Source organism: Motilibacter deserti (assembly GCF_011250635.1).
Lineage (GTDB): Bacteria > Actinomycetota > Actinomycetes > Motilibacterales > Motilibacteraceae > Motilibacter_A > Motilibacter_A deserti.
The window spans coordinates 173085-230457 of sequence record NZ_JAANNP010000001.1; the positions used below are offsets into that span (position 1 = coordinate 173085).

Annotated in this window: 53 protein-coding genes and 1 pseudogene (1 of these 54 running past the window's edge); 30 read left to right on the top strand and 24 right to left on the bottom strand. The window is 74.7% G+C overall.

What is annotated here, in order from left to right; genetic code table 11:
* From G9H71_RS24845 to G9H71_RS24320, 8 genes and pseudogenes are all read right to left on the bottom strand, one after another.
* The coding region (locus tag G9H71_RS24845) for a HAMP domain-containing protein (protein ID WP_166276450.1) at positions 1-984 on the bottom strand (984 nt) is incomplete at its 3' end.
* A gap of 340 nt (positions 985-1324) precedes the next feature.
* A pseudogene (locus G9H71_RS00770) lies at positions 1325-2557 on the bottom strand (DNA polymerase IV); the annotation flags it as partial.
* A 48-nt stretch (positions 2558-2605) separates the two neighbouring features.
* The gene (locus G9H71_RS00775; protein WP_166276456.1) at positions 2606-3379 is read right to left on the bottom strand and encodes a methyltransferase domain-containing protein; all 774 of its coding nucleotides are present in this window, start codon (positions 3377-3379) and stop codon (positions 2606-2608) included.
* A gap of 40 nt (positions 3380-3419) precedes the next feature.
* On the bottom strand, positions 3420-7538 hold the full coding sequence (locus G9H71_RS00780) for a DNA polymerase III subunit alpha (RefSeq protein ID WP_166276459.1): 4119 nt from the start codon (positions 7536-7538) through the stop codon (positions 3420-3422).
* 521 nt (positions 7539-8059) lie between these two features.
* A complete protein-coding gene (locus G9H71_RS00785) occupies positions 8060-8551 on the bottom strand; it encodes an SAV_6107 family HEPN domain-containing protein (RefSeq protein ID WP_166276462.1) in 492 nt (163 codons plus the stop codon).
* A 310-nt stretch (positions 8552-8861) separates the two neighbouring features.
* Positions 8862-9335, bottom strand: a complete 474-nt coding sequence (locus G9H71_RS00790) for a DUF6504 family protein (RefSeq protein ID WP_166276465.1) — start codon at positions 9333-9335, stop codon at positions 8862-8864.
* Between the two features lie 449 nt (positions 9336-9784).
* Positions 9785-10105, bottom strand: a complete 321-nt coding sequence (locus G9H71_RS00795; protein WP_166276468.1) for a DMT family transporter — start codon at positions 10103-10105, stop codon at positions 9785-9787.
* Entirely contained in the window at positions 10105-10482 is a 378-nt protein-coding gene (locus tag G9H71_RS24320) for a DMT family transporter (RefSeq protein ID WP_331272645.1), read from the bottom strand. Before G9H71_RS24320 ends, G9H71_RS00795 begins: the two co-directional genes overlap by 1 nt.
* Before the next feature lie 225 nt (positions 10483-10707).
* On the opposite strand from G9H71_RS24320, the gene G9H71_RS00805 reads away from it, so the two are divergent.
* Together G9H71_RS00805 and G9H71_RS00810 are read left to right on the top strand one after the other, a co-directional pair.
* Positions 10708-11694, top strand: coding sequence for an ATP-binding cassette domain-containing protein (locus G9H71_RS00805; protein WP_166276474.1), 987 nt, complete (start codon positions 10708-10710; stop codon positions 11692-11694).
* A gap of 44 nt (positions 11695-11738) precedes the next feature.
* A complete protein-coding gene (locus G9H71_RS00810; RefSeq protein ID WP_166278807.1) occupies positions 11739-12557 on the top strand; it encodes an ABC transporter permease in 819 nt (272 codons plus the stop codon).
* Positions 12558-12574: 17 nt separating this feature from the next.
* Here G9H71_RS00810 and G9H71_RS24850 read toward each other — a convergent pair whose 3' ends face one another.
* The 5 genes from G9H71_RS24850 to G9H71_RS00835 all read right to left on the bottom strand — a co-directional run bounded on the left by G9H71_RS24850 (position 12575) and on the right by G9H71_RS00835 (position 15986).
* The gene (locus G9H71_RS24850) at positions 12575-12862 is read right to left on the bottom strand and encodes a MoaD/ThiS family protein (protein WP_331272647.1); all 288 of its coding nucleotides are present in this window, start codon (positions 12860-12862) and stop codon (positions 12575-12577) included.
* Positions 12863-12869: 7 nt separating this feature from the next.
* On the bottom strand, positions 12870-13955 hold the full coding sequence (locus G9H71_RS24855; RefSeq protein ID WP_166276477.1) for a WD40/YVTN/BNR-like repeat-containing protein: 1086 nt from the start codon (positions 13953-13955) through the stop codon (positions 12870-12872).
* A 418-nt stretch (positions 13956-14373) separates the two neighbouring features.
* Positions 14374-14787: a hypothetical protein gene (locus G9H71_RS00825; protein ID WP_166276480.1), complete on the bottom strand. Its 414-nt coding sequence runs from the start codon at positions 14785-14787 to the stop codon at positions 14374-14376.
* Positions 14787-15254, bottom strand: a complete 468-nt coding sequence (locus G9H71_RS00830; RefSeq protein ID WP_166276483.1) for a hypothetical protein — start codon at positions 15252-15254, stop codon at positions 14787-14789. Before G9H71_RS00830 ends, G9H71_RS00825 begins: the two co-directional genes overlap by 1 nt.
* Positions 15255-15413: 159 nt before the next feature.
* The gene (locus G9H71_RS00835; RefSeq protein ID WP_166276486.1) at positions 15414-15986 is read right to left on the bottom strand and encodes a TetR/AcrR family transcriptional regulator; all 573 of its coding nucleotides are present in this window, start codon (positions 15984-15986) and stop codon (positions 15414-15416) included.
* Between the two features lie 99 nt (positions 15987-16085).
* Here G9H71_RS00835 and G9H71_RS00840 point away from each other — a divergent pair, with 99 nt between their 5' ends.
* Positions 16086-17603 carry an MFS transporter gene (locus G9H71_RS00840; RefSeq protein WP_166276489.1) on the top strand — a complete coding sequence of 506 codons (1518 nt, stop codon included), beginning with the start codon at positions 16086-16088 and terminating at the stop codon, positions 17601-17603.
* Between the two features lie 88 nt (positions 17604-17691).
* Here the strand turns inward: G9H71_RS00840 and G9H71_RS00845 are convergent, their stop codons facing one another.
* Positions 17692-18525: a phytanoyl-CoA dioxygenase family protein gene (locus G9H71_RS00845; protein WP_407939665.1), complete on the bottom strand. Its 834-nt coding sequence runs from the start codon at positions 18523-18525 to the stop codon at positions 17692-17694.
* Positions 18526-18751: 226 nt separating this feature from the next.
* Here G9H71_RS00845 and G9H71_RS00850 point away from each other — a divergent pair, with 226 nt between their 5' ends.
* From G9H71_RS00850 to G9H71_RS00860, 3 genes are read left to right on the top strand one after another with little or no spacing between them, the layout of a single operon-like run.
* Entirely contained in the window at positions 18752-19864 is a 1113-nt protein-coding gene (locus tag G9H71_RS00850; protein ID WP_166276492.1) for a LacI family DNA-binding transcriptional regulator, read from the top strand.
* Positions 19865-19873: 9 nt separating this feature from the next.
* The gene (locus tag G9H71_RS00855; RefSeq protein ID WP_166276495.1) at positions 19874-20896 is read left to right on the top strand and encodes a DUF3592 domain-containing protein; all 1023 of its coding nucleotides are present in this window, start codon (positions 19874-19876) and stop codon (positions 20894-20896) included.
* A gap of 24 nt (positions 20897-20920) precedes the next feature.
* On the top strand, positions 20921-21616 hold the full coding sequence (locus G9H71_RS00860; protein WP_166276498.1) for a monooxygenase: 696 nt from the start codon (positions 20921-20923) through the stop codon (positions 21614-21616).
* 2 nt (positions 21617-21618) lie between these two features.
* Here G9H71_RS00860 and G9H71_RS00865 read toward each other — a convergent pair whose 3' ends face one another.
* Genes G9H71_RS00865 through G9H71_RS00875 form a run of 3 tightly spaced genes read right to left on the bottom strand, consistent with a single transcriptional unit; the run spans position 21619 to position 23799 of the window.
* Positions 21619-22221, bottom strand: coding sequence for a TetR/AcrR family transcriptional regulator (locus G9H71_RS00865; RefSeq protein ID WP_166276501.1), 603 nt, complete (start codon positions 22219-22221; stop codon positions 21619-21621).
* Complete coding sequence (locus tag G9H71_RS00870) at positions 22205-22933, bottom strand: hypothetical protein (RefSeq protein WP_166276504.1); 729 nt, start codon at positions 22931-22933, stop codon at positions 22205-22207. Before G9H71_RS00870 ends, G9H71_RS00865 begins: the two co-directional genes overlap by 17 nt.
* Before the next feature lie 41 nt (positions 22934-22974).
* Positions 22975-23799: an isocitrate lyase/PEP mutase family protein gene (locus G9H71_RS00875; RefSeq protein ID WP_166276507.1), complete on the bottom strand. Its 825-nt coding sequence runs from the start codon at positions 23797-23799 to the stop codon at positions 22975-22977.
* A gap of 87 nt (positions 23800-23886) precedes the next feature.
* Between G9H71_RS00875 and G9H71_RS00880 the strand changes: the two genes are divergently transcribed.
* Genes G9H71_RS00880 through G9H71_RS00890 form a run of 3 tightly spaced genes read left to right on the top strand, consistent with a single transcriptional unit; the run spans position 23887 to position 27268 of the window.
* Positions 23887-24666 carry a carotenoid biosynthesis protein gene (locus tag G9H71_RS00880; RefSeq protein ID WP_166276510.1) on the top strand — a complete coding sequence of 260 codons (780 nt, stop codon included), beginning with the start codon at positions 23887-23889 and terminating at the stop codon, positions 24664-24666.
* Complete coding sequence (locus G9H71_RS23245) at positions 24663-25778, top strand: glycosyltransferase (RefSeq protein WP_166276512.1); 1116 nt, start codon at positions 24663-24665, stop codon at positions 25776-25778. The genes G9H71_RS00880 and G9H71_RS23245 overlap by 4 nt, the downstream gene beginning before the upstream one ends.
* An 11-nt stretch (positions 25779-25789) precedes the next feature.
* Positions 25790-27268, top strand: a complete 1479-nt coding sequence (locus G9H71_RS00890; RefSeq protein ID WP_166276514.1) for a phytoene desaturase family protein — start codon at positions 25790-25792, stop codon at positions 27266-27268.
* A 158-nt stretch (positions 27269-27426) separates the two neighbouring features.
* On the opposite strand, the gene G9H71_RS00895 is transcribed toward G9H71_RS00890, so the two are convergent.
* Positions 27427-28167 (bottom strand): SRPBCC family protein, encoded by a 741-nt coding sequence (locus tag G9H71_RS00895; RefSeq protein WP_166276517.1) that lies wholly within the window; start codon positions 28165-28167, stop codon positions 27427-27429.
* A 240-nt stretch (positions 28168-28407) separates the two neighbouring features.
* Complete coding sequence (locus tag G9H71_RS00900) at positions 28408-29286, bottom strand: GNAT family N-acetyltransferase (protein ID WP_331272649.1); 879 nt, start codon at positions 29284-29286, stop codon at positions 28408-28410.
* 158 nt (positions 29287-29444) lie between these two features.
* Here G9H71_RS00900 and G9H71_RS00905 point away from each other — a divergent pair, with 158 nt between their 5' ends.
* Positions 29445-31079, top strand: a complete 1635-nt coding sequence (locus G9H71_RS00905) for a GH39 family glycosyl hydrolase (RefSeq protein WP_166276523.1) — start codon at positions 29445-29447, stop codon at positions 31077-31079.
* On the opposite strand, the gene G9H71_RS00910 is transcribed toward G9H71_RS00905, so the two are convergent.
* Positions 31063-31764, bottom strand: coding sequence for a CDP-alcohol phosphatidyltransferase family protein (locus tag G9H71_RS00910; RefSeq protein ID WP_231133968.1), 702 nt, complete (start codon positions 31762-31764; stop codon positions 31063-31065). The two genes, G9H71_RS00905 and G9H71_RS00910, sit on opposite strands and share 17 nt — an antisense overlap.
* A gap of 8 nt (positions 31765-31772) precedes the next feature.
* Positions 31773-32633: a methylenetetrahydrofolate reductase [NAD(P)H] gene (metF, locus tag G9H71_RS00915; RefSeq protein ID WP_166278819.1), complete on the bottom strand. Its 861-nt coding sequence runs from the start codon at positions 32631-32633 to the stop codon at positions 31773-31775.
* Between the two features lie 281 nt (positions 32634-32914).
* Between metF and G9H71_RS00920 the strand changes: the two genes are divergently transcribed.
* The 10 genes from G9H71_RS00920 (at position 32915) to G9H71_RS00965 (ending at position 44603) form a co-directional block, all read left to right on the top strand.
* Entirely contained in the window at positions 32915-34099 is a 1185-nt protein-coding gene (locus tag G9H71_RS00920) for a polyprenyl synthetase family protein (RefSeq protein ID WP_331272651.1), read from the top strand.
* Between the two features lie 11 nt (positions 34100-34110).
* Positions 34111-35610, top strand: a complete 1500-nt coding sequence (crtI, locus tag G9H71_RS00925; protein WP_166276525.1) for a phytoene desaturase family protein — start codon at positions 34111-34113, stop codon at positions 35608-35610.
* 9 nt (positions 35611-35619) lie between these two features.
* On the top strand, positions 35620-36561 hold the full coding sequence (locus G9H71_RS00930; RefSeq protein ID WP_166276526.1) for a phytoene/squalene synthase family protein: 942 nt from the start codon (positions 35620-35622) through the stop codon (positions 36559-36561).
* Positions 36562-36701: 140 nt separating this feature from the next.
* Positions 36702-37472 (top strand): ABC transporter ATP-binding protein, encoded by a 771-nt coding sequence (locus G9H71_RS00935; RefSeq protein ID WP_166276527.1) that lies wholly within the window; start codon positions 36702-36704, stop codon positions 37470-37472.
* Positions 37469-38815, top strand: coding sequence for an FtsX-like permease family protein (locus G9H71_RS00940; RefSeq protein WP_166276528.1), 1347 nt, complete (start codon positions 37469-37471; stop codon positions 38813-38815). Before G9H71_RS00935 ends, G9H71_RS00940 begins: the two co-directional genes overlap by 4 nt.
* Before the next feature lie 38 nt (positions 38816-38853).
* Complete coding sequence (locus G9H71_RS23250) at positions 38854-40119, top strand: sensor histidine kinase (RefSeq protein WP_331272652.1); 1266 nt, start codon at positions 38854-38856, stop codon at positions 40117-40119.
* On the top strand, positions 40071-40715 hold the full coding sequence (locus tag G9H71_RS00950) for a LuxR C-terminal-related transcriptional regulator (RefSeq protein ID WP_166276530.1): 645 nt from the start codon (positions 40071-40073) through the stop codon (positions 40713-40715). The genes G9H71_RS23250 and G9H71_RS00950 overlap by 49 nt, the downstream gene beginning before the upstream one ends.
* Before the next feature lie 52 nt (positions 40716-40767).
* Positions 40768-41370, top strand: coding sequence for a Rho termination factor N-terminal domain-containing protein (locus G9H71_RS00955; protein WP_166276531.1), 603 nt, complete (start codon positions 40768-40770; stop codon positions 41368-41370).
* 266 nt (positions 41371-41636) lie between these two features.
* Positions 41637-42899: a hypothetical protein gene (locus tag G9H71_RS00960; protein WP_166276532.1), complete on the top strand. Its 1263-nt coding sequence runs from the start codon at positions 41637-41639 to the stop codon at positions 42897-42899.
* 36 nt (positions 42900-42935) lie between these two features.
* Positions 42936-44603, top strand: coding sequence for a GGDEF domain-containing protein (locus G9H71_RS00965; RefSeq protein WP_196791506.1), 1668 nt, complete (start codon positions 42936-42938; stop codon positions 44601-44603).
* Positions 44604-44696: 93 nt separating this feature from the next.
* Here G9H71_RS00965 and G9H71_RS00970 read toward each other — a convergent pair whose 3' ends face one another.
* Positions 44697-45050: an Rv2175c family DNA-binding protein gene (locus G9H71_RS00970; RefSeq protein ID WP_407939666.1), complete on the bottom strand. Its 354-nt coding sequence runs from the start codon at positions 45048-45050 to the stop codon at positions 44697-44699.
* A gap of 296 nt (positions 45051-45346) precedes the next feature.
* Here G9H71_RS00970 and G9H71_RS00975 point away from each other — a divergent pair, with 296 nt between their 5' ends.
* From G9H71_RS00975 to G9H71_RS00985, 3 genes are all read left to right on the top strand, one after another.
* The gene (locus G9H71_RS00975; protein ID WP_166276533.1) at positions 45347-46453 is read left to right on the top strand and encodes a lytic transglycosylase; all 1107 of its coding nucleotides are present in this window, start codon (positions 45347-45349) and stop codon (positions 46451-46453) included.
* Positions 46454-46524: 71 nt separating this feature from the next.
* Positions 46525-48411, top strand: a complete 1887-nt coding sequence (gene pknB, locus G9H71_RS00980) for a Stk1 family PASTA domain-containing Ser/Thr kinase (RefSeq protein ID WP_166276534.1) — start codon at positions 46525-46527, stop codon at positions 48409-48411.
* A gap of 11 nt (positions 48412-48422) precedes the next feature.
* Complete coding sequence (locus G9H71_RS00985; protein WP_331272654.1) at positions 48423-49301, top strand: deoxyribonuclease IV; 879 nt, start codon at positions 48423-48425, stop codon at positions 49299-49301.
* A gap of 17 nt (positions 49302-49318) precedes the next feature.
* On the opposite strand, the gene G9H71_RS00990 is transcribed toward G9H71_RS00985, so the two are convergent.
* Positions 49319-49828, bottom strand: coding sequence for a hypothetical protein (locus G9H71_RS00990; protein WP_166276535.1), 510 nt, complete (start codon positions 49826-49828; stop codon positions 49319-49321).
* 300 nt (positions 49829-50128) lie between these two features.
* Here G9H71_RS00990 and aroF point away from each other — a divergent pair, with 300 nt between their 5' ends.
* The 6 genes from aroF to G9H71_RS01020 all read left to right on the top strand — a co-directional run bounded on the left by aroF (position 50129) and on the right by G9H71_RS01020 (position 56067).
* Positions 50129-51169 carry a 3-deoxy-7-phosphoheptulonate synthase gene (aroF, locus tag G9H71_RS00995; protein WP_166276537.1) on the top strand — a complete coding sequence of 347 codons (1041 nt, stop codon included), beginning with the start codon at positions 50129-50131 and terminating at the stop codon, positions 51167-51169.
* 131 nt (positions 51170-51300) lie between these two features.
* Positions 51301-51804, top strand: a complete 504-nt coding sequence (locus tag G9H71_RS01000; RefSeq protein ID WP_166276539.1) for a SigE family RNA polymerase sigma factor — start codon at positions 51301-51303, stop codon at positions 51802-51804.
* On the top strand, positions 51804-53105 hold the full coding sequence (locus G9H71_RS01005) for a hypothetical protein (protein ID WP_166276541.1): 1302 nt from the start codon (positions 51804-51806) through the stop codon (positions 53103-53105). The genes G9H71_RS01000 and G9H71_RS01005 overlap by 1 nt, the downstream gene beginning before the upstream one ends.
* 110 nt (positions 53106-53215) lie before the next feature.
* Complete coding sequence (locus tag G9H71_RS01010) at positions 53216-53485, top strand: hypothetical protein (RefSeq protein ID WP_166276543.1); 270 nt, start codon at positions 53216-53218, stop codon at positions 53483-53485.
* A 162-nt stretch (positions 53486-53647) separates the two neighbouring features.
* Positions 53648-54181, top strand: a complete 534-nt coding sequence (locus G9H71_RS01015; RefSeq protein WP_166276544.1) for a dihydrofolate reductase family protein — start codon at positions 53648-53650, stop codon at positions 54179-54181.
* Positions 54182-54444: 263 nt separating this feature from the next.
* Complete coding sequence (locus G9H71_RS01020; protein WP_166276546.1) at positions 54445-56067, top strand: SGNH/GDSL hydrolase family protein; 1623 nt, start codon at positions 54445-54447, stop codon at positions 56065-56067.
* A gap of 134 nt (positions 56068-56201) precedes the next feature.
* On the opposite strand, the gene G9H71_RS01025 is transcribed toward G9H71_RS01020, so the two are convergent.
* Positions 56202-56684 carry a pyridoxamine 5'-phosphate oxidase family protein gene (locus tag G9H71_RS01025; RefSeq protein WP_166276548.1) on the bottom strand — a complete coding sequence of 161 codons (483 nt, stop codon included), beginning with the start codon at positions 56682-56684 and terminating at the stop codon, positions 56202-56204.
* 115 nt (positions 56685-56799) lie between these two features.
* On the opposite strand from G9H71_RS01025, the gene G9H71_RS01030 reads away from it, so the two are divergent.
* Positions 56800-57373 carry the 5' portion of a cryptochrome/photolyase family protein gene (locus G9H71_RS01030; protein WP_331272655.1) on the top strand. It continues 920 nt past the right edge of the window, so only the first 574 of its 1494 coding nucleotides appear in the window; the start codon lies at positions 56800-56802; its stop codon lies beyond the right edge, outside the window.

Here is a 57373-nt window from a genome sequence, read left to right on the forward strand (position 1 = left end):
CGTGCTGTGGGCGATCTCGCGGATGGACGCGCCCATCTCCTCCGAGCCGGCGGCGACGGTGCCGACGCCGCGCGAGACCTGCTCGACGGTCGTGGCCACCGACTGCGCCTGCCGCGAGGAGTCGGCTGCGGCGGCCGAGATCTGCCCGGCCGCGCCCGAGAGCTGCTGGGCCGCGGCGGCGAGCCCGTCCGCGGAGTGCGAGACGGCGCCGACGAGGCCTCGGACGCCCTCCTGCGCGTGGCTCAGCGCGGCCGCCATACGACCGATCTCGTCGTTGGCACGGGTGTGGACGGCCCGGGTGACGTCCCCCTCGGCGAGCGCGTCGAGGGCCAGGACGGTCTCCCGCAAGGGGCGGACGATCCCGCGGGCGACGCGCCAGGAGATGCCGACGAGGAGCACGAGCGCGACCAAGATGCTGACCACCGTGGTGCGCCGGACCGCGCTCACGGCCGAGTCGACCGCAGCCTCGGCCCGGGCCACGTCGCCGTCCATCGCGTCGAGGGTGGAGGAGACTGCCGCGTCGGTGGCGTCGTTGGCCTGCTGGACGTCGTCGTAGGCGGCGCGAGCCTGGGCCTGGTCGGCCACTGCTCCGTCGATGACCTCCTCGATCTGCCCGAAGTAGTCATCGAAGGCCTGCTGCAGCTCGGTGACGGGCTTCGCCGTGCCAGCCGGCAGCTGCGCGGCGGGCGGAAGCTTGGCCAGGAGCTCCTCCGCGGTCGCGACGTCGTCGGCGAGCTCGGCCTTCTGCGCCTCGGGGTCCTTGCGGACCATCGCCTTGTAGGCGTCGACCTTGAGCTCGCTCGCCCGGGTGTCCAGGCGCAGGACATTGGCCCGCGCGTCACGGATCTTGCCCAGCAGGGCCTGTTCGTCGTCGATGCGCTCGGCACCGAGCACGGCGACCGCGCCGACGGTGAGGGTGGACAGGACGCCGACGCCTGCGATGGCGCCGAGCTTCGCGGAGATGGAGGCCGTAGGACGCTTCACGCTCTGCTCCCGATCGGAAGTGACCTCCTCCTGCACGGAGGAGTACCTTCTAGATCGCCCGGCCAGCATTGCGCCTGAGCCGATGGTCCCGGCCGTTATCGAGTCGAGACGGTCAGGAGTCGCCGGCTCCGCGGATCTGCATCCGCTGCGCGCGCGGGTCCGCGCCCGTTCGGGAGGAGCCGCGGCCGTTCGTACGCGGGCCGCGGGCCGCGTCCAGCGCCGCGTGGCCGGGCGGCGCGGCGGGCGGCCGAGCCGCTGGCTCGGCAGGTGATGCAGCGTTCGATGGGGTGCGCGACGGAGCGTTCGACGGAGTGCGCGTCGACGGGCCGTGCGGCCCCGGCTGGCGGGTCGAGCTCGCCTCCCCGACCAGTGAGGCGGGGCGTACGGCGTCCGCCCCGAAGCGCAGGGCCGCCCGGTCCGCGGCGCGCTCGGCGTCGCGCCAGCCGGCCGGCCGCTCGTCGAGCAGGAGCTGCTGGGGAGCGGTGTCGGCGTCGACGAGGCCTTCGACCCGGACCCCGACGAGCCGGATGCGGGCGCGCTGCAGTCCGAGCGCGTCGTAGAGGCCGCGCGCGGTGGTGTAGACGACCTGCGCGACGTCGGTGGTCTCACGCAGGGTCTTCGACCGCGTGATGGTGGTGAAGTCGGCGAACCTCACCTTGAGCACGACGGTGCGCCCGGCGTGGCCGGCCGCCCGCAGCCGGGACGCGGTGCGGGTCGAGAGCCGCAACAGCTCGCGGTGGATCACCGCGGGGTCGTCGACGTCCCGGGCGAACGTCTCCTCGGCCCCCGTGCTCCGCTCGGGCTCGCTGGCGACGACGGGCCGGTCGTCGTGCCCCCAGGCGAGCGCGTGCAGGTGCGGCCCGCTCGTCGGCCCGAGCGCGCGACGCAGGGTGTCGACCGGGACGGCCGCGAGGTCGCCGACGGTCCGCATCCCCAGCCGGGTCAGCGCCTCCTCGGTCTTCTCCCCCACTCCCCACAGCGCGCCGACGGGCAGCGGGTGCAGGAAGGCGATGACCTGGTCGCGCGGGACGACGAGCATCCCGTCGGGCTTGCAGGCGGTCGAGGCGAGCTTGGCGACGAACTTGGTCGGGGCCACACCGACCGAGCAGGTGATGCCTTGCTCGTCGGCGACGCGGTCGCGCAGCAGCTGAGCGATCGTGGCCGGCGAGCCGAGGCGGCGGACGGCACCGGAGACGTCGAGGAAGGCCTCGTCGAGCGACAGCGGCTCGACCACGGGCGTGATCGACCGGAAGAGCTCCATGACCCCGGCCGACACCCGGGCGTAGTCGTCGAACCGCGGTGGCAGGAAGGTCGCCTGCGGGCACAGCCGGCGCGCCCGTGAGGTGGGCATCGCGGACCTGACGCCGTAGGCGCGCGCCTCGTAGGTCGCCGACAGCACGACGCCGCGCGTGCCGTTGCCGCCCACCACGACCGGCGTGCCGCGCAGGTCGGGCCGGTCGAGCAGGGCGACCGACGCGTAGAACGCGTCCATGTCGACGTGCAGGACCGTGCAGCCGGCGTCCGGCCCGGTGCCGACGCTGGTGATCCGCTCACCGCGCGGCCCCCGGCTCACCGGGCGCCTCCGGGGCCGCTGCCCGTGGAGAGGCCGCGGGGCGAGCCGTCAGCCGCGGGTCGCCAGCACGTGGATCTGGGTGGCGACGGCTCGGAACGCCGGGTGCTCGGCCGCGGCGGACTCCAGGGCCAGCAGAGCGTCGACGGCTCCGGGCTCGCCGTCGATGAGCGCGCCGGGCACGAGGTCGGCGAAGACGCGGACGCCGTGGACGGAGCCCACGACGAGCCCGGCCTCGGTGAGCAGCTGCTCGAGCTCGGCGTCGCTGAACCGCCGCGGCATCGGGTCGCGGTCGCCCCACCGGCCAGCCGGGTCCGACAAGGCCTGCCGGGCTTCGGTGAAGTGCCCCGCGATGGCGCGGGAGAGCACCGCGGCGTTGCGGTTGGCGACGAGCAGGCTGAGCGTGCCGCCAGGGCGCAGGCACCCGGCGACGGCCGCCACCGCGGACGCCGCGTCATCGACGTGCTCGAGCACGCCGTGGCAGAGCACGAGGTCGACGCTCCCGGGCGAGACGACCTCGAGCAGGCCGGCGGCGTCGCCTTGGACTGCGGACACGCGGTCGGCCACGCCGGCCTCGGCGACCCGGCGCTCGAGCGCGGCGAGTGCGTCGGGGCTGGGGTCGACGACGGTGACGTTGTGCCCGCGCTCGGCCAGCGGCACGGCGAACCCGCCTGTGCCCCCGCCGGCGTCGAGCACGTCGAGCGGACGGTCGCCAGCGTCCCCGGGCCCCCCCGTGCGCTCGAGCACCGAGCGCAGGACGTCCCACACCACACCGGTGCGGACACGGCTGCGATCGGCACGGACGCGTGTCGGGAAGTCGGCCACAGCAGGGACCCTAACCGCCTGCTCTGACGCGGGTGCCGCGTCATCGGCCCGAGCTCCCCGGGCTGGAGTGCCACAGCTTGCGCGGCGCTGACTTGGCGTCACCGCCGGCGGGTGCGATGTCCGCGTAGGGGGACTGCCGGAACCCGCTGGGGTGGACCAGGACCCGGTGCGTCAGGCGGTCCGGCGCAGCCGCAGCAGCCCCCGCTCCAGCCGCAGCCGCAGCCGCAGCGCCCTCCACTCCAGCCACAGCCGCCGGAGCATCGGGCAGCGGTACGCCGCCGGCCGGGAACGGGCTCCGTCCCCGCATCCCGCCCGCACCGGACCCGGCGTCGCTCTCGCGGGGCTCGTAGGTCCCGACGCTGGAGCCGACGGGAGGCCGGACGAGGACCGGGCGGCTCGACCTGCTTGCGGCAGCGCCGGCGACGGCCTGCTCGAGCGCCGCCTGCCCCACCGCTGCCGGGTCCGCGCTCATCAGCTCCTCCACCGCGGGCATTCCCTCGGCCTCCCAGGCCGCGTAGAGCCGAGGCAGCTCCCAGCATCCGGTCGCGCGCAGCGAGATGCCGCGCGGCCCGGTGCGCCGGGTGACCCCGCGGATGACGAGCAGCCACGAGTGGAACAGCGTCGACGCGTAGCCGATCTGCGCGTCCTCGAAGAACGTGGCGTCCACCGGGCCGGTCGCGTCGTCGAGGGTGACGAAGACGACCCGTCGGCCGGAGCGGATCGGCGGGGTCTGGGTGGCGACCTTCACCCCGGCGACGAGCACCTCGGACGCGGAGCGGCGGGAGAGCAGCCCCGTGGACCGGGTGACCCCGAGCGCGTCCAGCAGCGGGGTGTAGAAGTCGACGACGTGCCGGCTCACGTCGAGGCCGAGGACCTCGAGCTCGGCGCGTACGCGCTCCGCGCTGGTCATCTCCGGGAGCCCGCTCCCCCGTACCGCGTCGGGTGCGTCGCCCAGGTCGAGGGCGAGCTGCATCGGCTGCTCGGCCACGGGCGCGGCCGCCTGCGACTGGCGCGCCGCACGCTCGCGCACGTCGAACGTGCCGCCCTGGGCACGTCCACCGGTGCCGCCATCACCAACGCCAGCGCTCCCAGCACCTCCAGCACCGGCACCGGCCTCGAGGCCTGCAGTCGGATTCATGTCCCGAGCTTCGCCAGTCGGCCGGACGGCCTTGGTGCGGGCACGCCCGCGGGCACCAGCCCCGCGCGTCGTGGCGCGCGACCACCGGTCGAGCTCGAGGACCTGCAGCAGCAGGTCGCGGCGGGTGACCGCTCCCCGGCGCCGGACCGGCACCGGGGAGCCGATGCCGTAGATCGAGTCGAAGGCGCCGGCGACGACGAGCCGCTCCACGATCGGCCGGGAGACGCGTGCCCGGTGCCAGAAGTCCGCGAGCGAGCCGTAGGGACGGCCCCCGACGATGCGCGCGGTCTCGGCGTCGGAGATCCCCTTCACGTCGGCCAGCCCGAGCCGGATGCCGTAGGCCCGTCCGTCGGGCAGCCCCTCCTCCGGCTCGCGCCGCGGCGGGGCGTCCAGGATCCACGGAGGCGGCTCGTCGAGGACGCCGACGCGCTCGACGCGGTATTCGGCGTCGGAGAGGTTGACGTCGAGCGGGAGGACGGCGATGCCGAACTGGCGCGCGTCGTCGAGGATCAGCCGCTTGGGGTACATCCCCGGGTCGTGTGTGAGCACGCCGGCCAGGAACGCCGCCGGATGGTGCGCCTTGAGCCACGCCGACTGGTAGGTGGGCAGGGCGAACGCCGCGGCGTGGGCCTTGCAGAACCCGAACGAGGCGAACGCCTCGAGCACCTCCCACACCCGCTGCACCAGGTCGGGCTCGTATCCGCGGGCGAGCGCACGGGGGAAGAAGAGCTCCTTGAACTCCGTCTTGCCGACGGCGTCACCGAGCGCGCGACGGGCTTCGTCGGCCTCCGCGAGGGTGCATCCCGTGAAGGTCGCGACGATCTCGAGGACCTGCTCGTGGAAGACGACGACCCCGCTCGTCCCCTCGAGCACCGGGCGCAGGTCGTCGTGCAGGTAGTGCGCCGCGCTCCACCCCTGCCGGGCCTCGAGGAACGGCGTGACCATGTCGCTCTTGACCGGGCCGGGCCGGAACAGCGAGATGTCGATGATGAGGTCGGCGAAGGTCTCCGGGGAGAACTTGCCGACCAGCTCGCGCTGGCCCGGGGACTCGATCTGGAAGCAGCCCAGGGTGCGCGAGGACTGGATGAGGCGGTAGGTCGCGGGGTCGTCGAGCGGCACCTGCCGCTGGTCGTCGACGTCCACCCGGACGTCGTCGACCCGCGCGATCTCGCTCATCGCGTGCGCCATCGCGGACTGCATGCGCACGCCGAGAACGTCGAGCTTGAGCAGGCCGAGGTCCTCGACGTCGTCCTTGTCGAACTGGCTCATCGGGAAGCCCAGCCAGCTCGCCTCGACGGGGGTGCGGTCGAGCAGTGTCGCGTCCGACAGCAGCACCCCGCACGGGTGGAGCGCGACGTGCCGGGGCAGGCCGTCGAGGCGCTCAACGAGGCCGAGCATCAGGTCCAGCCGGGAGGCGTCGATGCCGCTGGCGCGCAGCTCGGGCAGCTCGCGCAGCGCGACCCGCGCGTCGCGTGCGCGGATGTGCGGGAACGCCTTGGCCAGCGAGTCGACCTCGCCGGGGGGCAGCCCGAGCGCGGCGCCGACGTCGCGGATCGCGTGGCGCACGCGGTAGGTGTCCATCATCGACACGCACGCCACCCGCTCGCCGCCGAACCGTTCGAGGACGCGCTCGTAGACCTCGGTACGGCGCGCGGACTCGACGTCGACGTCGATGTCGGGCAGCTGGGCCCGCAGCGGGGAGAGGAAGCGCTCCATCAGCAGCCCGTGGCGCATCGGGTCGACGCCCGAGACGCCGAGCAGGTAGTTGACCAGGCTGCCGGCCCCGGAGCCGCGCGCGGCGCACCGGACGTCCATGCCCCGGATGAGGTCCACGACGTCCGCGACCGTGAGGAAGTACGGCGCGAACCCGAGCCCGGCGATGACCCCGAGCTCGTCGGTGAGCCGGTCCAGCACCTCCTTCGTCGGGGCCATCGCCCGCCGCCCGAGCCCCGCCTCGCACCGGGCGCGCAGGACGGCGTCGGCCGACTGCCCTTCGCTCACGGCACGCGGGTCGAGGACGTCGAGCTCGGGCAGGTGCGCCTTGCCGAGGCCGAGGTCCTCGACCGGGTCGAGGGCGCACCGGTCGGCGACGCCGCGCGTCGTCGCGAGCAGCCGAGAGGCGGCCTGCTCGCCGAGCCCGGCCAGCCGCGCGACCTCCTCGGCGACGAGGGCCATCTCCTTGCCGCTCTTGAGGCAGCCCTCCGCGTTGGTGCGGTCGACCGCACGCTCGCTGAGCGGCACGAGCCGGCGCGCGGAGTCCAGCACGTCCGCGACCGGCGCGTCGGCCCGGTCGGCGTAGCGGACGGCGTTCGCCAGCACGGCCCCCACGCCCTCGTCCGTGGCGAGGCGCAGCATCCGCGCAGCGGCCGCGCTGTCGCCCCGGCCGCGGTGGGAGACGACCTCGACGTAGAGGCTGCCGGCGGGCAGCAGCGCACGCCACCGGTGCAGCAGCGCACGAGCGCGGTCCGGGCGCCGCGCGGCCAGCGCACGCCCGACGTCCGAGCCCGGCCCGACCAGCACGAGCAGCCCGCCGTCGGCGGCGTGCTCGGCGATCAGGTCCATCGTCGTCACCGGACGGCCGCGCTCGCCCCGCAGATGGGTCGCGGACACCAGCCGGCACAGGGACGCCCATCCGCGGCGGCTCTCCGCGAGCAGCACGATGCGCGGGTGGCGCGGGTCCACCTCGGCGCCACCGCGCGCGGGAGTACGTCGTGACGGGGCGCCGACCGGACCGGCCACCGGACCGGCCACCGGACCGGCGGCTGCGGCTGCCCCGGTGCCGCCGGCCGGCTCGACGGCCGGGTCCACCGCGAGGTCGACGCCGAGGACGGGGCGGAGCCCGGCGCGCATGCACGCCTTCACGAACCGCACCGCGCCGTAGGTGCCGTCCCGGTCGGTCAGGGCGAGCGCCTCCATCCCGTGGTCGGCCGCGCGCTCGACGAGGACGTGCGGGTGCGATGCGCCATGTCGCAGCGAGTAGCCGGAGGCGACGTGGAGGTGGACGAACGGGTCGCCGGTCATCGGAGACGTCGCGGGTGCCAGGCCGTCAGGACGGTGCGAGGGCCAGAGCCACGCCGCGACGCAGCGCCGAGGCGTGCCGCAGAGCAAACGCGCACCGCAGAACCCGCACGTGCCGCAGAACCGGCGCGCACCGTAGAGCGCGCGCAGGCCCGTGCCGAGCGGGACGAGCCCGGCGGGGCCGGAGCCGGCACGCCGAGACCCGGCACGCCGAGGAGAGCCGTATCGCGCAGGAGAGCCATGGAGGAGCCTTGCCAGAGCAGAGGTTGGAGCAGGGTCTTGGGACGGTGCAGGACGACGTGGCGGGCGAGCAGTCGACCGCGGCGCAGAAGCAGGCCCGAGATCGCGCTGCGGTGCGGTGTCCGTGGGAGTGGCGCTCCCGCACCGGACGCGGCACGGGACAGCACAGCGACCAGCACAGGAACCACCACCGGAACCAGCACAGGACACGGCACGGGAACGAGCATCCGAACAGCACGGGAGCCAGCACCGGGCCTAGCGACTCCGGTCCGGGGCGCCACTGGTCAGGCTGGGATACCGAGAGCGGACTCGACGACGCCTAGGAATGCCTCGGCGTCGCGCAGCAGGTCGTCCGCGTCGCGCTCTGACACGGCGCGGCGCAGCCCCGCCTCGGCCGCGGCCCGTTTGGACGCTCCCGCCGCGAAGAACGTCGCCCACTCCTGCATCTCCGGGGCCACCCGGGTCAGCAGGTCCCACGCCGTGCGGACGCGCCGACGACCGTCCGGTCGGGCACGGACCGCCAGGATCGCCGCTGCTGCGTGGAGCGCCGCCCGGTGCGCGGCCGCGTAGCGGTCGGCCGGCACCGTGCTCGCCGCAGAGCGCGCGAGGTCGCGGCGCGCGGCGTCGAGCAGGTCGAGCGCTGCACCCGGCAGCGGCGCCCGGTAGGGAGCCGGACCAGAAGCACGGCCGGTGGCCGTCCCGGAAGCCCGGCCGGCAGCCGTCCCGGACGCGCCGTCGGAAGCCCCGCGCGCGCGAGCCAACGTCCCCGTCGTCATGTCTCCTCCTCCTGGTCCGGCTGTTGGTCGTCCCGTTGCTGGACCGCCGGCCGGCCGGTCGTCGCCGCCAGCTCGGCCACTCGCTCCGCTGCCACCACTCGCTCCGCTGCCACCACTCGCTCCCTACCTCTGTCCACTGCCCCTCGCTCCGCTGCGTCCCTCGCCGGGGCCGCCGGGTGCACACGCAGTCCGAGGCGGTCCGGGTCGGTCCTAGGCGGTCCGCGTCGGCCGCGTCGGCCGCGTCGGCCGCGTCGGCCGCGTCGGCCGGGTCGTCCCGGGGTCGGTCCGCGTCGCTCCGGGTCGGCCCCGGTCAGTCCAGGGCCGTGGTGAGGCGCCAGCCTCCGACAGCCCAGTCGAAGGCCAGGTCGAAGACTCCGCTGCCTGCGGCCCGGCCTGCGCTGGCCTCGACCCGCCACATCTCTCGCTCGCCTGCCTCCTCGAGGGCCAGCCCGGACGAGGCCGGCGGCAGCGCCGAGCCCCGAACGGTCGAGGCGCTCGAGGCGCTCGAGGGGTCGGGGGCACCGGAAGCCCCGACGCCGACAGGAGCGGGCCCCCGGTCGGAAGCCGACGCCGGGCGTGGCATGGACGGGGTCGCGGGCACGCCGGAGCCGGGCGCCTCGTCGGTGCCGTAGACGAGCTGGGCCGCGGGAGCCCTCCACCACGCCCCGGTCTCCACCCAGTGGGCGAGGACGTCGCGGACGACGTAGAGCTTGCCGCGCCAGAGGAACTGCTCAGGGGCGTCATCGCGGCGACGGACGTCCACGGGGTCGTCGTACCGTCTCATCGGTCTCCTCCTTCACTGCGCACGCCGAGGCGAGCGAGTGCCGGGGGAAGCGGCACGCGCAGACCGGCACGGCGGCCTCGGACGGCCAGGTCGCTTCCCCACGCCCTGGCCGTCCGCTGCCGCCTCACCGGCACGGGGGGTCGAGGTCCCGTGCCGGCGAGCCGATCATTCGAACGTCTGTTCGAACACCGGCAAGGCTAGCCCCTAGCCCCGACAGCCCGCAACGGCAGGCCCGCCGCCCGTTCGAGCGACACCGCGTCCGCGGCTCGGGCGACCCCGCGCACCGCCGGGACGAGCGGACGCGAGGGGACGCGAGAGCCGGACGGCCAAGAGCCAGCAGGCGGGACAGAAAGCCAGCAGGCAGGACAGAGAGCCGACGGGCAGGCCAGGGAGCAGGGAACCAGGGACCGAGCACAGCGCCGGACCGGAGAGGCCGGACAGCGCCGGCGCTAGTGCGGCCGACCGAGCTCGACGAGCAGGACCCCGGCGATGATGAGCACGATCCCGCACGCCATCGTCCGGGAGACCGCCTCCGCAAAGAGGACGCGCCCGAGCAGAGCCGTCAGTGCGACCCCGCTGGCGGACCAGATGCCGTAGGCGACCCCGATCCCCATGCCGCGGTCGAGCGCGAGGGCCAGCATCACGAAGGCCACCGCATATCCGACGGCGACGGCGGCGTACCACGAGCCGGAGCCGCGGGTCGCCATCCGCAGCGACACCGTGCCCGCGACCTCGGAGAGGATGGCGAGCGCGAGGAAGGCGTACGCCATCAGGCGCGGCCCTCGGGCTCCGGCGCCGGGCGGGCCCCGAGCTCCACGAGCAGCACCCCGCCGATGATGAGCGCGATCCCGGCCGTCATCGTGGCGGTGAGCGGCTCGTCGAACAGGACCGCGCCAAAGGCGGCGGTGAGCGCGACGCCGGTGGCGCCCCAGATGCCGTACGCGACCCCGAGGGCCATGCCGGCGCGCAGCACCGCGGACAGGAAGACGAACGAGGCGAGATACCCCACGGCCACCAGGGCGTACCAGCCCGGGGAGTCCAGCGCGGCCTTCAGGGACAGCGAGCCGGTCACTTCACTGAGCACGGCACCGGCGAGGAGGGCCCATCGGCTCGCAGCACCACCCCTGACGACCGCGCTCCCCACCACCGAACGACCGTAGCAACACCGCCGACCCGCACCGCCACCCCAGGGCACCACGAGGAAACGCCTGCAGAGCAGCATTTCTCCGGGCGACCGCACCCGACCACCCGCCCGCCCACGACGCCGCTGCCTCGAGCAACCAAACTCCTGCGCCGCAAGTATTTGGTTGTTCCGTAGGACTAGCACCGGCTAGCCTGCCGGGAGCAGCAGCACCCGTGCGAAGGGGACGCGATGACGGAGCTGGCCATCGAGACCATCGGCCTGGCGAAGACCTTCGGAGCGACCCGCGCGGTGGACGGCGTGGACCTGCAGGTGCGCCGCGGGCGCATCCACGGGTTCCTCGGCCCCAACGGCGCCGGGAAGACCACCACGATCAGGATGCTCGCGACCCTGCTGCGCCCGGACGCGGGCAGCGCGCAGGTGTTCGGCCACGACGTGGTCCGCGAGGCCGACGAGGTCCGCAGCCGGATCAGCCTCACGGGGCAGTTCGCCTCCCTGGACGAGGACCTCACGGGGATCGAGAACCTCGTCCTGCTCTCGCGGCTACTCGGCTACTCGCGCCCGGCGGCGCGCAACCGCGCCGAGGAGCTCCTCGCGGCGTTCGGCCTGACCGACGCCGCCACCCGCCAGGTGAAGAAGTACTCCGGCGGCATGCGGCGCCGCATCGACATCGCGGCCAGCATCGTCGTCACACCTGAGCTCATCTTCCTGGACGAGCCGACGACCGGGTTGGACCCACGCAGTCGAAATCAGGTATGGGACATCGTCCGTGCACTGGTGGCGGGCGGGACGACCGTCCTGCTCACGACGCAGTACCTCGACGAGGCCGACCAGCTCGCGGAGCAGATCTCCGTCATCGACAACGGCCGGGTCATCGCCGAGGGCACGCCGGGCGAGCTCAAGGCCTCCGTTGGGTCGGGCGCTCTCCTCGTCCGCGTGCAACGCCCGGAGCAGCGGCCGGCGGCCCGGGGCCTGCTCGAGCGCGTGCTCGCCGTCCCCGTACGCGACGAGGCCGACCCCGCGGCGCTGACCGCGACCGTCGACGACCCCGGGCCGGTGGCCCGCGCGCTCACCGAGCTCGACCGGGCCGGCATCGGGCTCGCACAGTTCTCCCTCGGCCAGCCGAGCCTTGACGAGGTGTTCCTCGCCCTGACCGGCCACGCCGCCACATCCTCCGACGACGCCGAGCCCGCCGACCTCCAGGAGAGCTCCCGGTGACCGCGACCGATGCCCGCCAGCAGGCCCCCTCGCCGCGCCAGCCGCTGGAGCAGATCTCCGGCGAGGCACTGCAGTCCGTGCTGCTCGCCGGCGCCCGCCCGCCCCGCCCCGGGCCGCTCTCGGTCTCCGCGACATTCGGCTGGCGGGCGATGCTGCGGATCAAGCACGTGCCGGAGCAGCTGTTCGACGTGACGGCGTTCCCGGTCCTGATGACGCTGATGTTCACCTACCTGTTCGGCGGCGCGCTCGCCGGGTCGGTGGACCGCTACGTCCAGTTCTTCCTGCCGGGCATCCTCGTGCAGACCGTCGTGATGATCACGATGTACACCGGCGTCGCGCTCAACACCGACATCACCAAGGGCGTCTTCGACCGCATCAAGTCGCTGCCCATCTGGCGGCCCTCGGCCCTGGTCGGGGCGCTGCTCGGCGACGTGGTCCGGTTCACCATCGCCTCCGCGATCGTCATCCTGCTCGGACTGGCCCTCGGCTTCCGACCGGACGGCGGGGTGCTCGGCGTGCTCGCGGGCGTGGCGCTGCTGCTGGTGTTCTCGTTCAGCCTGGGCTGGCTGTGGACCCTGCTAGGGCTCGTGCTGCGAACCCCGAACTCGGTGATGAACACCAGCATGATGGCGCTCTTCCCGCTGACCTTCGCGAGCAACATCTACGTCGACCCGGAGACGATGCCGGGGTGGCTGCAGGCGGTCGTCGACGTCAACCCGGTGGCGCACCTGGTGACCGCGATCCGCGGCCTCATGGAGGGCAACGGCGACATGGGCGACATCCTGCTCGTGCTCGTCGAGTCCGCGGTGCTCGTCGCCGTCTTCGGGACGTTGACGATGCGGCGCTACAACAGGCGCGCCTGACTTCGGCGAAGCCTGCTTCAGCCGCCGGCGACCGACGGGATGACGAGCAGCTGGGCCCCGGCGGGGAGCGGGGCGTCCAGCCCGCAGAGGCGTACGTCCTCCTCGCCCACATAGACGTTGACGTAGCGGCGCAGCTCCCCGCGGTCGTCGCAGAGCCGTCGGTGCAGCAGCGGGTGGCGCACCGCCAGCTCGCGGAGCAGCGCGCGGGTGCTGTCCCCGTCGTGCACCGGGAGGATCACCGCCGGGCGGCCGTCCGCGAGCTCGCGCAGTGCGGCGGGGAGCCGGACCGTGACGTCCACGCGCACCCGCCGCTCAGGCGAGGACCGCGGCCCGGACGCAGAGGACGTCCGGCAGGTGACGGGCGACCACGGACCAGCTCTCGCCCTCGTCCCTGCTGGCGTAGACCTCGCCGTTGCGGTTCCCGAAATAGACGCCCGCCGGCACGCCGCCGTCGGTGGACATGGCGTCGCGCAGGACGACGCCCCCGAAATGCGGCTCGTCCGGCAGCCCGGCACTGGTCGACCGCCAGGTGGCCCCCGCGTCGTCGGTGCGGAACACCCGGCATCTGCCGTCTGCCGGCCTGCGGTCCATGTCCGCGACGAGCGGGAACACGTACGCGGTGCCCGGCCGGTGCGGGTGCGCGACGACCGGGAACCCGAAGCTCGCGGGCAGGCCGTCGTCGATCGGCGCCCAGGTCGTGCCCTCGTCGTCGCTGCGGAAGACACCACCGTGGTTCTGGGCAAACAGCTGCTCGGGCCGGCCGGGGCTGAACGCGACCTTGTGCACGCATTGCCCGAACTCGGGTTCGGGCTCTGGCAGGAAGGCGGCGGAGATGCCGCGGTTGGCGGCGGTCCAGCTCTTCCCGCGGTCGGCGCTGCGGTAGACGCCTCCGGTGGACATGGCGACGAGCACCCGGTCCGGCTCCACCGGGTGCGGGAGGATCGTGTGCACGGCCTGCCCGCCGTACCCCTCCCCCCACTCCGGCCGGTGCGGGTGGTCCCACAGGCCGTCGACGAACGAGAACGAGCGCCCTCCGTCCTCGGACCGGAACAGCGCCGACGGCTGCGTTCCGGCCCAGACCACGTCGGGCTGCGACGCGGGCGCCGGCTGCAGCTGCCAGACCCGCGTGAGCGAGGTGCCGGTCCGCTCGGGGAAGCGGACCGGGGCGTCCTCGGGCTCCTGCCAGGTGCGTCCGAGGTCGTCGGAGGTCATGACGGACGGCCCCCAGTGCTCGCTGTCCACGCCGGCCAGCAGCCGCGGGACCGCGCCCCGGGTGTCGATGGCCACGGAGTAGACCGCGTTCATCCCCAGCAGCCGGTCGGACAGCTCCCAGCCCGACCCGGTGTCCGAGGCCAGCCAGAGGCCTTTGCGCGTCGCGATCGCCACGAGAGCAGGCACAGGGATCCTTCCGTACAACGAGGAGGTTGTCGCGCAGGACCAACGCTCGTACGTTGCCACTCCCCGGTGCGCGGCGCAATGCCCAGCCGCCGCCGGTCGTGTCGTGCGGGGAACGGACCGGACGTCAGCGAGCGGACAGACACCCGCACAGCAGCGCGACAGGCTGGTCGCACGCAGGACGCCCGATCCGAGACCTCGCAGGAGGCCGCCATGTTCGTCGTCTCCGAGCGCTCGACCGGCCAGGTCGTCCGGGTCACGCGGGACGAGAGCGCCGTCCGTCGCTACGGCGCGAACGCGAGCTACGTGGTGGCCGCGCTCTGAGGCTGCTCCCCCGGACGAGCACGTACGCCGAGCCGGCCGCCGCTCTCCCAGCGCGGCGCCCGGCCCGGCATAACGTCCTCTCAAAGGCCGCCCGGCGTCAGAAGCACATGTTGACGTTGGCGGTGTTGGTCTTCCACCCGGTCGACGACGTCACCGTCGCGTAGACCTCGTCGCAGCCCTCCCAGTCCTCGTCGAGCACGTCACGGGGGACGAGCGCGTTGAGGGAGAAGTTGCCGTTGCACGCGTAGCCGCTGACCTCGTAGCGCAGGTCGTCGTCGAACGCCGCGTCGTCGCCCTTGAGCCGCATCTTGATGGTCGAGTAGGCGGGCGCGCCGGCGACATATCCGTAGGACGAGACGTAGTAGTAGCCGGGGTACGCGGTGGAGGCGCTGATGCGCAGCTTCGCGTACGACGGCGACGCCGCCGACGACGGTGCCGCCGTGGCGACGGCGACGGGCAGGGCGAGCGCCGCCCCGAGGGCGAAAGCCGTGGCCTTCTTCAGGATGCTCATCAGAAGCTCCCCGTCACGACGTTGGTGGTGAGCTGGAAGCTGCCGAGCGCCGGGTCCCAGATGTGGGCGCGCGCATAGACCTCGTCCTGCCCCCAGTCCTCGTCGAGGGTGTCGCCGTCGATGGTGAACTGGGTCCAGAAGTCGCCGTTGGGGAACGTCGTCATCCAGTTCTTGTCGAAGAGGTTCTCGTCGAACCACGTGTCGTCGGAGTAGAGGCTGATGCTGAAGTTCCGCGGCGTGACGCTCGTCAGCGTGGCGTGCCCGCTGATGGTGACGGAGTAGTTGCCTCCTCCGACCGAGCGGATCGCGAGGTGCGCGTAGTTGTAAGACGCCCGCTTCACCGTCGCCGACGGTTTTGCCTTGTGCTCGCCGATGCTTTGGGCGTTTGCCGCGCCGGCGCCGGCGAGGCCGAGTCCTGCGGTGACCGCGGTGGCTGCTGCGACAGCGGCCAGCTTGTACCGAAACATACGTCTCCTCCTGGGGCGGAACAGGGATGGCCGAGAGCCGGCCGGGAATGGTCGGCGACCTTTTGCGGTGCGCGCCGCGCACCGTCGATCGCCGTACGAAGAAGGTAGGACGCCGGCCAGGCCCGGCGCGTGGGGAGAACTCCCCATCTTGGGGGGCGGCTAGCTGCCGACGAGCGGCCCGTCCTCGCGGGTGAGCGCCAGCAGCAGCTCGCGCGTGCGGCGCAGCTGCTCGACGTCGTAGCCGCCCTCGTAGAGCCCAGCGACGGCCGCGCCGTCGGCGGCCCGGACGACGAGGAGCACCCGGTCGGGGTCCAGGCCGTCGGCGGCGAACGCCTCGTCCCAGCGCTGCTTGTCCAGCCGCATCACCTCGACCACGCCGGGCACCGCGGAGAGCGCCGCGGCCAGCACCACGTAGTCGTGCGCTGCGGGCCCGTCGTCGAGCGCCGCGAAGGTGACCGAGACGTAGGCGCGGACCAGCCTGCCCTTCGCGTGATCGGCAGGGTCGACGGCAGCCGCCACCGCGTCCCGGAAGAGCTCGGCTTGGTCCTCGGCCACCTCGAGCAGCAGCGCGTCGCGCGAGCCGAAGTGGTGGAGCAGGCCGCCCTTGGACACGTCGGCCGCGCGCGCGATGGCATCGAGGCTCACCCCGGCCCCGTGCGCCACGACGGCGGCGGCGGCCGCGTCGAGCACTGCTCGGCGGGTGCGGGCGGTGTCGCGCTCCTTGCCCGCCATCAGCGCGCCTCCGTCCGCTCCGGCTCCCGCAGAAGGCAACCCTACATAGCCGACCGGATGGTTTGCAGTGCCGACCGTTCGGTCGGTAACGTGGCCGGTATGGCCTCCCCCACCAGCGCGCCGCCCTTGCCGACGACGCCGCGCGCGGGCGCCCGGCAGTGGGCCGCCCTGGCCGCGCTCACGTTGGCCGTCACCCTGCTCGCGGTGGACGGCACGGTCCTGGCCCTGGCGGTGCCGGCCCTCACCGCCGACCTGGCGCCCTCGGCGACCGCCCTGCTGTGGATCGGGGACGCCTACTCGTTCGCCCTCGCCGGACTGCTCATCAGCATGGGCACGCTCGCCGACCGCATCGGGCGCAAACGGCTGCTGCTGGTCGGCGTGAGCGGGTTCGGCGCCGCGTCCCTGCTGGCGGCCCTCGCTCCGAGCGCGGGCTGGCTCATCGCGGCCCGGGTGCTGCTCGGCGTCGCGGGCGCCACGCTCATGCCGTCGACGCTGTCGATCGTCCGCAACCTCTTCCTCGACGCGCGGCAGCGCACGCGCGCCGTCGCCGTCTGGTCAGCGGGCGCCTCGGGCGGCGCAGCCCTCGGGCCTCTCGTCGGGGGCGCCCTGCTCGAGCACTACTGGTGGGGCTCGGTCTTCCTCATCAACCTGCCGGTGATGCTGGTCGTGCTCGTGGCCGTTGCCGCCCTGGTGCCCGAGTCGCGCAACCCGTCCGCCGGCCCGCTGGACGCGTGGAGCGTACTGCTGTCCGCGGCGGCGGTCGTGCCGTTCGTCTGGACGGTCAAGCACGCGGCCCAGAACGGCCCGGGCCTCGCCGGCGCGGCGTCCCTCGGGCTCGCGATCGCAGCGGGAGCCGCTTTCGTGACGCGACAGCGACGGCTTCCCGACCCGCTCGTCGACGTCGGGCTGTTCACCCGCCCCGCGTTCGCGGGGACCGTGGCCGCGAGCCTGATCGCCGTCTTCGCCTTCAGCGGGCTGCTCTTCTTCTTCTCGCAGTACCTCCAGCTGGTCCGCGGCTACAGCCCGTTCGAGGCTGGGATCCGCGAGCTCCCGCTGACGCTCGCGTCGATCGCCGTCGTGGCGGTCGCGGTGCCCGTCATGGCCCGGCTCGGCGCCGGCCGCGCGCTCGCGGCCGCTCTCCTCGTGGCGGCGGCCGGCCTCGCGGTGCTCGCACTGGCGGAGGGGCAGCCGGGGTACGCCGGGCTCGCCCTGGGGCTGGTCGTCACCGGGCTGGGCGTCGGGCTGGCGTTCACGGCGGCCACCGACGCGGTGCTCGGCGCCGTGCCCCGCGACCGGGCCGGAGCAGCCTCGGCGATCTCGGAGATGTCCTACGAGCTCGGCATCGCCCTCGGCATCGCCCTGCTGGGCACGGCGCACACGCTGCTCTACCGCGACCGCTTGCCCGACCTCGCCGGCCTGCCGGGCGCGACGCAGGACGCCGTGACCGAGTCGCTCGCCGCCGCGTACGCCGCACTGCCCGGGGGCGGTGCGCTGCTCGACGCCGCCCGCCACGCCTTCGCCCAAGCGATGCAGGTGACATCGGGCATCGCCGCCGCGCTGCTCGTCGCCGCCGCCGGAGTGGCGTGGAAGCTCATGGGCGCGCGGCCCCGGACCTGACGCCTGCGCCCGTCCTCAGCAGAGCGCCGGCCCCTCGTCGGCGGCGGGCTGGCACAGCACCGCCGCCGACGACCGGAGGAGCGAAGGACTACTCCGCCTCGCCCATCACGAGCCCCTCGATGCTGTGCTTCTGCGTGATCGGGGTGAGCTCGTCGACGATCGGGCAGACGAGGTGGTCGCGAACGCTCTGCGGCAGCTGCGCCCAGTAGCCCTTCGTCACCGCGAGGTCGTGGTGCTCGGCGTTGCCGGCACCGGGGGCGTCGACGCCGATGACGAGCACCGGTCGCGACTTCTGCGACTCGTTCTTCGTGCCGCGGTGGATCGTGAGCGCCGAGCGGGCCGAGATGTCGCCCATCTTCGGGTACTTGCGGACGGCCCGCTCCTGGTAGCGCGGGTAGAGCGGCTTGGGCGGGAACATCTCGTGGCCGAACGCCTCGGACCAGTCCCACTGCGTGCCGGGTGCGATCTCGAAGGGGCCCATGTCCTCCTCCGTGTCGACGGCCGTGAGGTTGAAGGCGAGGCTGGTGAGCCGCCCTTCCCGCCGGGTCGTCTCGGGCATCGGGAAGTCGCGGTGCCAGGGCTGGTTGACCGCACCCGCGAACGGGATGTCGAAGCCGACCTCGACGATCTGGTAGTCCGGCCCGAGGACGGACTCGCACACCTTCCGGAACCACGGGTGGTCGACGATCTCGACGAACGCGCGCAGCTGCTCGGGGTGGATCTCGACGTACCACCGCTTGGGGCCGCGGCCGACCGCGCCACCCGGGCGGCTGCGCGCCTCCTCGAACGCAGCCTCGATGTCCTCGCGCATGCCCTCGGCGAGCTCGCGGCTGAACGCGCCCTTCTTCGCGGTGATGCCGTCGGTGTAGAGCGCGCGGACGATCGCGGTGGCCTCGTCGTCGGCTCCCGGCGGCAGGGGCAGGACGTCGGTGTCGCGGATGGCGGTGACGATCACGGCGCGCTCCTCCTCGAGTCGGTGTGCGACTACCTTGCCACGTGGCATTGCCACGTGGCAAGAGGGAACGGCCAGGGCGCTTGCTCCTAGCTGGCACGATGATCCGGAGCATTGCGGGCACGCGCCGCGAGACACGTCCGTGCGGGGACGCGGACGGGTTTGCCCCTGGAGCGGCCGAGCGGGAGGGAGCGACGTGGCAGCGAGCATGCGCGACGTCGCCGCACTCGCCGGCGTCTCCCCGCGCACCGTCTCGAACGTCGTCAACGACGCGCCGTACGTCGCGGCTGCCACCCGCGCCCGCGTCGAGCAGGCGATGCGCGACCTCGGCTTCCGCCCCAACTCCGCCGCACGCAGCCTGCGGCGCGGCCGGTCGGGGCTGGTCGCCCTGGTGGTGCCGGAGATCGGCACGCCGTACTTCTCCGCGCTCGCCGCCGCACTCAGCGAGGCCGCCGAGGAGCGCGGCTGGACCCTGCTGGTCGAGCAGTCGCACGGCGACCCGCAGCGCGAGCGCCGGCTGCTCGACGGCGTACGCGACCAGCTCGTCGACGGCGTCTTCTTCAGCCCGTGGGGGCTCCGCCCGCAGGACCTGCGCGAGCGCCTCGACCCCACCCCCCTGGTCCTGCTCGGGGAGCAGGGCGACACGTCCGCGGCCGACCACGTCGTGATCGACAACGAGGCCGCGGCCCAGGAGGCGACGGCGCACCTGCTCGGGACGGGGCGCCGACGGGTCGCCGCGGTCGGGGCCACCTCGCCCGTGGGCCGCGAGACCGTCCGCCTGCGCCGCGCCGGCTGGGCCGCGGCGCACGCGGCGGCGGGGATCGACGCCGACCCCGCGCTCGAGGTGCCGGTGGAGTCGCTGCACCGCGCGGCGGGCGCAGCCGCCGTGCGCCGGATGGCGGACGGGGGACTGCGGTTCGACGCGCTCTTCTGCTTCACCGACGAGCTCGCGCTGGGCGCGATGCACGCGCTGCTCGAGCGCGGGCTGCGCGTCCCGGAGGACGTGGCCCTGGTCGGGTTCGACGACATCGAGGACGGCCGCTACGCCACCCCGAGCCTCACGACGGTCTCCCCCGACCTCGCCGCCATCGCCCGAGAGGCCGCGGCATGCCTTGCCGGCCGGCTGGAGCGCCCGCGTCCAGCCGCGCCCGGCGGGGCGGGGGCTCAGCAGGACGAGCACCGCACCGTGGTCGCCCCGCACCGGCTGATGGTGCGCCGGTCCAGCGCAGCAGGCCCCCCGTCCCCGGCTGACGTCGGGGGCTGTCGAGACCGCCGCACGCCAGGTGCGCCGGCGGCCGCGACGGGGTAGCCCGTCCCCATGAGCCGGCCCAGCCCGACCCAGCGCCGCCCGCTCCCGCCCGGCCGCCGGGCCCGCCAGCTCGCCGGCGTGCTGCTGGTCCTCGGGGCCGCTCTCAGCACGGTGGCCTTCTTCGGCTGGCGCGGGGAGGCGGACCTGCGCGACCTGTCCCGGCTGGAGCGGGCCACCGCCGCCGCGGCGGACGTGCGCGACCACCGCCGCGGCCCGGACACGGTGACCCTGCGGTTCCCCACGGCCGGCGGCGAGGTCGCGGCCGACGTGCCGGTCGAGGACTCCGCGCGGGCCCGCCCCGGCGCCGAGATCGAGGTCGCGTACGTCCCCGCCGACCCCGAGCGGGTGCGGACGGTCGAGCACTGGTCGCCGGCGTACGAGGAGTGGACGGCGTACGCCGTGATGGTCTTCCTGGGCGCCCTGGCCGTCGGTGCCGCCGGCCTCGTCTCGGTCCTGCGCGGCGGGGCGGGCGAGGCCGACAGCGCCGAGCCGGCCGACCCCGGGCCGCAGGACCCGCTGGGCGAGCGGCTCCTCGTCACTGACCGCCGGCTCGTCGCGGCGCCCTTCGTGGCGTTCGCCGCGCTCTTCTTCGTGCTCGTCCCGGTCGGCATGTCCGTGCCGGGCAACGAGCTGTGGGCCCTGCTCGCCGTCGCCACCGGCACGGCCGCCGCCTCCGCCGCGGCGGGCGGGCTGCTGGCCTGGCGCACGGGCAGCGACGGGATCTGGGCCACCGACGAGCACCTCGTGGTCCGCAAGGGCCGCGCGGTCCGCCGCTGGCGCTGGGACGACCTGCGGGCGCTCAGCTTCTCGCGCGGGGGCGCACCGGAGGAGCTCAGAGCCAAGGCCGACGGCGGCCGGTTCGACGAGCCGGGCCCGGTCCTGTGGGGCACGTTGCTCGTGCCGGCGGCTCTGCCCGGCGCGAAGTGGCACGCCTATCGGCGGCTCCGCCAGCTGTGCGCCGAGCACGGCGTGCCGTTCGACGTCGAGGAGGAACTCCCCTTCACCCGACACGGCGAGGTGCAGTACGGGTGAGGTGCGCCTAGGCTCGTCCCCGCGATGACCGAGCCGTACGTGACGTTGCACCTGTGGGGCGTCCCGACGCACCGGGCTCCCTCCGCCGCCGCCCGCATGGCGCTGGACCGCCGCCCGCTCCGGCAGGCCGACGGGCTGCGGTTCGCGAAGCTGCTGGGGACGGGCTCGGGGCGGACCTTCACGACACGCGATGCGGACTTCCGGCACTGGGCGCTGCTGGCGGTGTGGGACGACGAGCGCGACGCCCTCCGGTTCGAGCGGGAGAGCCCGCTGCACCGCCGGTGGGGCCGGCTGCGCGACGAGCAGCTGCGGGTGGCGCTGCGCCCACTCGCCAGCCGCGGGCGCTGGTCGCGGCGCGAGCCCTTCGGCGACCCCGAGCCGCGTCGGCACGACGGCCCCGTCGCCGCGCTGACCCGCGCCCGCATCCGTCCCACCCGGGCGGTCGCCTTCTGGCGCGCAGTGCCGCCGGTCTCGGCCCAGCTGCACCGCTCCCCGGGGCTCCGGCTCGCCGTCGGCATCGGAGAGGCGCCCGTCGGGCTGCAGGGGACCTTCTCGCTCTGGGAGTCCGCGCAGACCCTCGTTGCGTTCGCCCACCGCAGCCCGGAGCACCTCGACGCCGTCCGGCGGACCGCGGAGACGGGCTGGTACGCCGAGGAGCTGTTCGCGCGGTTCGCCGTGCTCTCCGTCGACGGGGCCTACCGGGGCCGCGGCTTCGGCTGACGTCAGGCCGCGCAGCGCAGGAAGCGCGACACGACGTCGTGCAGCACCGCGAGCTCCGCGTCGACGTCGAGCGACTCGTCGCCGGAGAGCCGCAGATAGACGACGTCGGTCATCGACTGCACCCACGATGCGGTCGCCTCCGCGTCGTGGCCGCTGTCCACCACGCCGGACTCGGTGCAGCGGCGCACGAGCTCCGTCAGGGCCGAGCGCGTCGCCGCCTCGGTCCGCGCGACGAGGGCCGCGAACTCCGCGTCCCGCGACGCCTGCTGGATGACGACGCCCACCAGCCCGAGGTAGTCCCGCTCCCGCACGTCGGCCACCAGCCCGTCCACGAGACGCCAGAGCGCGGCAAGCGGGTCGGCCTCCGCCAGCGCCCGCTCTGCGCGCTCGGCCTGCTCGGCCTCGTCGAGCTCGAACAGCGCGTGCAGCAGGGCCCGCTTGTTGGTGAAGTAGTGGAAGAGCGTGCCGGAGCCCACACCGGCCTCGGCGCACACGTCCGCGGTCGTCGTCGCGTCGAAGCCCTTGCGGGAGAAGCACCGCCCGGCTGCGGCCAGGATGTGCAGCCGCCGGGCCGCGTGCTTCTCGGGGTCAACCGTCCGTGCCACGCCGCTCATTGTCGGCGTCAGAGCGGGAGGAGTAGGCAGCCTCCCGCTCCGCGCGCGCCTGCTCCTTCGCGCGGCGCCGCTTGACCTCGCGGGCCGCGACCACCGCGGCCACCACGAGAGGTGTCCACCACTTCAGCGAAGCCAGGATCGCCGATATCCATCCGGGGAGCGCGAGGTCCGGCAGGTCCGGCACCGGCAGCTCAGGGAGGTCGAGCTGCGGCAACCGGGGCAGTGGCAGGGACGGGAGGTCGAAGGTCGGGATGTCGATCGACGGCAGGTCCAGCCGGGGCAGCAGATGGCCCAGCAGCAGGCGGAGCCCGAGCAGGGCGGCGAGGACCTCCGCGGCCGCGACCGCGACGTGGCGGGCGGCGTACGCCCGGGGGTGCTCGCGCTTGAAGCGGGCGATGCGCGCCGCGCGGGTGCCCGGCGGCGGCTCGAGCGGAGTGCGCTCCTCGCGCGGCACCGGAAGCGGGCTTCCGTCGAGGTGCTCGACGAGGTCGCACCGCCGGACGCGGTTGCGCACGTCCCACCCGACGTCGATCCGGGTCTCCCCGTGGGTGAGCGTCGCGCGTTCCAGATAGCCCGCCTGCTGCTCGTCGACCTCGACCCCGTCGGCGAGCAGCCGGGCGGCGCGGGGGCGCCCCGGGAGGGGCGCCTCGACCTCGTACGCCACACCGTGGTGGCGGATGCGGTAGGCAGCTGAGGTAGCCACCCGGCGATTATTGGAGCGGACACTCCAGCAATGCAACCCCCTCAGGCGCCGGGGCGGAAGCGCAGGCTGTCGGGGTACGCCCCGCGGCCCGTCAGCTGGCCGGCCACCCGTCCCAGCTCGGCGTAGGCGGCGCCCATGGGGCCCGGCCCGAAGCTGATGCGCGCGGCCCCCGCGCCGGCCAGCTCGGCGAGAGACGGCATCGCGGGATGCGCCAGCACGCTGAGCCGGCCCTCGAACTCCTCGGACAGCCGTCGCACGGTGGGCAGGTCGGCCACGCCGAGCACGAAGACGCAGTCCGCGCCCGCCTCGAGGTAGGCGCGCCCGCGGGCCGCCGCCTCGTCGACGTCGCCACCGCCGGCCAGGACGTCGGTGCGGGCGTTGAGGACCAGCGGCACGCCGACGGCCTCGGCCGCCGCCCGCACCGCCTGCAGCCGGCGCACCTGCTCCTCCACCGGCCGCAGCGGCCCCTCGTCGTCACCCAGGCTGTCCTCGAGGTTGCAGCCGACCGCGCCGGCCGCGAGCAGCAGGCCTACGGTGCGGGCAACGTCCTCGGGCGCCTCGCCGTAGCCCTTCTCCAGGTCCGCCGTGACGGGCAGCGGCACCGCGGCCGCGACTCGGCCGATCGCGGCGATGGCATCGGCGAGCGGCAGCTGCTCGCCGTCCGCGACGCCGTGAGCGGCGGCGATCGACCAGCTCCCCGTAGCGATCGCCGCGACGCCGGGCTGCGCGGCCACGACGCGGGCGGCGGCGGCGTCCCACACGTTGACGAGGACGAGCGGGTCGCCGGGACGGTGCAGATCGCGCAGCCGGCGCGCCTTCTCGGCGAGGGCGGCGCGACGGTGGGGGTCGTTCAGCGCAGAGATCATGGACGCACTCTGCCCGTGCCGGGCACCGCCGGTCGCGCGGATTTCGGCCGAGGTGCCCGCGTGGGGCGGCCCGCGTACCCTCCTCGCGTGTCCACGAGCCGCGCGGAGGCCGCGCCGCGGGCGGTCCCGCAGCGCCTGCCCGCGGCCCTCGCGGCGACCGCGGTGGCCTGCCAGATCGCCTACCCGCTGGTCGACGGGACGGTGCGCAACCGACTGACGGTCACGACCGTCGTGGTGTTCCTCGCCGCCGTGCTGGCGCACGCGGCCGCGACGCGCGGCACCGGCTGGGCCCTCGGATACCTGGCCGTCGCCGCGGGCACCGGCCTGGCCGCCGAGGCGCTCGGGGTAGCGACCGGCTTCCCCTTCGGCGAGTACGACTACCGCGGGACGCTCGGGCCCAAGCTGCTCGGCGTGCCGCTCGTCATCCCGCTGGCGTGGGCGATGTTCGCCTACCCCTCGCTCCTCGTCGGACGACGGCTGGCCGCCGAGCGCGCCTGGGCGACGGTGCCGCTCGGCGCGCTCGCCCTGGCCAGCTGGGACCTCTTCCTCGACCCACAGATGGTCGACGCCGGGCACTGGCACTGGGTCGACCCCGACCCCGGCATCCCCGGCATACCTGGGATTCCTGTTTCGAACTTCCTAGGTTGGCTCGGCGTCGCGCTCGTCCTCATGGCGCTGCTCCGGACGCTGCTTCCCGACCGGCCGGGGCCGGAGGGAGTGCCCGCGGCGCTCTACCTGTGGACCTACGCGTCCTCCACGCTTGCGGCCGCGGTGTTCTTCGACCGGCCGACGGTCGCCCTCGTGGGGGCGATCGGCATGGGCGTCGTCGCTGTCCCCTACGCCCTCGCCCTGGCGAGGGGCCGGTGACCGGCGGCCCTGCGCGCCTCGCGGTGCGGGCGGGCACCGCGCTGGCCGTGGCCGGGACCGTGCACGCGGCGTACAACTGCACCCGGCTCCGTGTCCCGTCCGAGCAGCCACCGCCGCTCGCGGAGCAGGTGTCGGTCCTCCTGCCGCTGCGCGACGAGGCTGACCGCGTCGAGCCGTGCCTTCAGGCCCTCCTGGCCGCTCTCGACGCCTCCGTCGAGCTCGTCGTCCTCGATGACCAGTCGACCGACGGGACGGCCGACGTCGTGCGAGCCGTCGCCGGGCCGCGCGCCCGCGTGGTCGAGGGGTCGCCGCCGCCGCCGGGCTGGCTCGGCAAGCCCTGGGCGTGCGCGCAGCTCGCGAAAGCCGCTTCACGGAACAGCACTGCATACGTCTTCCTCGACGCCGACGTCGTCCTCGCCCCGCACGCGCTGCGCGCCGCAGTCGCCCTGCTGCGCACCGCCCGGCTGGACCTCGTGTCCCCCTATCCGCGGCAGGAGGCAGGCAGCCTCGCCGAGCGGCTCGTCCAGCCGTTGCTGCAGTGGTCATGGCTGACCACACTGCCGCTCGCCCTCGCCGAGCGGTCGCCACGCCCCTCGCTCGCCGCCGCGAACGGCCAGCTGCTCTGCGTCGACGCGGCTGCGTACCGCAGGGCCGGCGGCCACGGCGCGGTGCGCGGAGAGGTCGTCGAGGACGTGGCGCTGCTACGTGCGTTCAAGCGCGCCGGCGCGCGCGGCACCGTCGTCGACGGGACCCGGCTCGCCAGCTGCCGGATGTACGACGGTTGGGCCGAGCTGCGCGACGGCTACGCGAAGTCGCTGTGGTCGGCCTTCGGCCCACCCGGCGCCGCGGCCGCCGTCCTCGGCGTGCTCGCCGTCGCGTACGTCGTGCCGCCGCTCGCCGCCCTGCGCGGGTCGCGCACGGGGCTCCTCGGCTACGCCGCGGGGGTGGCGGGGCGCGCCGTCGTCGCGCGCCGGACCGGCGGGCGAGCCCTGCCGGACGCGCTCGCGCATCCCGTGGGGGTCCTCGCCCTCGGCTGGCTCACCGTCCGGTCGCACCGGCTCCGGCGGCAGGGGCGCCTGCAGTGGCGCGGCCGCGCGGTGTCCGGCGCGTAGGCTGCCGCGCCGTGGCACGAGTGGTCGTCATCGGAGCAGGCATGGGCGGCCTGTCGGCCGCCGCGCGGCTGGGCGCGCTGCGCCACGAGGTCACCGTCTGCGAGCAGGCGCCGGTCGTGGGCGGCAAGCTCGGCCGGTTCGAGCGGGACGGGTTCGCCTTCGACACCGGCCCGTCGCTACTGACCCTGCCCGCCGTCTACCGCGACACCTTCTTCAAGACCGGCGCCCCGCTCGAGGACGTCCTGGACCTCGTGCCGGTCGACCCGGCGTTCCACTACCGCTTCGCCGACGGCACCGAGGTCGACGTCCCCAACGCCTCGCGCTCAGGCGTCCGCGCGGCTCTCGACAGTGCGCTGGGGAACGGGGCCGGCGGGGACTGGGAGGCGTTCCTCGACGTCGCCCACCGCATCTGGCAGGCCACCCGGGGGCCGTTCCTGGAGTCGCCGCTGGAGCGGGGCGACCTGGTGCGGCTCTCCCGCCGGGTCGGCGACCTTCGCACGATCGCCCCGTGGCGCAGCCTGCGCGGGCTGGGGCGCCGCCACCTGCGCGACCCGCGGCTGCGGATGCTGCTCGACCGCTACGCGACCTACACCGGCTCCGACCCGCGCCGCGCGCCGGCGGCCCTCGCCGTCGTCCCCTACGTCGAGCAGGCCTTCGGCGCGTGGTACGTCCCCGGCGGGCTGCGAAGGCTCGGTGACGCGCTGCACGAGCGGGCGCTCGCGACGGGCGCGGCCGTGCGCACCGGCGCCGACGTCGCCGAGGTGCTCGTCGAGGGCGGGCGGGTGGCCGGGGTGCGCCTGGCGGACGGCGAGCGGGTGCCGGCCGACGTCGTCGTCGCCAACGCCGACGCGTCCCACCTCTACGCGGACCTGCTGCGCGGCCCGGAGGCGCGCCGCGAGCTGCGCCGGCTGCGGCGGGCCACCCCATCGCTGTCCGGGTTCGTGCTGCTGCTCGCCCTGCGCGGGCGTACCCCCGGCCTGGCGCACCACACCGTGCTCTTCCCCGAGCGCTACGACGCCGAGTTCGACGCCGTCTTCGGCGGGCACCCCGCCGACGACCCGACCGTCTACGTCTCGGCGCCGGACGACCCCGCGCTCCGACCCGACGACGAGCACGAAGCGTGGTTCGTGCTCGTCAACGCGCCGCGGCACGAGCCCGGAGCCGGGACGGACTGGGACTCGCCCGGGCTGGCCGACGCGTACGCCGACCGGGTGCTGGCCCTGATGGCCGAGCGCGGGCTCGACGTCCGCGACCGGGTGCTCTGGCGCGAGGTGCGCACGCCCGCCGACCTCGAGCGCGAGACGCGCTCCCCCGGCGGCTCGATCTACGGCACGTCCTCCAACGGCCCGCGGGCGGCCTTCCTGCGGCCGGCGAACCGGTCGCCGGTGCCGGGGCTCTTCCTCGTCGGCGGGTCGGCCCACCCGGGTGGTGGGCTCCCGCTCGTCGGGCTCTCGGCGGCCATCGTCGCCGAGCTGGTGGGCAAGGCGTAGCGTCGGGCGGGTGACCGAGGGCGACTCCCCCGCGCTGTGGCAGGGCGGCTGGGCGTCGATCGCCCTCTTGGTGCTCGCCGCCGTGCTCATCGGCTGGGTGATTGCCCGCGGCCGCCGCCGACGCTGACGCGCGCCGAGCCCCGGCCAGCCCGGATGCGTCAGGGCGCCGTACGGAAGTCCTCGCCCGTCACCAGGGGCGGCGGGTCCAGGGGCTCGACGACCTCGGCCGTGACGACCTCCTCGGCCGGCACCACGGGCTCGACGGGCTCCATCGCGACGACCTCGTCGTCGGAGCCGCCGGACTTCTTCGTCACCGCCGCGGCCGCGACGCCCGCGCCCACCACCGCCGCCGCACCGGCGATCACGGCCTTGGGTGACACCCCGGCCTTGCCGGAGTCCTCCTGGGTGTCCGCGGCGGCGTCGATCCCCACGTCACCGACGTCCATCGTCTCGTTCACGGAGCCGCGCCAGCCCTCGGACGCGCCCTTCTCCTCGATGTAGGCCTTGAACTTCTCCAGGTCCGAGACCGCCTGCCGCTCCACGACGTTCAGCTTGTCGCCGACGCTCTCGACGAGGCCCTCGGGCTCGTACTCCAGGTGCAGCGTCACCCGGGTCTTGGCCGGCCCGATCGGCACGAACGTCACCTGCCCGGCGTTCGTCGCACCCTCTGTCGCGGCCCAGGCGACCTTCTCATCGGGCAGCTGCTGCAGGATCTCGGCCTGCCACTCGCGGCGTACGCCGGCGATCTCGGCGACCCAGCTCAGGCGCCGGTCGTCCAGCTGCTGCACGGAGGTCACCCCGCCCATGAAGCGCGGGAACTCCTCGAACTGCGTCCAGGCGTTGTAGGCGGTGCTGATCGGCACCGCGACCTCGATCGACTTCTCGACCGTCGTCGTCATGGCAATCCTCTCCTCGCCCTCGTGGCTCGGGGGCTGTTACCCGGCGCCCGGGGGCTCACGCCTGTCGGGCCGTGCCAGGCAGGGCTGTACGCACGCGCTTTCGGCGGTACGGTCCGGGCACGGTCACCGACAGGAGCGCTCGTGGCCGAGCCCCGCGGGAGCGCTTCTCGCCGACGCGTCCGAGGAGGAGTGGCGGCGGCTGCGCGCGGCGGAGGGGCGAACGACGTAGCGCGCGGGGGCCTACAGGTCCAGCTGGTACTCGTAGGTCGTGTGCGTCGGGCGGTAGCCGAGCTCGTCGTTGATCCGCATCATGTGGACGTTGGACTCCGCGGTGTCGGTCAGCAGCCCGGCGAGGCCGGGGTGCCGGTCGCGCGCGATGCGGATCGAGGCGGCCTTGACCCAGCGGCCGAGCCCGCGCCCGCGGTGCGCGCGCACGACGGCGGTCCCGTAGTGCTGCCCGTCGCCCGTCCCCGTGCCCGGCACCACGAGCTCGGTGAAGCCGGCCACCGAGCCGTCCGCCTCGCAGACCGCCGCCACCGTGTGCAGGACGTCGCCGCGCCGCTCGATCGCCTCGGCAGCCGCGCGTACCCGATCGGCGTCCCAGCTGACGGTGCCGAAGTCCGCTTCGCTCATCGGCATGTCGTCCATCGCCGAGCGGGCGGCCGTGAACGCTCCGAGCAGGGCGTCCGGGGCCGTCCCCTCCCACGAGACCAGCCGGTAGCCCTCGTGCGGACGGGCGTAGACGGCGTCGATCCGGGCGAAGTCGGCCTCGTCCATGGCGAGCCGGGCGTAGACGAGCGTGAGGACGCGCCGGAGCCCACGTGCCGCGCAGAACGCGTCGGCCGGCGACCCCTCCTGCGCCTGGGCCAGCAGCCGGGTGCGGCCGTCGGCCCGGGCGGCGTCGGCCGCCGCGGCGAGCAGCGCGGTGCCGACGCCCCGGCGGCGCTCGGCCGGGTGCACCGTGACCGCCACCTCCGCGACGTGCGCCTGGCCAGGCCCGGGGAAGAGCCGGAGGAAGGCCGATCCGAGCGGGACGTCGGCGTCGTCGGTCGCGAGCCAGGCGAGGCGGCGGACCGCGCCCGGCGCGGGGTCGGCCAGCTCGGTCAGTCGGAACGCCACACGTGCTCCTGTCCGTCGAGGGGGCGGGGACACGCAGTCTCCCGCGCCCGCCGCGCCGCGCAACGCAGGCACGGGCCCGGCGCGTCCTGACAGGTATCGTCGAAACGCCGACGACCCGCACGAGCCCGCCCGCTGCATCGGAAGGACCCGCTCCGTCTATGCGCCTGCCCCGGCTGCCCAAGGCATCGTCGCTCTCCCTGTCGTCGCTCTCCCTGTCCAAGCTGCGCCGGCCGACCCTGCCCGGCAAGCGGTCGACGCAGGCCGTGGTGGCCGGAGGCGTGGCGGTGCTGCTCGCGGCGGGCACGGTCGTCACCGTGGGGCTCACCACCGGCGGTGACTCCGACACGGTGGGCCTGGAGTCCCCGATCTCGCTGACGCCCGGCTGGCTGACCGACCCCGAGACCGGCCTGCTCAAGGGCGCCACCGGCCTGCCGGAGTACCCCGTCCCGACCGTCCCGGTCCCCGTCGCCCCACCTGCGACCCCGGCGGCCCCGGGGCTGCCCGCCCCGGTCGTGCCTTCGCTGCCCGCGGTGCCGACCCCGTCGACCGCACCGTCGGCACCGTCCGCGACGACGGGCTCCGGCGGGTCGGGCGGCGCCACCGCCACCCCGACGCCTACGCTGCCGGCCTCCGAGGACGTGTCCCCTCCGCTCGCGACCGGGCGCACGCTGCCCACGTCGCTGTTCGGGCTGCACGCTTCGGGGCTGGGCGACGGCAAGGCGCCCGCCACCGAGTACGGCGCCGTCCGGCTCTGGGACAGCGGCACCACCTGGCGGCAGATCGAGCCGGCGAACGACAAGTGGGACTGGACGCGGCTGGACAAGGCGGTCGCGACCGCGCGTCGTGACGGCGCCCGACCGCTGCTCGTCCTCGGCCAGACCCCGGAGTGGGCCGCCGCGAACCCGGGCGCACAGTCCTTCTACGGGGCGGGCGCGAGCTCGCCGCCGCGCAACAACGGCGAGTGGGTGGAGTACGTCAAGGCGGTCGCCACCCGCTACAAGGGCAAGATCACCGAGTACGAGATCTGGAACGAGCCCAACGTCACGGACTTCTGGCGCGGCACAGAGGCCCAGCTCGTCACCCTCGCGCGGCTCGCCCACGACACGATCAAGGCCGTCGACCCGGGCGCGACCGTCACCACGCCGAGCTTCGTGGTCCGCCGACCCGCGCAGCAGGCCTGGCTGACGCGCTACCTCGTCGCGGGGGGCGCCGACTCCGCCGACGTCGTCAACGTGCACATCTACCCGGACTCCTCCGGCACGCCGGAGACCATGCTGAAGCTGTACGCGGAGGTCCGGGCGCGCCTGGACCGCCGCGACGTCTCGCTGCCGGTCTGGAACACCGAGGTCAACTACGGCCTGCCGACCGGCGGGACCACTGCTCCGCTGCAGCTGCCGGACACCGCCGCCGCCGGCTACGTCGCGCGCACCTATCTGCTGACCGCCTCGCTGGGCATCTCGCGGGCCTACTGGTACATGTGGGACAACCCGCAGGTGGGCGTCGGCATGACGAGCGACGGCACCAAGCTCACGCCCGCCGGCCGGGCGTACGCGGTGGTCCGCGGCTGGCTCGCCGGCCGTGCCTTCCGGGGCTGCGCGCTCGCGATCGACGGCACGTGGACCTGCTGGGTCGGCGGCGACCGCGTCGTCTGGAACCCCGCGAAGGCGGTGAAGCTAACCGTTCCGAGCGGCACCACCGGCGCCGTCGGGATCAACGGCAAGGCGGTGGCCGCCAAGCCGGGGTCCTCGCTCACCGTCGGCGTCGCGCCCGTGCTGCTCAAGGACGCGGGCTGACGGGCACGCCGCGCAGCCGGCGCCGGGCCACGACGGCCAGCTGAGCGAGCCCGACGGTCGCGAGGACGACGCCGGCCCCAGCCGCGACGGCCGCCCACTCCGGCGCCCGCGAGGCGTCCAGGCCGGCGGCCACGCACCCGGCGCACACCACCACCACCCGGCTCGGCCGCTCCCACACGGTGACCACGCCGATGTCCGCCATGCCGCCGGCGGCCGCGCGGGCGCGCAGGTACTCCGCGGTGTAGGTCAGCAGCACGGCGGCCACGACGAGCGGCCACGGCGCGCCGAGCAGCCCGAGGGAGAGCAGGAACGCGCAGTCGGTCAGCCGGTCGGCGACGCTGTCGAGGACGTGCCCCCACCGGCTCGCCCGGTCCGTGAGCACCGCGACGGCTCCGTCGAGGCCGTCGGCGACGGCCACGGCGATCGCCCCGAGCGCGGCCAGCAAGGGCCAGCCGGATCCCGCCGCGGCGGCCGCCGGCACGCCGAGCGAGACCGCAACCCCGAGGCCGGTGACCGCGTCCGGCGGCACCCGGGCCGCCGCGAGCGGCCGCGCCAGGGCGTACGTGAGCGTCAGCCAGCCGCGCACGACCCGTGAGCGGCCCGGGTCGTAGCCGCCGTGCAGCGCCGCCCAGCGGGCGAGGTAGCCCTCACGGGTGGGCAGCGCGTCCCGTCGGCTCGGCCGCACGACGACGGCTAGCGGCGGGCGAGCCCGAGCGCGGAGTAGACCTCGCGGGTCGCCGTCGAGCGGTTGAGCGTGTAGAAGTGCAGCCCCGGCGCGCCGCCGTCGAGCAGCCGCTGGCCCAGCTCGGTGAGGATCTCGACGCCGACCTTGCGCACGGCCTCGGGGTCGTCCTCGACCGCGTGCAGCCGCTCGGCGAGGGCCGCCGGGAACGCGGCCCCCGAGAGGACCGACATGCGCTCGATCTGCTTCACGTTGGTCACCGGCATCAGGCCCGGGACGATCGGGATGCTCGCGCCGAGCTGCTCGACGCGCTCGACGAGCCGGAAGTAGTCCGCCGGGTCGAAGAAGAACTGGGTGACCGCGAACTCCGCGCCCGCCTCGGCCTTCGCGGCGAGGACCCGGGCGTCCGCCTCGAGGTCGGCCGCCTCGGGGTGCTTCTCCGGGAAGGCGGCCACGCCGACCGAGAAGTCCCCGAGCTCCTTGAGCAGGGTGACGAGCTCGGAGGCGTACGCCATGCCCTCCGGGTGCGGCTCCCACGCCGTGCCGGCGCCGGCGGGCGGGTCGCCACGCAGCGCCAGCACGTTGCGGATGCCTGCGTCGGCGTACTGGCCGATGACCGAGCGCACCTCCGACCGCGACGCCCCGACGCACGTCAGGTGGGCCATCGGCAGGAGCGTGGTCTGCTCGGCGATCCGTCGCGTGATGCGCACGGTGCGGTCGCGGGTCGAGCCGCCGGCCCCGTAGGTCACCGACACGAAGGTGGGCCGCAGCGGCTCCAGCTCGCGGATCGCGGTGAAGAGCTGGCGCTCGCCCTCGTCGGTCTTCGGCGGGAAGAACTCGAAGGAGAAGGAAGGCACACCGGAGCGGAGCAGGGCGCCGACGCGCCGCTCGGCCCGGCCGACGACGGCGGGCGGGCGCGTGGCCCCGGTCCGTGGCTCGGCTGGCAGCTCCACAGGCGGCGTCGTCGTCGGGACGGGAGCCGGCGACGCGGGCACGGCGGGTGTTCCAGGGGCCACGAGGGGAGGTTACCGGCGGCAGGACCTGCCGAGTCAGGATTGCTGTCCTAGGCTCGTGGCGACGTGTCGGGGCGTCGGCCCCGCCGGCGACCCCCGACGAAGCGCCCGTCGCGAGACGGCGACCTCCAGGAGGCCTTGTGGCGACCACGGCGCCAGAGTCGATGCCGGCCGGGCCGCTCGGAGGCCCGGCCGGCGGCCCGACCGGCACGGGTGGCACGGGTGGCGCTGTGGGGCCCGTCGCGGACGGTGCGAGCCCGCTCGACGTCGAGGGGCTGCGCACGCGCGTCGGCACCGCGTTGACCGGCTTCTTCGCCACGCAGTCCGAGTGCCTCGAGGAGGTCGGCAGCGACCTCGCCCCGGTCCTCGCCGCCGCCCAGGCGTTCCTCGAGAGCGGCAAGCGGCTGCGCCCCGCCTTCGCCTACTGGGGCTGGCGCGGGGCCGGCGGGCCGGACAACGACGCGATCGTCAACGCCGCCTCCTCGCTGGAGCTGCTGCACGCCTGCGCGCTGGTGCACGACGACGTCATGGACGACAGCGACACCCGCCGCGGGCAGCCCTCGGTGCACAAGCGCTTCGCCGCCCGGCACGCCGAGGCCGGCTGGCACGGCGAGCCGGACGGGTTCGGGCTCGCCTCGGCCGTCCTGCTCGGGGACATGTGCCTGGTGTGGGCGGACCAGATGCTGTGGACCAGCGGCCTGGGCCAGGACGCGCTGCAGCGGGCGCAGCCGCTCTACGACCGCATGCGCATCCAACTGATGGCCGGGCAGTACCTCGACGTCCTCGAGCAGGCCCGCGGCTCGCAGTCGGTGGAGAGCTCGCTGCGCGTCGCCCGGTTCAAGAGCGCCAAGTACACCGTCGAAGGGCCGCTGCTGCTCGGTGCCGCGCTGGCCGGGGCGGGCCACGCGACCATGTCCGCCTACACCGCGTACGGCGTGCCGATCGGCGAGGCCTTCCAGCTGCGCGACGACGTGCTCGGCGTCTTCGGCGACCCGGCCGAGACCGGCAAGCCAGCCGGGGACGACCTGCGCGAGGGCAAGCGGACCGTGCTCGTGGCCGAGGCCGTGGCCGCCGCCTCCTCCGCGCAGCGCGAGCTGGTAGACCGGCTGCTGGGCGACCCGGCGCTGGACGCGCAGGGCGTGGAGCGGCTGCGCGAGGTGATCGTCGAGACCGGGGCGCTGGACCGGACGGAGAGCCTGATCGCGCAGCGCCGGGACACGGCGCTCGAGGCGCTCGCGACCGCCGAGGAGTCCGGGCTCGTCGCCCGGTCCACCGCCCACGTGCTGCGCGCGCTGGCCGTCGCCGCCACCGCGCGCCGGGTCTGAGCGTCCCGCGCGTGCGCAAGGTCCGCGGACACACCGACCGGGTCGTCGTCGTCGGAGCCGGGCTGGCCGGCCTGTCCGCCGCGCTCCGGCTCGCCGGGGCGGGGCGGCAGGTGACGGTCGTCGAGCGCGAGGCGGTCCCCGGCGGCCGCGCCGGGCTGCGGCTCGACGGCGGCTACGCCTTCGACACCGGCCCCACGGTCCTCACCATGCCGGACCTGCTCGCCGACGCCCTCGACTGCGTGGGCGAGCGGCTGGAGGACTGGCTCGAGCTGACGCCGGTGGCGCCGCTCTACCGCGCGACCTACGCCGACGGGTCGACGCTCGACGTCCACGCCGACGTCGACGACATGTCGGCCGAGATCGAGCGGGTGTGCGGCCCGGCCGAGGCCGCGGGCTACCGCCGCTACGTCGACTTCGTGTCTGAGCTCTACCGGCACGAGATGCGCGACTTCATCGACCGCAACATCGACTCCCCGCTCTCGCTCGTGACGCCGAGCCTGGCCCGCCTGGCGGCGATCGGCGGCTTCCGCCGCCTCGCGCCGAAGGTCGAGCAGTACCTCCGGGACGAGCGCACCCAGCGGGTCTTCTCGTTCCAGTCGATGTACGCCGGGCTCTCCCCCTACGACGCGCTCGCGATCTACGCGGTGATCGCCTACATGGACTCCGTCGCCGGCGTCTACTTCCCCCGGGGCGGCATGCACGCGGTCCCGCGGGCACTGGCCGCGGCGGCCGAGAAGCACGGGGTCGAGTTCCGCTACTCGACCGAGGCGACGAAGGTCGAGCTGCGCGGCGACCGCGCGGTGGCGGTCCACACCTCGCTCGGCGAGCGCATCCCCTGCGACGCGGTCGTCCTCAACCCCGACCTGCCCGTCGCCTACCGCGACCTGCTGGGGCACGAGCCCCGGCGGCTGAAGCGGCTCGCCTACTCCCCGTCGTGCTTCGTCCTGCTCGCCGGCTCCTCGGCGCGCTACGAGTCGATGGCGCACCACAACATCTCGTTCGGACACGCCTGGAAGGGCGTCTTCCGCGAGATCATCGACGAGGGGCGGCTGATGAGCGACCCGTCCTACCTCGTCACGCGGCCGACGGCGTCCGATCCGACGCTCGCCCCCGCCGGCCGCGAGGCCTACTACGTGCTCTTCCCGACGCCGAACCTCGACGCGCCCATCGACTGGCGCGTGGAGGGCCCGCGCTACCGGGACCGGGTCGTGGCGACCCTGGAGGAGCGTGGGCTGGACGGGTTCGGCGCCGGCATCGAGGTCGAGCACGTCACGACCCCGTTGGACTGGCAGGCCCGGGGCATGGAGCGCGGGGCACCGTTCGCGGCGGCCCACACGTTCCTGCAGACGGGGCCGTTCCGCCCGCGCAACACGTGGGGCGCCAACGTCGTCTTCGCCGGCAGCGGCACGCAGCCCGGCGTCGGGGTGCCGATGGTGCTGATCAGCGGGAGACTGGCGGCCGAGCGGATCACCGGGCGGGACAGGGCGTACCGGTCCCGCGCTCTCCTCTGAGGGGTGGCAATGAGCGAGCGGGACCTGGACGCGGCGGGCATCACCGACCCGGCACTGCGCGCCTGCTACGAGCAGTGCCGCCGGCTCAACGCCGACCACGGCAAGACCTACTACCTCGCCACGCTCCTGCTCCCGGCGGCGAAGCGCCCGCACGTGCACGCGCTCTACGGCTTCGCCCGCTACGCCGACGAGTTCGTCGACTCGCTGCAGGACCCGCACCCGGAGGCGCTGACGCCCTGGGGCGAGCGCTTCCTCGCCGACCTCGAGGGGGGCGACAGCGCCGACCCGGTCTGCCGCGCGGTCATCAACACGATCCGCACGTGGGACATCCCCGCCCCGTTGTTCAAGGCGTTCCTGGACTCGATGGCGATGGACCTCACGGTCACCGAGTACTCCACCTTCGAGGACCTGCGCGGCTACATGTACGGCTCGGCCGCCGTGATCGGGCTGCAGATGCTGCCGATCCTCGAGCCGCTCGACGACCGGGCGTACGCGCCGGCGCAGGCGCTCGGCGAGGCGTTCCAGCTGACGAACTTCATCCGCGACGTCGCCGAGGACCTCGACCGGGGCCGGGTCTACCTCCCGCTCGAGGACCTCGACCGGTTCGGCGTGACGCGCGAGCAGCTGGCCGCCGAGGCCCGTGCGGGCACGAGCAGCCGGCCGGTGCGCGACCTGGTGCGCTTCGAGGTCGAGCGCTGCCGCGAGCTCTACCGCGCCGCCGCGCACGGCCCGCTCCTGCTCGACCCGACGAGCCGCGACTGCATCCGCACGGCGGCCGCGCTCTACGGCGGCATCCTCGACGAGGTGGCGGGGGCGGGCTACGACGTCCTCTCGGCCCGCCGCGCGGTGCCCCTCCCCCGCCGGCTGCGGGTCGCCGTCCCCGGTCTCGCCCGCGCCGCGCTCGCCCGCCGCGAGAGCGCCTCGTGGCGGCGGCTGCAGACCGCGGGCTGAGGCTCCCCGGGCAGCTGCCGCCCGCTACGACGGGGTAGGCAAAACCCCACCCCTCACACACAACCTGCGCCCATCGCCGCCCGCAGCCTCCGTTCCTACGGTCGAAGAGCCAGCACATCGACCACCTCCGGGAGCGGACCATGCAGCAGCAGTCGCCTCGTCCCGCCGACGCCCTCGCCGTACGCGGCCTGACCCGCACCTACGGCACGGGCCCGAACGCGGTCCGGGCACTCGATGCGATCGACCTGGCCTTCGCCGAAGGCAGCTTCACGGCCGTCATGGGCCCTTCTGGTTCAGGGAAGTCCACTTTTCTGAATTGCGCTGCAGGAGTTGAGCAGCCGACGTCGGGCGACGTCGTCGTCGCCGGCCAGGACATCAGCGGCTGGAGCGAGGCGCGGCGCACGGCCTTCCGGCGGCGCCATGTCGGGATCGTGTTCCAGGGGTTCCACCTCGTGCCCTACCTCACGGCCGCACAGAACGTCGGCCTCCCGCTGCGGCTGGAGGGGCGCCGGCCGGACCGGCAGCACGTCGCGCGGCTCCTCGCCCGGGTCGGCCTGGCCGACCGCGCTGGCCACCTGCCCGGCGAGCTGTCGGGCGGGCAGCAGCAGCGGGTCGCCGTCGCGCGGGCGCTCGTCGCCGTTCCGGCCGTGCTGCTCGCGGACGAGCCGACGGGGGCCTTGGACACGTCCAGCGCCCGGGACGTCCTGCGGCTGCTCCGGTCGAGCGTCGACGAGCTCGGCCAGACGGTGGTGATGGTCACCCACGACCCGGTGGCCGCGGCGTACGCCGACTCGGTCGTCTTCCTCGTCGACGGCCGCGTCGCGGGCTGGATGAGCCGCCCGACGGCCGAGGCGGTCGCCGGACAGCTCGCCCGGCTGGACGACCTGGCCGGCGCGGCGGTGGCGTCGTGACCGGGCTCGCGCTGCGGTCGGTGCGCCACCGGCTTGCGTCGTTCACGGCCACGTTCCTGTCGGCCCTGCTCGGCACGGTCCTGATCGGCTCGTTCGCGACGCTCGTCGAGACCGCGAACGGGCCGGTGTCGGTGGCCGACCGGGAGACGCTCGTCGTCATGGGCGCCGTCGTCGGCGGCTGGGGCGGGCTGATCGTCCTCTTCTCGGTGGCGTCGACGCTCGCGGTCGCGGTGCGCCAGCGGGCGGCGGAGATCGCGCTTTTGCGCGCCGTCGGGACGACGCCGCGGCAGGCCCGCCGGCTCCTGCGGTCCGAGGCCCTGGTGGTGACGGCGGCGGGCGCCGCGGTCGGAGCGCTCGTCGCACTGGGCACGGGGCGGGCGCTGCTCGCCCTCCTGCGGAGCGGCGGGCTGGTCGATGCCTCGGTCCGGTACGCCGGCGGCCCGCCGTCGCTCGCGGCGAGCGCTGCCGGGGTCGTCCTCGTCAGCCTGGCTGCCGCGTCGGTCACGGGTCGCCGGTCGACGTCCGGCCCCGCCACGACCGCGCTGCGCGACGCGGCGAGCAACCGCTCTCGGCTGCGTTGGTGGCGGGTCGTGCTCGGCCTCGTCCCGGTGGGCTACGGCGTCGCGCTCGGCGTCGTGACCGTCACCGTGACCGCGGACTCGACGGACCAGTACGCCGCGATGGCCACGTCCGGCTCGTCCTCGATCCTCGTCGGTGTCGGGCTGGCCACGCTCTCCCCCGTGCTGCTGCGCTGGAGCGCGCTGCTCGTGCGGCCGGCCCTGCAGGGCCTCGGTGCCACGGGGCACCTCGCGGCGCACAACCTGACCCGGAGGTCGCACACGCTGTCGGCGGCCCTGGCGCCGGTCGTCGTCTTCACGGCCGGCACCATCGGCACCCTCATGCTCGTCGGGATCGACGCCAGGACACTGGCCGTCCCCGTGGCCGACGGCGACACGATCACCCTGCTCAACACCGTGGTCACCGGGATGATCGCGCTGTTCGCGGCGATCATGGTCGTCAACACCTTCGCCGCGGCCCTCGCGGCCCGCCGCGGCGAGCTGGCCCGGCTGCGGCTGCTGGGCGCGACCCCGCGCCAGGCCCGCACGGCCGTGCTGGTCGAGGCGGCCGTCGTCGCGGCGGTCGGCGTCGTCGTCGGCGGGGCGGCCTCGCTCGCCACGGTCGTGCCGTTCGCCGTCGCGCGCGACGAGGGGGTCGTGCCGGACGGGCAGCTCTGGCTCCCGCCGCTCCTCGCCGCGGCCGCCGTGGCGCTCACACTCGGCTCGGCGGCAGCGGCGGCACGGCGCGTGACCTCGACCGGCATCCGGGCCGGCCTGGCGGCATGACCTCCTCCTCGGAGGCAGCGGTGCCAGACTCCCCTTCCGTGGCCGCTCTGCTGTCGCCCATCACCTCGGTCCGGCCGAAGCCGGTCGACGAGGCGGGGCTGGCCGAGCGGCTGCGTCTGACGCTCGTGGCGGCGGGCCTAGCCCTGCTCGGCGTCCCGGCCCTCGTGCTCGCGGTCCTGACGCTCGTCTGCGTCCCGCTCGGCGCGGCGGGCGTCGGCTTCGGGCTCGCCCACCTCGTCGTGCCTCTGGACGAGCGCCTCACCCGGCTGCACCGCGCCGTGAGCGGGCGCCTGCTCGGGGAGGACGTGCCGGCCGCGTACGCTCCCACCGGCGGCGCCGGCTTCCTGGCACGTCCGCTGCGCTGGCTGCGCGATCCCGCGCGTTGGCGCGACGTCGCCTTCCTCGCCTGCTCGGGCACGGGCGGCTGGGTGATGGCCGGGCTGCCGCCGTTGCTGCTCGTGACGCCCGTCGTGCACTGGACGGGGCTGCTGCTCGACGGCGGGTGGGTGTGGGGGCTGCTCGCGGTCCTCTCCCTGCCGTGCCCGCTGGTGTGGTGGGTGGTCACCCCGCCCTTGCTGCGGGCGCGCGCGATCACCGAGCGCAGCATCCTGGGCCGCTCCCGCGTCGAGGAGCTCGAGGAGCGCGTGACCCGGGTGGCCGAGTCGCGGGCGGAGACGCTCGACACGTCCGCCGCCGAGATCCGGCGCATCGAGCGTGACCTGCACGACGGAGCGCAGGCCCGCATCGCGGCGGTCGGCATGACGGTCGGCCTCGCCGAGAAGCTGCTGGCGAGCGACCCCGTGGCCGCCGCCGAGCTGCTGCGCGAGGCGCGAGAGACGACGACCTCGGCGCTGGAGGACCTGCGGTCCGTCGTCCGCGGGATCCACCCGCCGGTCCTGTCCGACCGCGGGCTCGCCGGCGCGATCGAGGCCCTGACGCTGCCGCTCCCGCTCCCGGTCACCCTCGCGCTCGACGTGCCGGGCGCGCTGCCGCCGCCGGTGGAGTCGGCCGCGTACTTCGCGGTCGCCGAGTGCCTGGCCAACACCGTCAAGCACGCGGGCGCCGGCCGCGCCTGGGTCGCCGTGGAGCACGACGGGCGGGTGCTCCGGATGCGGGTCGGCGACGACGGGCGCGGCGGCGCTTCGCCCGACGGCTCGGGCCTGGCCGGGGTGGCCCGTCGGCTGGCGGCCTTCGACGGGACCATGAGCGTGACCAGCCCGGCCGGAGGGCCGACCACCGTCACGATGGAGCTGCCGTGCGCCTTGTCGTCGCCGAGGACCTCGCCCTCCTCCGGGTCGGCCTGATCCGCATCCTCGAGGCGGGTGGCTTCGAGGTCGCGGCTGCGGTGGACAACGGCCCTGCGCTCACCCGCGCGCTCGCAGGCCCGGGCGTGGACGCGGCCGTGGTGGACGTGCGCCTGCCGCCGTCGTTCAGCAACGAGGGCCTGCTCGCGGCCATCGCGGCCCGCCGCGCCCGCCCGGGGTTCCCGGTGCTCGTGCTGAGCCAGTACGTCGAGCCGCTCTACGCCCGCGAGCTGCTCTCGAGCGGCGAGGGCGCGGTCGGCTACCTGCTCAAGGACCGCGTCGCGGACGTGGACGGGTTCGTGGACTCGCTGCGCCAGGTCGCCACCGGCAGCACCGTGCTCGACCCCGAGGTCGTGGCGGCGCTCGTCAGCGGAGCCGGGCGCGGGCCGCTGGACCGGCTCACCCCGCGCGAGCAGGAGGTGCTGACGCTGATGGCCGAGGGCCGGTCGAACGCGGCGATCGCGGCCCGGCTCGTGGTCACCGAGAAGGCCGTCGGCAAGCACACCAACAACATCTTCGCCAAGCTCAACCTGCCGCCCGCCGCCGACGACAACCGGCGGGTGCTCGCCGTGCTGGCCTGGCTGCAAGGGCGCTGACCGGTGCCGATTCCCGTCGAATGCCGCGACGTGCCCGGGGTAGGGCGACGGCATGGCAAACGACGGGAACCAGACGCCGAACACGCCCGGGCTCAGCGAGACGGAGCTGCGCGCGATGAAGGTGGACGAGCTGCGCGACCTCGCCCGCCAGGAAGGGGTCGAGGACGCAGCCGACCTGCACAAGGAGGACCTGGTCAAGGCGGTCAGCGCGAAGCACCAGGGTGGCGGTGGCTCCGACGACAGCGACGGGGACTCCTCCGGCGGGGCGCCCGCAGACTCCGGTGGGGGCATCCGGCACGGCTCGGACGAGTCCAAGTCGCTGAAGTACTCCCAGGAGATCACCTCGCCCGACGACGACCCCGAGCGCCCGGGCCGCAGCCTCGTCACGACCCACCACGACGTGATCCGGCAGTGGGCCGAGGACCGCAGCGCGCAGCCGGCCACGGTGCCGGGCACCGAGCACGACGGCCACCTCGGGGTGCTGCGCTTCGACTTCCCCGGCTACGGCGGCGACTCCCTCGAGCACGTGACCTGGGACAAGTGGTTCGAGGCCTTCGACGCGCGCAAGCTCAACTTCATCTACCAGGAGGAGCGCTCCGACGGCTCGCAGAGCAACTTCTTCCGGCTGGAGAACCCCGAGCGCGAGGACGCCTGACCTCGCGCTCGCGTCGGGCGTGCGCTGGCGGCCGCCGCTGTCGTCGAGGCCCTCACCGGCTCGTCGCGCGTCCCGCCGCCCCGAGCCCGGTAGCACGTAGGACCGGCCGGTAGGAAGCGGCGGCGCAGCGCCCCCGCTCGACACGAACGGCGACGACCTGACCGGCCGAACGGGTGGTCCCGCCGCCGACTCGCTCAAGCCTGCGCCGCGGCGCCGATGGGAGGCCACGGCGGCCCGCCCGGGGCCGCGGCGTGGGGGGCCGGGACGTGGGACGTCGCACTGCGGTCGGGCGGACGCTGCTCGCGCTCGCGCTCGCGGGCGCTCCGCTCGCGGCGGCCACCGGCCCCGCGTACGCCGAGGAAGCCGTCCCGCGGCTGTCCACCGATGCGACCGGCCCGCTCTTCGCGCTCTCCGGCCTGGCCCCGGGATGGGAGCACGCCGCCTGCCTGCAGGTCCGGTACGCCGGGCTGCCCGCGGCCAGCGCGCTGGGGGTGTTCGCGACCGCCGGCGGCAGCGGCCTCGCGGACTACCTCGACGTCCGCGTCGAGCGCGGCACCGGAGGGGGCTACGGCGACTGCACCGGCTTCGCCGGCCACCAGGTCTTCGCCGGCACCCTCGCCGAGCTCGCCGCGGCCCACGGCTCGGCGGCGGCAGCCCTCCCCGACGACGCCGCGGTCGAGGGGTCGGGGTCGGCGGCGTACCGCATCGCCCTCACACTGCGCGACGACGACGGCGCGCAGGGCAGGACGGCGGAGGCGGCCTTCTCCTGGGTCACGCTGCTGGGCGCACCCCCCGCCGCGCAGCCCGACCCGCCGCCGGCGCCCGTCGTGGCCCCGACCGCGCCTCCCGCGCCCTCACCGACGGCCGACGTGCCTCCGGCGCCGACGCCCTCGCCGAGCGCGTCCAGGCCTTCTTCGACACCCTCGCCCACGGGCCGTCGCCCGGCTCCGCCGGCGCCCGACCCGGCCTCGACGCCGACCGTCGGCCCGACGGCGAAGCCCACGCCGTCCTCGACGCAGGGCGGCGCCGGCGGCCCGTCGGCCGCGCCGGCCGTCGACCCCGCCGGACCGCCGAGCGCGGGGCCGGGAGAGAGCCCCGCCTCCACCGACGACTCCGACGGCTCCGAGGGCTCCCGGCCCGCAGCCGCCGCGCCCCCGGGCACACCCCCGGCCGGGACGCCGGCGGCGGCGCCCTCGCGCGTGCCCGGGCCGCAGGTGACGGTGCCGCTCGGCGGCAGCCGCGCCGGCGGGACGACGGCCGCACGGAACAGCTCCGGAGCAGTGGGCGTCCTGGAGCGGGCGACCGTCGTCCTCGGCAGGGCCGCGAGCGCGACCGTCGCCGTGGCCCGCCGCGTCGCCGCCCCGGCGGGCACCGGCGCGGCCGTGGGCATCGGGATGGTGCCGCTGCTCGGGGGCTTCCTGCTAATCCAGCGCCGGCTGGACGACCGGGACCCCAAGCTCGCCCTCGCGCCGCTGGCCGCGGCGCCCGACCTGACCTTCGACGCCCAGATCCGCGGGAACGACGAATGACCCGCGGGACCCACGAGTGAGCCGGGGGAACGACCGATGACGACCCGACAGGACCTGCCGGCCGCCGCCTCGACCGGGGACGCGGGCCTCGTCCCGCTGGCCGACCGGCTCTTCTGGATGCAGGCGGTCCGGGTCGCGCTCGCCGGCGCGGTGCTCGCGGGGACGCCGCTGCTCGGCTCGCAGCTGAGCCCGGGCCTGTGCGCGGCGACCGCGGCGTACCTCGCGCTGTCACTGCTGCCCGCGCGCGCGTCGCGCCGGCGCCGGGCCGACGGCCGCAGCTCGACCGTGACGCTGCTCGGCATCGGGCTGCTGCTCGACGCCGTCTACCTCGCCCTGACGACGTACGGCACGGCCGGCGTGGGCTCGCCCCTGCAATATCTCGTGGTCGTCCATCTCGTCGCTGCCACCCTGCTCGGGAGCTTCCGGACCGGGCTGAAGCTGGCGCTCTGGCACTCGATGCTCGCTGCGACCGCCTGGCAGCTGGAGCGGGACGGCGCGCCGCACGTTGGCACGGCCCCGGCGCCCCTGCGGGACCTGGCCGCGCTGCTGCTCGTGGCCTGGGCCGTCACCGCCGCCACGGCGACCCTCGCGGCGGTGAACGAGCGCGAGCTGCGCCGTCGCACGTACGACCTCGACGCGCTCGCCGCGCTGAGCCTCCGGCTCGAGCGCAGCGTCTCGGCCCCGGCCGCCGCGCAGGCGCTGGTGGACGGCGTGGTCGAGACCTTCGGGTTCCCCCGCGCGGTGCTGCTGGCCGCACCGAGCGGCAGCCTCAACCCGGTCGCGACGCACGGGACGGACGAGGCCACCGATGCCGCGGGAAGCCCGGACGAGGACCGGCTCGTGGCCCGGACGATGCGTGAGCGGCGGACGCTGCGCGTGGCGCAGCTGGACGCGGCCGAGGAGCCGTGGCTGGCCGAGGTGCTGGACGGCGCGCGCAACGTGCTCGCCTTCCCGCTCGTGGCCGAGGACGCGCCGCTCGGGGTGCTGGTGGTCGAGCAGGCGGGGCTGCGGGCGCCGGGCGGGCGGCCGCGGCCAGGGGGCCGGGTGGAGCGCCGCGTGGTCGACACCGTCGAGCGGTTCGCGTCGATGGCGGCGCTGGCCCTGTCGGGGGCGTGGCTGCTGGAGCGCGTCACCGCGCTGGCGACGACGGACGCCCTGACCGGCGTGGCGAACCGGCGCAGCTTCGACGAGGCGCTCGAGCGCGAGCTGTCGCGGGCGTCGCGGTCCGGAGCGCCCTTCGCGCTGGCGCTGCTGGACATCGACTTCTTCAAGCGGCTCAACGACACCTACGGCCACCAGACCGGCGACGTCGCGCTGCAGCGGGTCGCCGCGGCGGTGGCCGGAGCAGTCCGCGGCAGCGACGTGGTCGCGCGCTACGGCGGCGAGGAGTTCGCCGTCGTCATGCCGGCGACGGGGCTCGAGGATGCCGCGATGGTGGCCGAGCGCGTACGCGCCGCCGTGCAGGCGATCGAGGCCGAGCCGCACGTCACGGTGAGCGTCGGGGTCGCGGCCTACCCCGAGGCGGCGAGGACGGCGCCCGTCCTGCTGGCGGCGGCCGACGCCGCGTTGTACGCGTCGAAGGAGGGCGGGCGCAACCGCGTGTCGGTGGCGGGGGTATCGGACGCCGACCAGTCCGTCGGGGCGACGACCGGGCCCGCCGAGCAGCGCGGGGAGCAGGCTGTGCCGGTGCCCGTCGGTGCGTGAGCCCTCGCGGCCGTCAGCGCCCGAGCACCCGCAGTCGGCGCAGCAGCACCGGCCGAGCGGGGACCGGCCCGCGCCCGGAACGGCCGGCCGCAGTCAGAAGGCGAGCGCCTGCGCGCGCCGCTTGACCTCGGTCCCGCGGTTCTCGGCCAGCGCCTGCACCGGGGAGCCGGGCAGGCTGTCGTCGGCCGTGAACAGCCAGCGGACGGACTCGACGTCGTTGTAGCCCGCGTCGGCCAGCAACGTCAGCAGCCCGGGCAGGCCCTTGAGGACCTTGCCCTCGGCGACGAAAGCGGATGGGATCGACAGGACCTGCCGGTCGCCACGGCGCAGCGCGAGCAGCTGGCGGTCCTTGAGCATCGACCGGACGCGGACGACGTCCACGCCGAGCCGCTCGGCGGCGTCGGGGACGCTCAACCACTCGGGAACCAGGCCCTCGAGGTCCTGCAGGGCGGCCGCGGAGCGCAGTGCATCACTCACGGGGCCAGCGTGCCACGAGGGGCGGCCGCGCGCGCGGGGCCCCGTCCTTCCCCGACTCCGGTCCCGCCAGCGCCCCCCACGAGCAGGCGAGCATTTCTGGACGAAACGGACACGGATCGGCAACGATGGCTGGACGCCACAGTCACCCCACTTGTCACAGGCGTCACAACGCTATTACCGTCGTCGCGACGAGAGCCGTAGCGACACGCCGAGAAATCCCAGCGCGGGGGCTGGACCGGCAGCGGCACGCTGACTCGAGGAGCCTCATGACCCCGAACGTGCTGACCGACGTCGCGAGCGACGCGGCGGCCGCACCCGGAGACCGCGCAGCGGGCTCGGCGTTGTCCGGCACCGGTGCTGCGGCCGGCGCGCCCGCCCCCCGCCGCCGCCGGAGCCTGCGCGCGTCGTGGCGGCGTGCCCTGGTCGCCGGTGGGGCTCCCCTGCTCCTCGCGGGCCTCGTGACCGCGGGGGCACCCGGCTGGGGCGCCTACACGGTGCGCAGCGGCGACACGCTCAGCGAGATCGCCGTGCGCTACCACACCTCCGTCCCGGCCCTGGTCAAGGCGAACGGCCTGCCGGGCAACGGCAATCTCATCCGCATCGGGCAGCGGCTGAGCGTCCCGTCGCGCTCGTCCGCGAGCCGGAGCGCGCCGCGCACGAGCGTGCGCACGGTCGTGGTGACGCACCGCGTCGTCCGCGGCGACACGATGGGCGAGCTCGCCGCTCGCTACGGCACCAAGGCCTCCGTGATCCGCAAGGCCAACCGGATCCGCCACTCGGCGGTGATCCGCATCGGCCAGGTGCTGCGCATCCCCGTGACGCGCAAGACCACCACCGGCGGCTCCTCGTCCGGGTCCTCGTCGTCGGGCGGCTCGTCCTCGGGCGCGTACTCCGGCAACTCGTTCGCGGGCCGCACCTACCCGAACGCCACCGTCGCGCGGGCCGCGCAGAACCGCGCGATCCTCGCCTCGCGGCGCATGCCGTCCCGCGACACCGTCCGGGCGATGGTCGCCGCCACCGCTCGCCGGCACGGTGTCGACCCGTCCCTCGCGCTCGCCGTGGCGTACCAGGAGTCCGGCTTCAACCCGCGGGTCGTCTCCGTGGCCAACGCGATCGGGACCATGCAGGTCATCCCGACGAGCGGCGACTGGGCGTCCTCGGTCCTGGGGCGCCGGCTCGACCTGCTCAACGCGCAGGACAACATCACCGCCGGCGTCGTGCTGCTCCGCGTGCTGATCCGGTCGGCGGGCTCGACGAGCACGGCGGTCGCCGGCTACTACCAGGGCCTCGCGTCGGTACGTCGTAACGGGATGTACGCCGACACCAAGCGCTACGTCGCGAACATCCTCGCGCTGCGCGCCCGCTTCCGCTGACCGGCACCCGTACGGACGTAGTGGCTGCGCGCCTGCCCGTGCCTGCGGTGCCGCGCTCGTACACTCCGACCGTGGACACGACCGTTCTCGACCCGCTCCTCGGGCAGGTCGTCGACGGCCGCTATCGGGTCGTGAGCCGCGTCGCGGCGGGCGGGATGGCCGTCGTCTACGAGGCCGTCGACGAGCGGCTCGACCGCACGATCGCGCTCAAGGTCATGCACCCGTGGCTCGCCACGGAGGCCGAGGCGGTCAACCGGTTCATCCGCGAGGCCAAGTCCGCGGCCCGGCTGTCCCACCCCGGCGTGGTGTCGGTCTTCGACCAGGGGCGCGACGGCGACCGGGTCTGGATCGCGATGGAGTACGTCGACGGCCGCAACCTGCGCGCGCTCCTGCGCGACCGGGGCCGGCTCGGCGCGGCCGAAGCGCTCGACCTCATCGCCGACGTGCTCGCGGCGCTGGCCGCCGCGCACCGGGCGGGCCTCGTGCACCGCGACATGAAGCCGGAGAACGTCCTCATCGCGGACGATGGCCGGGTCAAGGTGGCTGACTTCGGGCTCGCCCGCGCCGCCACCGCCGCCAGCTCCACACGCACCGACGCGATCCTCGGGTCGGTGAGCTACCTCGCGCCCGAGCTGCTCGAGCGCGGTGTCGCCGACCAGCGGGCGGACGTCTACGCCGTCGGCATCCTGCTCTTCGAGTGCCTCACCGGCGGGCGCCCCTTCGACGGCGAGACCCCGATCCAGGTCGCCTACCGCCACGTCCACGAGGACGTCCCTGCACCCTCCTCTCGGGTGGCGGGCGTCCCCGCCGCGGTCGACGCGCTCGTCGCCCGAGCCACCGACCGGGACCCCGACGGGCGGCCCGACGACGCCGGCGCGCTGCTCGCGGGCCTGCAGGCCGTGCGGGACTCCCTCGGGCCGGCCGACGAGCCGACCGAGCTGGTCCGGCGCGGCGGGCCCGAGCCCGCTCCGACGCGCCCCGGGCCCCGGCCGAGCCCGCCGCGCAGCGGCCCCGCCCACCTGCGCAGCGAGTCGACGTCGCGCCAGCCGGTCCAGCGCGGGGCCCAGCCGCGGCGGCGCCGTGCCGTCCGGCGGCGGCGCGCCCTGCTCGGTGCCGTGGTCGCCGTCGTCCTCCTCGGCGCCGGGCTCTTCTGGTACGCCGGGCCGCTGCGCTGGACCTCGGCGCCCACCCTCGCCGGGCTGACCGAGTCGGTCGCGGCGCAGCGGGCCGAGCAGGCCGGGCTCGACCTCGACGTCCGCCGCGAGTGGTCCGAGACGGTCGCCGCCGGTGAGGTCGTCAAGGCCTCCCCTGCGGCGGGCGAGCGGGTGCTCCGCGACGGCACGGTCACGGTCGTCGTCTCCCGCGGCCCCGAGATGATCCGCATCCCCGTGGTCAGCGGCAAGGCGCCCGCCGCCGCGACGGCGGCGATCGAGCAGGCCAAGCTCGTGGTCGGCCGGTCGGTCAACAAGTACGACGAGAAGGTCCCGCAGGGTCAGGTGCTCGGCACCGACCCCGCCGCGGGCGAGTCGCTGCGGGTCAACCGGCCCGTCACGCTGGTCGTCAGCCGCGGCCCGAAGCCCGTCCCGGTGCCCGCCGTCGAAGGCAAGCCGGCCGCGGAGGCGGAGAAGGCGCTCACCGACGCGGGCCTGACGGTCAAGACCACGGAGGCTTACTCCGAGTCGGTGGCCAAGGGCGCCGTGGTGTCCCAGTCGGTCGCCGCCGGCAAGGGGCTCAAGCGCGGGACGCAGGTCGGCCTCGTGGTCTCGCTCGGGCCGCCGCTGGTGCAGGTGCCCGACGTCATCGACGACAAGGTCTCCGAGGCCGTCGAGAAGCTCGAGGCCGCCGGCTTCCGGGTGGAGCGGCGCGGCACGAGCATCCTCGGCCGCGTGCTCGGGCAGAACCCCGACCGCGGCTCCAGTGCGCCCAAGGGCTCCACCATCACGATCATCACGGTCTGAGCAGCTTCTCCGTGCCGTCCCGCAAGACCTCGCTCATCGGTGCCCACGTGCCCACGACCGGAGGGCTCGGCAAGGGCCCCTTCGGCTACGCCGACAAGGTCGGGGCCGAGGTCGTGCAGGTGTTCGTCGGCAACCCAAGGGGCTGGGCGGCCAGCGCCGGAGACCCGAAGCAGGATGCGCTCTTCCGCGATCGCTGCAGCGAGCTGCAGGTTCCCGCGTTCGTGCATGCGCCGTACCTCATCAACTTCGGCTCCCCCACGGCCGAGACGTCGGACCGCAGCGTCGATGCGCTCCGGCACGTGCTGCGCCGCGGGGCCGAGATCGGGGCGCGCGGAGTGGTCGTGCACACCGGCTCCACGGTCGACGCCGCCGGCCGCGAGGTCGGCCTCGCCCGCGTCCGTGAGCGGCTGCTGCCGCTGCTCGACGAGCTCGACGCCCTCGACGGCGCGCCGGCGCTGCTGCTCGAGCCGACCGCCGGGCAGGGGCAGTCGCTGTGCGCGACGATGGACGACCTCGGGCCGTACCTCGACGCCCTGGACCGCCATCCGCGGCTCGGGGTCTGCCTGGACACCTGCCACGCGTTCGCGGCGGGCCACGACCTGTCCGAGCCGGGCGGGGTGAAGGCGACCCTCGACCGGCTGGTGAAGGTGGCCGGCAAGGGCCGGCTCCAGCTCGTGCACGCCAACGACTGCAAGGACGTGGTGGGGTCCTTCAAGGACCGGCACGAGAACATCGGGGCCGGCCACATCGGGCAGGACGCCTTCGCGCAGCTGTTCCGGCACCCGGCCATGCGTGGCGTGCCGCTGGTGATCGAGACGCCGGGCAAGGCCGACGGGGAGAAGCACGCGGCCGACATCGCGCTGCTCAAGGAGCTGCGCGCGGCCGGCTGAGCGCGGCCACGCCCGGGTCAGAGCCCGAAGTCGTCCTCGGGGACCTCGACGAACGACTGGTTGTAGAGCACGCCGAGGGCGACGAGCGCGAGCATCGCCAGGACCGCGATGGCGGAGCCGTCGGCGAGGTGGCGGGCCCAGGCCCGCGTGAGCGAGGTGGCCACGCGGCGCGACAGCGCGGCGCAGCCGAGCGCGACCAGACCCGGGGCCCACATCGCGGACGTGAACAGCACCAGGTCCGAGAGGTCCGGCACCTCGCTGAACGGGGAGCTCGAGACGAGCGTGCCGCCGTAGTACCAGGCGCTCCCCGTCACCGTCGGCACGGCGAGCAGGACGGACGCGATGGCCAGCGCCTCGGCCGACGGCCCGCGGCCGCCGAGCAGCGGGGTGCCCTCGTCCTCGTCCTCGTCGTCGGGCTCGGGCACGCCCTGCAGCTCGGCGACGCTGAGGACCTCCTCGGCCGGGTCCTGGCCCCGCCGGCCGCCGGGCCGCGGCTCCTCGGGCTGCCCGCCCCCCAGGATCTCCATGCCCCGACGCTAGTCGACTCCTCGGCACCGGGCGCGGCGTACGGGACGACCGCTGTGTCACATCGTGGACAGGAGGTCCCGCGCGCTGGATCGCGCGGCTATGGTGTCCCCGTGCGGAACCGGTTCTTTAGCTATGGCGACGCGCCCGAGGCAGCTCGGGCGGGGCGCCTGGCAGCTGCTGCCTGAGCCGCACCCGCACCGAGATCTCCGAAGCCCCGGGCCGTCTGGCCCGGGGCTTTTTCGTTGCTGCGCAACGCAGATGCAGCACAGCCATAGGAAAGCGAACGGAAGGAACGTCCGATGGTCGTCGTCATGGCCCCCGGGGCCGCCGATGAGCACATCCAGGCGGTCGTCGACCGCGTCGAGTCCGCCGGCGGGCAGGCCTTCGTCAGCCGCGGGGTCAGCCGCACGATCATCGGGCTGGTCGGCGACGTGACGCTCTTCGGCGGGTTCGACCTCGGCGCCATGCCCGGGGTCAGCGACGTGGTGCGGGTCAGCACGCCGTACAAGCTCGTCAGCCGCGAGCACCACCCGAGCATGTCCACCGTCGAGGTCGGCGGCGTGCCGATCGGCCCCGGCACCTTCACCCTCGTCGCCGGCCCGTGCGCGGTCGAGACGCCGGAGCAGACGCTCGCGGCGGCGCAGATGGCCAAGGCGGCCGGCGCGACGCTGCTGCGCGGTGGGGCCTACAAGCCGCGGACCTCCCCCTACGCGTTCCAGGGCCTCGGCGAGCGCGGGCTGAAGATCCTCGCGGACGTACGCGCCGAGACCGGGCTGCCGGTCGTGACCGAGGTCGTCGACGCCCACGACGTGGAGCTCGTGGCGTCCTACGCCGACATGCTGCAGATCGGCACCCGCAACGCGGCCAACTTCGGGCTGCTGCAGGCCGTCGGCGCGATCGGCAAGCCGGTGCTGCTCAAGCGCGGCATGTCGGCCACGATCGAGGAGTGGCTGATGGCGGCGGAGTACATCGCCCAGCGCGGCAACCTCGACATCGTGCTCTGCGAGCGCGGCATCCGGACGTTCGAGACCGCGACCCGCAACACCCTCGACATCAGCGCCGTGCCGGTCGTGAACGCGCTCTCCCACCTGCCGGTCATGATCGACCCGTCGCACTCGGGCGGGCGGCGCGACCTGGTCCTCCCGTTGTCCCGCGCGGCCATCGCCGTCGGCGCCGACGGCATCCTCGTCGACGTGCACCCGCACCCCGAGACAGCGCTCTGCGACGGGCCGCAGGCGCTGGTGGACGCGGACCTGCGCGCCCTCGCTGCGGTCGTACGCCAGCTGCCGCCGCTGCTCGGGCGTGCCCCGGCTTTGGCGGCACCTGTGGCGGCGGTCTGACCGGACCGACGCGTCGAGTCCGGGCCTCGCCGCAGCGCACGCCGTGCCGCTGCGGCGAGCCTCGGGCTCGTCGTGCAACAACCCGCCACGGCCTGGCGTCCTAGGGGCGTGAACGAGACGGGGGCGGCCTGGTGACCTTCGACGAGTACGTCGCCGCGCGCGGCCAGGCGCTGGTGCGGTTCGCCTACGTCCTGACCGCGGACGCGCACCTGGCGGAGGACCTGGTGCAGACCGCGCTGATGAAGGCGTACCGGCACTGGGCCAAGGTCACCGCTGCGGACCACCCCGACGCGTACGTGCGCCGGATCGTCGTGACCACGCACATCTCGTGGCGGCGCAAGCGTGTGCACCCCGAGCACCTCACGGACACGCTGCCCGACCGTGCCGTCGACGGGCGTGCCGCGGACCCGGCGGACCGGGTGTCCGAGCGCGACGTCCTCGACCGGGCGGTGTCCGCGCTGCAGCCCCGCCCGCGGGCCGTGCTGGTGCTGCGTCACTACGCGGGCTACGACGACACGGCGATCGCGCAGGTGCTCGGCTGCAGCGAGGGCGCCGTGCGGGCCTACGCGAGCAAGGGAGCCGCGGCGCTGCGTGCCGCGCTCGGGGAACAGGCTCTGGCGAGGGAGGAGCGGTAGTGCAGATCAGCGATGCAGAGTTCAGCCGTCTGCTCGAGGACGTCTTCACGCAGCGTTCGGAACGCGCTCCCGAACCCGCCCTGAGCGCGCTCGCGCTGCGGGAGCAGGCGCGCCGACGCCAGCGGATGGCGTACGCGTCGGTGGGCGCCGTCGCGGCCGGTGCCACCGCCGTCGCGCTGGCGGCCGTGCCGGGGCTCGGCGCCGGGAGGGAGCCTGCGCCCGGGGCCGCCTCCTGCGTCGGCCCGACCGTCGCCCCGGGTGTGCCCGCTCCCCCGGCCGGGCCCGGGCCGGTGGCCGAGTCGGCTCTTCTGCGCAGCACCGACCTGTCCGGCTATCGGCACGACGACGCCTGGGTGACGGCGAACGGTGGGAGCTACACGGAGCAGTGGCTGCCCGAGGCGCAGCTGGGCCACCGGGTCGCTGCCTTCACCGGCCGGGAGTCGACGGTCTCCCAGGCGGTCATCGCTTATGCGGCGGGAGCCGGGCGGGCAGCGGTGGACCAGGCGCTCGCTTTCTGGCGCTGCCGGCCGTTCGGCGTCGAGACCGAGTTCGCTGACCGTTCTGACGACGAGGACGTCATCGCCCTGAGCAACGTGGACGACGACGCCGTCTACCGCCACGAGCTGATCGTTCGCCGGGGCGAGCTGGTGGCGATGGTGCTGGTCTTCCGTCCCAGAGAGCAGTTCGCGCCGCTTTCCCGGGCCACCCTGCGCCGAATGGCCGACGCGGTCGGTGCGCGGCTCGAGGGAAGGTCGGTTCCGGCGCCGGTCGAGGTCGACGCTCCGGCCGAGGAGCCCCCGGCGGGGTTCCTCGAGCCCGACGACGTCGGCGCGTCCTGGCGGCTGAGCACGGCCGGCCTCGGGCCTGACCGCGGCGTCGGCTGGGACTCGGCAGAGCTCGCGGTCCCGGCCGGCGACGACTGCGCCTCGTCCGCCCCCTTGGCGACGGACGGGCCGGCGCGAGCGGTCGCGTACCTGCCGCCGAACGACGGGAAGGGGTCGGCGCAGCTGCTCGAGATCGTCCAGCCGCTCCGAGCTGGGACGGGTGAGCCCTGGCTCGAGGCGATGCGGGCCTCGGCCTGCCTGTCCCGAGGGGGCTCGGTCGTTGTCGGCGGCGCCGGGGACGAAAGCGTGGTCTTGCAGCACCGAGGCGGCGCCACCGCGTACGTCCGGGTCGATGACACCGCAGTGAAGCTCGACCTGACGAGCTTCGGCTGGGCGCCCACAGCTCCCGGCGGGACGCTGCAGTGGATGCAGGACGTCGCGGCCCGCGCCGCGGCTCGCATACGTGACCGGAGGTGACGCGCCGTGACGGGCGCCGTCGGGTTGGATTAGGCCCAGTCGGGTGGGTATGCGCCTTTCACGCCGCCGACGAGAACGGTTCTCGACGGCAACGAGATGGAGGCGCAACGATGCCCGAGGTCACGCAGCCGTTCAACGACGACTCGATCAAGGTCCGCCAGCTCAGCCACTACCAGTTCAGCTGGGTGGCGGGCGAGCCGGCGCAGAAGGGGACGTTCACCCTGCAGCTCGTGCTCGACCAGGGCGCGTGGGAAGAGGTCCTGACGCTCGACGCCGACGACGCCGACGTCCTGCAGGACCTCCTGGTCAACACCAAGACGGTTCACTACGACGTCAGCCGGCGGACGCTCATGTTCGGGGTCACGCCGACCGGGAGCTGACCCGTCCCGCTCCATCCAGGGGGGCGCCGCCACGGCGGCGCCCCCCTGTGCTGTTCCAGCTCGGGCTTCATCCCGCGGAGGAACTCGCTCCGCTCCTGCGCCCCGCCCGATGAGTAACCTTCCGCCGCGACGTCGACACCTCCAATCGACGGAGGGAATCGGATGCGCAAGGTCGTGGTCTACGAGCTCATGGCGCTGGACGGCGTCGGCGAGGAGCCGGGCGACTGGATGTTCGACGTCGACGAAGCGGTGTTCAGCAACATCGCCGAGGTCGTCAGCACCCAGGACACGGTGCTGATGGGCCGGGGGACGTACGACTACTGGGCGGGCCACTGGCCGCACTCGGACCTCGAGCCGTTCGCGAGCTTCATCAACCGCACGCCGAAGCACGTCTTCACGTCGAGACCGCTCGAGCCGCAGTGGGAGAACTCGGTCGCCGTCTCCGAGCCCCTCGTCGGCCACGTCCGGGCGTTGAAGGAGACCGACGGCCGCGAGATCGGGGTGCACGCAAGCCTCACCATCGCGAACGCGCTGCTTCGGGCCGAGCTGGTCGACGAGCTGCGGCTGGTCGTCGCCCCTGCCTTGGCGGGGCACGGACGTGCGTTGTTCGACGAGGGCGCGCTGCGGCGGCTGACCCTGCTCGACGTCGACCGCACCGGCGGTGGCGCGCTGCTCCTGCACTACGCGCTCGCCTGATCAGACGGGGGCGCTGGCCTCGCACCTCTCAGCCCCGCCTCGCTCCCTAGGCCGCGGGTGCTCGAGCAGCGCTGTGTGAGCGGAGCGTCCGGCCCCGGTCGGGCAATCTCCGCTCCACGGAGCATCCGGAGAAAGTTTTCGCTGGCACGACGGACGAAGAAGCCGCTCCCGAAGAATGCCGTACGCCACGCGGCGTGCAAAACTCCGGAGTGCCGTCATCCGACGGCGTGGGCAGCGTCGCCCATCCGAATCGGAGGACGCCCGTGAAACGGCAGATGCTCTCGTTGATAGCGGCTCTGGCTGCCGCGACCTCCCTCGCAGTGCCCGCAGTGGCCGCGAGCGCGGCGCCGTCGTCAGTGGCGGCCGACGTACCCGTCGTCGTCCCCGCGAGCAGCCCCGACGTGCTCCACCTCGGACGCTGGGACCGCTCCGCGGGCGCCTCGACCACGGTGAACTCCGGCTCACGCGTGATCCTGCGGTTCACCGGAGCACACATCGCCCTGCTGCTCGATCAGAGCGGCATCACGTTCCCGCCTCAGCTGTACGCCGCGATCGACGGGGCACCGCCCGTCCTCGTCAGCGCCAACAGCAACCGCATCGACCTCACCCCCGCCGGACTGTCCGGAGGCGCTCACACGCTGGTGCTCGCCGTCAAGGACATCGACGAGGGAGGCAACCGCTGGAACCCGCCATTGCGCTCGGCCTTGAGGATCACCGGCTTCGAGATCGACCCCGGCGCGACGTTGGCGCCGTCCCCGGCGCCCACGGGACCGCGCATCGAGTTCCTCGGGGACTCGATCACGCAGGGCGTGCGGGCCCTGAACACGCAGCCCGGCGTCGCAGGCTCCGATGCGACCAAGGGCTTCGCCTGGCTGACCGGCAACGCCTTCGGCGGCAATTTCCGGCAGGTCGGCTTCGGCGCTCAGGGTCTCACCCGGCCCGGCAACGGCAACGTCCCCGTCGTGTCGGCGAGCCTGACACTGAACTACCGGGGGTCGCCGATCGACCCGTCCTACGTCCCCGACGCCGTCGTCATCAACCAGGGCGCCAACGACGCGCTCGCGAACGCCAACCCGACCACGTTCCGCACGGCGTACGAGGCCTACCTCCGGCAGGTCCGGGCCCTCTGGCCGAACGCATGGATCTTCGCGATGCGCCCGTTCGGTGGTCACATGGCCACGTCCGTGGCAGCGGCGGTCCCCGCCGTCGGGGACCCGCGCATCGTCTACGTGGACACCACCGGGTGGATACCTCGCCTCCAGACGACCGACGACCTCCACCCGACCGTCGTCGGGCACCAGAACGCTGCGCGCCGGCTCGTGAAGGTCATCGAGCGGCGCACCGGCTGGCGGGCCGCGGACATCGACCGCGCCAGGGCCCGCCTGCTCGCACTGGGCGGGTCGCGCAGCTTCGAGGGGGCAGGCGCGGTCGCGTGGCGGGCGGGGCAGAACGTGAGCGCCGTTGCGCTGGGCACCCCGGCGTACGAGGGATCGACCGCGCTGCAGGTGACGTCCGCGACCGCGCCCCTCGGGGAGTGGCGGACGGTCGACCTGACCACCCGGGCCCACCTGTCCACCAAGGCACAGGAGCTCTTCGCGTTCGTCCGGCCGATCCCGGCCCGGGTCATCGACGTGCGGATGCGCGTCGTGCGGGGCGGCCGGGTCTACGAGAGCACCGTCTCGGCCCTGCCGAACCTCGCCGCCTTCATCCCGTGGAACCGCGTCTCGGTCGCGGTTCCCGGCCAGGGCCGAATCACCGAGATCTCCTTGAGCGTGCGCGCGGCCGGGGGAACGAGCACCACGCCCGGTGTGGTGTCCTTCGTGGTCGACGACCTCGGGTGGACCGACACGGCGACGGAGCTGACGTCGATCCCCGTGCCGGACTGAGCGCTGCTCAGGTCAGGGCGCGCCGCGCTGCCGCACTCCGCACGGCATGGGCCCGCAGGGCGGCCGCCTCCTGACCGCACGACGCGCCTCCTGCCTGTCCGGCAGGAGGCGCGTCCACCGGACGGGGCAGCGCGTCAGAGCTCGACGACCTCGTTCTCGCCGCCCTCGATCCGCTCCCCCTTGACCTTCGCCTTGGCGAAGCTGAGCAGCGTCATGACCTTGCCGCCGGGGGTGTCCCAGTACTCCGCACTGTCGGCGTGGATCTTCACGAGCACCAGGCCGGGCGTCTCGGGGCCGTCCGGGAACCACGCCTCGAGGCCTGTGTTCCACAGCTCCTTCGCCTTCGCGACGTCACGCACGATCTCCGCGTTGCCGGCGACGGAGACCCAGGAGCTGCCGGAGGAGAACGCGACGTTCACCGCGTGCCCGTGTCGGATCTGGCCGATCTTGCGCGAGTCCTCGTCGGAGGCGAACCACAGGTCCCCGTCGAACTCGACCTGCTGGACCGCCATCGGCCGGCTCACCAGGTGCCCGTCGTCGTCCACCGTCGTCAGCATGCAGGTCTTGATGTCCTTGATGAGCTCGGCGACCTTCTTGACGCCGTCCTCGTTGGTCATGCGTCCTCGTCCCCTTCGCGGTTGGCTTCGCGCCAGAGCCTCCCCAAGGCCCGCCGGAGGCACACCCGGGACGCCTCGGGTCGCGGCCCGGCGCTTCCCGAAGCAGACTTACCTGGTGACGCGACGCTGGCTGTTCGCCGACCAGCTGGGGCCGCACTTCCTCGACGATCCCGACCAGCCCGTCCTGCTCGTCGAGTCGCGCGCCGTGCTGGCCCGTCACCGCTTCCACCGGCAGAAGGCGCACCTCGTCCTCTCGGCCCTGCGCCACCGCGCCCGCGAGCTCGGTGACCAGGCGCTCTTCGTGCAGGCGCGGACCTACGCGGAGGCGCGCGCCCAGGTGCACGAGCCGTTGTCGGCGTGCGCGCCGACCTCCCGCGGGGCGCTCGAGCTGCTGGGCCGGCTGCCCGACGTGGAGGTCCTGCCCGAGCGCGGGTTCGCGTCGTCGCGCGCGGACTTCGAGCGGTGGGCCGACGGGCGTACGCGCCTGCTGATGGAGGACTTCTACCGCGACGCGCGCCGACGGCTGGGGCTGCTGCTCGAGCCCGACGGCGGGCCGGTCGGCGGGCACTGGAACTACGACTCCGACAACCGCGAGCCTCCTCCGCGGCAACCGCGGGGCACGGACGCGCCGGCGGTCCTCGACGTACCCGAGCCGTGGTGGCCGGAGGAGGACGAGATCGACGAGGAGG

Coding starts and splice junctions, on each gene's coding strand:
- G9H71_RS00780 (WP_166276459.1), bottom strand. CDS start 7,538: ATGACCGGCGACCCGTTCGTCCACCTCCACGTCGCCTCCGGCTACTCG.
- G9H71_RS00785 (WP_166276462.1), bottom strand. CDS start 8,551: ATGACGACGGGGACGTTGGCTCGCGCGCGCGGGGCTTCCGACGGCGCG.
- G9H71_RS00790 (WP_166276465.1), bottom strand. CDS start 9,335: ATGAGACGGTACGACGACCCCGTGGACGTCCGTCGCCGCGATGACGCC.
- G9H71_RS00795 (WP_166276468.1), bottom strand. CDS start 10,105: ATGGCGTACGCCTTCCTCGCGCTCGCCATCCTCTCCGAGGTCGCGGGC.
- G9H71_RS00805 (WP_166276474.1), top strand. CDS start 10,708: ATGACGGAGCTGGCCATCGAGACCATCGGCCTGGCGAAGACCTTCGGA.
- G9H71_RS00825 (WP_166276480.1), bottom strand. CDS start 14,787: ATGAGCATCCTGAAGAAGGCCACGGCTTTCGCCCTCGGGGCGGCGCTC.
- G9H71_RS00830 (WP_166276483.1), bottom strand. CDS start 15,254: ATGTTTCGGTACAAGCTGGCCGCTGTCGCAGCAGCCACCGCGGTCACC.
- G9H71_RS00835 (WP_166276486.1), bottom strand. CDS start 15,986: ATGGCGGGCAAGGAGCGCGACACCGCCCGCACCCGCCGAGCAGTGCTC.
- G9H71_RS00840 (WP_166276489.1), top strand. CDS start 16,086: ATGGCCTCCCCCACCAGCGCGCCGCCCTTGCCGACGACGCCGCGCGCG.
- G9H71_RS00855 (WP_166276495.1), top strand. CDS start 19,874: ATGAGCCGGCCCAGCCCGACCCAGCGCCGCCCGCTCCCGCCCGGCCGC.
- G9H71_RS00860 (WP_166276498.1), top strand. CDS start 20,921: ATGACCGAGCCGTACGTGACGTTGCACCTGTGGGGCGTCCCGACGCAC.
- G9H71_RS00875 (WP_166276507.1), bottom strand. CDS start 23,799: ATGATCTCTGCGCTGAACGACCCCCACCGTCGCGCCGCCCTCGCCGAG.
- G9H71_RS00895 (WP_166276517.1), bottom strand. CDS start 28,167: ATGACGACGACGGTCGAGAAGTCGATCGAGGTCGCGGTGCCGATCAGC.
- G9H71_RS00905 (WP_166276523.1), top strand. CDS start 29,445: ATGCGCCTGCCCCGGCTGCCCAAGGCATCGTCGCTCTCCCTGTCGTCG.
- G9H71_RS00930 (WP_166276526.1), top strand. CDS start 35,620: ATGAGCGAGCGGGACCTGGACGCGGCGGGCATCACCGACCCGGCACTG.
- G9H71_RS00935 (WP_166276527.1), top strand. CDS start 36,702: ATGCAGCAGCAGTCGCCTCGTCCCGCCGACGCCCTCGCCGTACGCGGC.
- G9H71_RS00955 (WP_166276531.1), top strand. CDS start 40,768: ATGGCAAACGACGGGAACCAGACGCCGAACACGCCCGGGCTCAGCGAG.
- G9H71_RS00965 (WP_196791506.1), top strand. CDS start 42,936: ATGACGACCCGACAGGACCTGCCGGCCGCCGCCTCGACCGGGGACGCG.
- G9H71_RS00975 (WP_166276533.1), top strand. CDS start 45,347: ATGACCCCGAACGTGCTGACCGACGTCGCGAGCGACGCGGCGGCCGCA.
- G9H71_RS00990 (WP_166276535.1), bottom strand. CDS start 49,828: ATGGAGATCCTGGGGGGCGGGCAGCCCGAGGAGCCGCGGCCCGGCGGC.
- aroF (WP_166276537.1), top strand. CDS start 50,129: ATGGTCGTCGTCATGGCCCCCGGGGCCGCCGATGAGCACATCCAGGCG.
- G9H71_RS01010 (WP_166276543.1), top strand. CDS start 53,216: ATGCCCGAGGTCACGCAGCCGTTCAACGACGACTCGATCAAGGTCCGC.
- G9H71_RS01015 (WP_166276544.1), top strand. CDS start 53,648: ATGCGCAAGGTCGTGGTCTACGAGCTCATGGCGCTGGACGGCGTCGGC.
- G9H71_RS01025 (WP_166276548.1), bottom strand. CDS start 56,684: ATGACCAACGAGGACGGCGTCAAGAAGGTCGCCGAGCTCATCAAGGAC.